The organism is Phytobacter palmae, from assembly GCF_039409775.1.
GTDB classification, from domain to species: Bacteria; Pseudomonadota; Gammaproteobacteria; order Enterobacterales; family Enterobacteriaceae; genus Phytobacter; species Phytobacter palmae.
Genome location: NZ_JBCIVJ010000013.1, coordinates 1 through 57,671, shown reverse-complemented (window position 1 = coordinate 57,671; position 57,671 = coordinate 1). Strand labels below are relative to the sequence as shown.

50 protein-coding genes (1 of these 50 running past the window's edge) are annotated in these 57,671 nt (G+C 53.1%); 34 read left to right on the top strand and 16 right to left on the bottom strand.

What is annotated here, in order from left to right:
- The 6 genes from hrpB to fhuB all read left to right on the top strand — a co-directional run.
- Window positions 1–2,149, top strand: partial view of an ATP-dependent helicase HrpB gene (hrpB, locus tag AAIG39_RS16240; protein ID WP_343194271.1) — the 3' portion only. The gene continues 281 nt to the left of window position 1, outside the view; 2,149 of the gene's 2,430 nt are visible here — the last part of the coding sequence; the start codon falls outside the window, past its left edge; its stop codon occupies window positions 2,147–2,149.
- A gap of 181 nt (window positions 2,150–2,330) precedes the next feature.
- The gene (mrcB, locus tag AAIG39_RS16235) at window positions 2,331–4,868 is read left to right on the top strand and encodes a bifunctional glycosyl transferase/transpeptidase (protein ID WP_343194270.1); all 2,538 of its coding nucleotides are present in this window, start codon (window positions 2,331–2,333) and stop codon (window positions 4,866–4,868) included.
- 250 nt (window positions 4,869–5,118) lie between these two features.
- Complete coding sequence (gene fhuA / locus AAIG39_RS16230; protein WP_343194269.1) at window positions 5,119–7,374, top strand: ferrichrome porin FhuA; 2,256 nt, start codon at window positions 5,119–5,121, stop codon at window positions 7,372–7,374.
- A gap of 47 nt (window positions 7,375–7,421) precedes the next feature.
- Window positions 7,422–8,219: a Fe3+-hydroxamate ABC transporter ATP-binding protein FhuC gene (gene fhuC, locus AAIG39_RS16225; protein ID WP_343194268.1), complete on the top strand. Its 798-nt coding sequence runs from the start codon at window positions 7,422–7,424 to the stop codon at window positions 8,217–8,219.
- Window positions 8,219–9,109, top strand: coding sequence for a Fe(3+)-hydroxamate ABC transporter substrate-binding protein FhuD (gene fhuD / locus AAIG39_RS16220; protein WP_090081716.1), 891 nt, complete (start codon window positions 8,219–8,221; stop codon window positions 9,107–9,109). Before fhuC ends, fhuD begins: the two co-directional genes overlap by 1 nt.
- Window positions 9,106–11,088 (top strand): Fe(3+)-hydroxamate ABC transporter permease FhuB, encoded by a 1,983-nt coding sequence (gene fhuB, locus AAIG39_RS16215; RefSeq protein WP_343194267.1) that lies wholly within the window; start codon window positions 9,106–9,108, stop codon window positions 11,086–11,088. The genes fhuD and fhuB overlap by 4 nt, the downstream gene beginning before the upstream one ends.
- A gap of 131 nt (window positions 11,089–11,219) precedes the next feature.
- On the opposite strand, the gene hemL is transcribed toward fhuB, so the two are convergent.
- A complete protein-coding gene (gene hemL / locus AAIG39_RS16210) occupies window positions 11,220–12,500 on the bottom strand; it encodes a glutamate-1-semialdehyde 2,1-aminomutase (protein WP_343194266.1) in 1,281 nt (426 codons plus the stop codon).
- A 193-nt stretch (window positions 12,501–12,693) separates the two neighbouring features.
- Here hemL and erpA point away from each other — a divergent pair, with 193 nt between their 5' ends.
- Complete coding sequence (gene erpA / locus AAIG39_RS16205) at window positions 12,694–13,038, top strand: iron-sulfur cluster insertion protein ErpA (protein WP_039078421.1); 345 nt, start codon at window positions 12,694–12,696, stop codon at window positions 13,036–13,038.
- A gap of 49 nt (window positions 13,039–13,087) precedes the next feature.
- On the opposite strand, the gene AAIG39_RS16200 is transcribed toward erpA, so the two are convergent.
- From AAIG39_RS16200 to mtnN, 3 genes are read right to left on the bottom strand one after another with little or no spacing between them, the layout of a single operon-like run.
- Window positions 13,088–13,711, bottom strand: coding sequence for a TRIC cation channel family protein (locus AAIG39_RS16200; RefSeq protein WP_090081723.1), 624 nt, complete (start codon window positions 13,709–13,711; stop codon window positions 13,088–13,090).
- 14 nt (window positions 13,712–13,725) lie between these two features.
- The gene (gene btuF, locus AAIG39_RS16195; protein WP_090081725.1) at window positions 13,726–14,526 is read right to left on the bottom strand and encodes a vitamin B12 ABC transporter substrate-binding protein BtuF; all 801 of its coding nucleotides are present in this window, start codon (window positions 14,524–14,526) and stop codon (window positions 13,726–13,728) included.
- Window positions 14,519–15,217 (bottom strand): 5'-methylthioadenosine/S-adenosylhomocysteine nucleosidase, encoded by a 699-nt coding sequence (mtnN, locus tag AAIG39_RS16190; RefSeq protein WP_047371776.1) that lies wholly within the window; start codon window positions 15,215–15,217, stop codon window positions 14,519–14,521. Before mtnN ends, btuF begins: the two co-directional genes overlap by 8 nt.
- Window positions 15,218–15,325: 108 nt before the next feature.
- Here mtnN and dgt point away from each other — a divergent pair, with 108 nt between their 5' ends.
- From dgt to cdaR, 3 genes are all read left to right on the top strand, one after another.
- The gene (gene dgt / locus AAIG39_RS16185; RefSeq protein ID WP_090081726.1) at window positions 15,326–16,840 is read left to right on the top strand and encodes a dGTPase; all 1,515 of its coding nucleotides are present in this window, start codon (window positions 15,326–15,328) and stop codon (window positions 16,838–16,840) included.
- A gap of 135 nt (window positions 16,841–16,975) precedes the next feature.
- The gene (degP, locus tag AAIG39_RS16180; protein ID WP_343194265.1) at window positions 16,976–18,424 is read left to right on the top strand and encodes a serine endoprotease DegP; all 1,449 of its coding nucleotides are present in this window, start codon (window positions 16,976–16,978) and stop codon (window positions 18,422–18,424) included.
- Window positions 18,425–18,586: 162 nt separating this feature from the next.
- On the top strand, window positions 18,587–19,744 hold the full coding sequence (cdaR, locus tag AAIG39_RS16175; RefSeq protein WP_090081732.1) for a DNA-binding transcriptional regulator CdaR: 1,158 nt from the start codon (window positions 18,587–18,589) through the stop codon (window positions 19,742–19,744).
- 154 nt (window positions 19,745–19,898) lie between these two features.
- Here cdaR and AAIG39_RS16170 read toward each other — a convergent pair whose 3' ends face one another.
- The 4 genes from AAIG39_RS16170 to map all read right to left on the bottom strand — a co-directional run bounded on the left by AAIG39_RS16170 (window position 19,899) and on the right by map (window position 24,916).
- Window positions 19,899–20,288 (bottom strand): DUF3461 family protein, encoded by a 390-nt coding sequence (locus tag AAIG39_RS16170; protein WP_039078428.1) that lies wholly within the window; start codon window positions 20,286–20,288, stop codon window positions 19,899–19,901.
- Between the two features lie 121 nt (window positions 20,289–20,409).
- On the bottom strand, window positions 20,410–21,234 hold the full coding sequence (gene dapD, locus AAIG39_RS16165; protein ID WP_039078429.1) for a 2,3,4,5-tetrahydropyridine-2,6-dicarboxylate N-succinyltransferase: 825 nt from the start codon (window positions 21,232–21,234) through the stop codon (window positions 20,410–20,412).
- Window positions 21,235–21,264: 30 nt separating this feature from the next.
- Window positions 21,265–23,940 carry a bifunctional uridylyltransferase/uridylyl-removing protein GlnD gene (glnD, locus tag AAIG39_RS16160; RefSeq protein WP_343194264.1) on the bottom strand — a complete coding sequence of 892 codons (2,676 nt, stop codon included), beginning with the start codon at window positions 23,938–23,940 and terminating at the stop codon, window positions 21,265–21,267.
- 184 nt (window positions 23,941–24,124) lie between these two features.
- Window positions 24,125–24,916 (bottom strand): type I methionyl aminopeptidase, encoded by a 792-nt coding sequence (map, locus tag AAIG39_RS16155; RefSeq protein WP_090081736.1) that lies wholly within the window; start codon window positions 24,914–24,916, stop codon window positions 24,125–24,127.
- 377 nt (window positions 24,917–25,293) lie between these two features.
- Between map and rpsB the strand changes: the two genes are divergently transcribed.
- The 20 genes from rpsB to tilS all read left to right on the top strand — a co-directional run bounded on the left by rpsB (window position 25,294) and on the right by tilS (window position 48,771).
- Window positions 25,294–26,019 carry a 30S ribosomal protein S2 gene (gene rpsB / locus AAIG39_RS16150; RefSeq protein ID WP_090081739.1) on the top strand — a complete coding sequence of 242 codons (726 nt, stop codon included), beginning with the start codon at window positions 25,294–25,296 and terminating at the stop codon, window positions 26,017–26,019.
- 139 nt (window positions 26,020–26,158) lie between these two features.
- The gene (tsf, locus tag AAIG39_RS16145) at window positions 26,159–27,010 is read left to right on the top strand and encodes a translation elongation factor Ts (protein ID WP_039078433.1); all 852 of its coding nucleotides are present in this window, start codon (window positions 26,159–26,161) and stop codon (window positions 27,008–27,010) included.
- 146 nt (window positions 27,011–27,156) lie between these two features.
- The gene (gene pyrH / locus AAIG39_RS16140) at window positions 27,157–27,882 is read left to right on the top strand and encodes a UMP kinase (protein WP_039078434.1); all 726 of its coding nucleotides are present in this window, start codon (window positions 27,157–27,159) and stop codon (window positions 27,880–27,882) included.
- A 152-nt stretch (window positions 27,883–28,034) separates the two neighbouring features.
- The gene (gene frr, locus AAIG39_RS16135; protein ID WP_039078435.1) at window positions 28,035–28,592 is read left to right on the top strand and encodes a ribosome recycling factor; all 558 of its coding nucleotides are present in this window, start codon (window positions 28,035–28,037) and stop codon (window positions 28,590–28,592) included.
- A gap of 94 nt (window positions 28,593–28,686) precedes the next feature.
- The gene (gene ispC, locus AAIG39_RS16130; RefSeq protein ID WP_090081742.1) at window positions 28,687–29,886 is read left to right on the top strand and encodes a 1-deoxy-D-xylulose-5-phosphate reductoisomerase; all 1,200 of its coding nucleotides are present in this window, start codon (window positions 28,687–28,689) and stop codon (window positions 29,884–29,886) included.
- Between the two features lie 183 nt (window positions 29,887–30,069).
- Window positions 30,070–30,828: a (2E,6E)-farnesyl-diphosphate-specific ditrans,polycis-undecaprenyl-diphosphate synthase gene (ispU, locus tag AAIG39_RS16125; RefSeq protein ID WP_090081745.1), complete on the top strand. Its 759-nt coding sequence runs from the start codon at window positions 30,070–30,072 to the stop codon at window positions 30,826–30,828.
- A 12-nt stretch (window positions 30,829–30,840) separates the two neighbouring features.
- A complete protein-coding gene (gene cdsA, locus AAIG39_RS16120; RefSeq protein WP_090081748.1) occupies window positions 30,841–31,698 on the top strand; it encodes a phosphatidate cytidylyltransferase in 858 nt (285 codons plus the stop codon).
- 11 nt (window positions 31,699–31,709) lie between these two features.
- Window positions 31,710–33,059: a sigma E protease regulator RseP gene (rseP, locus tag AAIG39_RS16115; protein WP_343194263.1), complete on the top strand. Its 1,350-nt coding sequence runs from the start codon at window positions 31,710–31,712 to the stop codon at window positions 33,057–33,059.
- Window positions 33,060–33,090: 31 nt separating this feature from the next.
- Window positions 33,091–35,505 carry an outer membrane protein assembly factor BamA gene (bamA, locus tag AAIG39_RS16110; RefSeq protein ID WP_249569276.1) on the top strand — a complete coding sequence of 805 codons (2,415 nt, stop codon included), beginning with the start codon at window positions 33,091–33,093 and terminating at the stop codon, window positions 35,503–35,505.
- A 119-nt stretch (window positions 35,506–35,624) separates the two neighbouring features.
- Window positions 35,625–36,119 (top strand): molecular chaperone Skp, encoded by a 495-nt coding sequence (gene skp / locus AAIG39_RS16105; protein WP_039078473.1) that lies wholly within the window; start codon window positions 35,625–35,627, stop codon window positions 36,117–36,119.
- A 3-nt stretch (window positions 36,120–36,122) separates the two neighbouring features.
- Complete coding sequence (gene lpxD, locus AAIG39_RS16100) at window positions 36,123–37,148, top strand: UDP-3-O-(3-hydroxymyristoyl)glucosamine N-acyltransferase (RefSeq protein WP_249569275.1); 1,026 nt, start codon at window positions 36,123–36,125, stop codon at window positions 37,146–37,148.
- A 104-nt stretch (window positions 37,149–37,252) separates the two neighbouring features.
- Window positions 37,253–37,708 carry a 3-hydroxyacyl-ACP dehydratase FabZ gene (gene fabZ, locus AAIG39_RS16095; protein ID WP_090081757.1) on the top strand — a complete coding sequence of 152 codons (456 nt, stop codon included), beginning with the start codon at window positions 37,253–37,255 and terminating at the stop codon, window positions 37,706–37,708.
- A gap of 3 nt (window positions 37,709–37,711) precedes the next feature.
- Complete coding sequence (gene lpxA, locus AAIG39_RS16090) at window positions 37,712–38,500, top strand: acyl-ACP--UDP-N-acetylglucosamine O-acyltransferase (protein WP_090081760.1); 789 nt, start codon at window positions 37,712–37,714, stop codon at window positions 38,498–38,500.
- A complete protein-coding gene (gene lpxB / locus AAIG39_RS16085) occupies window positions 38,500–39,648 on the top strand; it encodes a lipid-A-disaccharide synthase (RefSeq protein ID WP_090081761.1) in 1,149 nt (382 codons plus the stop codon). Before lpxA ends, lpxB begins: the two co-directional genes overlap by 1 nt.
- The gene (gene rnhB / locus AAIG39_RS16080; RefSeq protein ID WP_090081764.1) at window positions 39,645–40,241 is read left to right on the top strand and encodes a ribonuclease HII; all 597 of its coding nucleotides are present in this window, start codon (window positions 39,645–39,647) and stop codon (window positions 40,239–40,241) included. Before lpxB ends, rnhB begins: the two co-directional genes overlap by 4 nt.
- A 25-nt stretch (window positions 40,242–40,266) precedes the next feature.
- A complete protein-coding gene (gene dnaE, locus AAIG39_RS16075) occupies window positions 40,267–43,749 on the top strand; it encodes a DNA polymerase III subunit alpha (protein ID WP_343194262.1) in 3,483 nt (1,160 codons plus the stop codon).
- Between the two features lie 12 nt (window positions 43,750–43,761).
- Window positions 43,762–44,721: an acetyl-CoA carboxylase carboxyl transferase subunit alpha gene (gene accA / locus AAIG39_RS16070; RefSeq protein ID WP_090081769.1), complete on the top strand. Its 960-nt coding sequence runs from the start codon at window positions 43,762–43,764 to the stop codon at window positions 44,719–44,721.
- A 106-nt stretch (window positions 44,722–44,827) separates the two neighbouring features.
- The gene (locus AAIG39_RS16065) at window positions 44,828–46,966 is read left to right on the top strand and encodes a lysine decarboxylase LdcC (RefSeq protein ID WP_090081773.1); all 2,139 of its coding nucleotides are present in this window, start codon (window positions 44,828–44,830) and stop codon (window positions 46,964–46,966) included.
- A gap of 56 nt (window positions 46,967–47,022) precedes the next feature.
- Window positions 47,023–47,412, top strand: a complete 390-nt coding sequence (locus AAIG39_RS16060) for a VOC family protein (RefSeq protein WP_090081776.1) — start codon at window positions 47,023–47,025, stop codon at window positions 47,410–47,412.
- A 63-nt stretch (window positions 47,413–47,475) separates the two neighbouring features.
- Window positions 47,476–48,771 (top strand): tRNA lysidine(34) synthetase TilS, encoded by a 1,296-nt coding sequence (tilS, locus tag AAIG39_RS16055; RefSeq protein ID WP_343194299.1) that lies wholly within the window; start codon window positions 47,476–47,478, stop codon window positions 48,769–48,771.
- A 30-nt stretch (window positions 48,772–48,801) separates the two neighbouring features.
- On the opposite strand, the gene rof is transcribed toward tilS, so the two are convergent.
- Complete coding sequence (rof, locus tag AAIG39_RS16050) at window positions 48,802–49,062, bottom strand: Rho-binding antiterminator (protein WP_139223010.1); 261 nt, start codon at window positions 49,060–49,062, stop codon at window positions 48,802–48,804.
- Entirely contained in the window at window positions 49,049–49,249 is a 201-nt protein-coding gene (locus AAIG39_RS16045; protein ID WP_039078450.1) for a YaeP family protein, read from the bottom strand. Before AAIG39_RS16045 ends, rof begins: the two co-directional genes overlap by 14 nt.
- Before the next feature lie 193 nt (window positions 49,250–49,442).
- Here AAIG39_RS16045 and AAIG39_RS16040 point away from each other — a divergent pair, with 193 nt between their 5' ends.
- The 3 genes from AAIG39_RS16040 to nlpE are packed head-to-tail and all read left to right on the top strand — an operon-like array spanning window position 49,443 to window position 51,138.
- On the top strand, window positions 49,443–49,988 hold the full coding sequence (locus AAIG39_RS16040) for a YaeQ family protein (RefSeq protein ID WP_343194261.1): 546 nt from the start codon (window positions 49,443–49,445) through the stop codon (window positions 49,986–49,988).
- The gene (gene arfB / locus AAIG39_RS16035; protein WP_343194260.1) at window positions 49,985–50,407 is read left to right on the top strand and encodes an alternative ribosome rescue aminoacyl-tRNA hydrolase ArfB; all 423 of its coding nucleotides are present in this window, start codon (window positions 49,985–49,987) and stop codon (window positions 50,405–50,407) included. Before AAIG39_RS16040 ends, arfB begins: the two co-directional genes overlap by 4 nt.
- 35 nt (window positions 50,408–50,442) lie before the next feature.
- The gene (nlpE, locus tag AAIG39_RS16030) at window positions 50,443–51,138 is read left to right on the top strand and encodes an envelope stress response activation lipoprotein NlpE (protein ID WP_090081784.1); all 696 of its coding nucleotides are present in this window, start codon (window positions 50,443–50,445) and stop codon (window positions 51,136–51,138) included.
- 35 nt (window positions 51,139–51,173) lie between these two features.
- On the opposite strand, the gene proS is transcribed toward nlpE, so the two are convergent.
- From proS to metN, 6 genes are all read right to left on the bottom strand, one after another.
- A complete protein-coding gene (proS, locus tag AAIG39_RS16025) occupies window positions 51,174–52,892 on the bottom strand; it encodes a proline--tRNA ligase (protein WP_343194259.1) in 1,719 nt (572 codons plus the stop codon).
- Window positions 52,893–53,004: 112 nt separating this feature from the next.
- Window positions 53,005–53,712: a tRNA (N6-threonylcarbamoyladenosine(37)-N6)-methyltransferase TrmO gene (gene tsaA, locus AAIG39_RS16020; RefSeq protein WP_343194258.1), complete on the bottom strand. Its 708-nt coding sequence runs from the start codon at window positions 53,710–53,712 to the stop codon at window positions 53,005–53,007.
- A complete protein-coding gene (rcsF, locus tag AAIG39_RS16015) occupies window positions 53,709–54,113 on the bottom strand; it encodes an Rcs stress response system protein RcsF (RefSeq protein WP_090081792.1) in 405 nt (134 codons plus the stop codon). Before rcsF ends, tsaA begins: the two co-directional genes overlap by 4 nt.
- A 107-nt stretch (window positions 54,114–54,220) precedes the next feature.
- On the bottom strand, window positions 54,221–55,036 hold the full coding sequence (metQ, locus tag AAIG39_RS16010; protein ID WP_090081795.1) for a methionine ABC transporter substrate-binding lipoprotein MetQ: 816 nt from the start codon (window positions 55,034–55,036) through the stop codon (window positions 54,221–54,223).
- A 43-nt stretch (window positions 55,037–55,079) separates the two neighbouring features.
- The gene (locus tag AAIG39_RS16005; protein WP_039078458.1) at window positions 55,080–55,733 is read right to left on the bottom strand and encodes a methionine ABC transporter permease MetI; all 654 of its coding nucleotides are present in this window, start codon (window positions 55,731–55,733) and stop codon (window positions 55,080–55,082) included.
- The gene (gene metN, locus AAIG39_RS16000; protein WP_343194257.1) at window positions 55,726–56,757 is read right to left on the bottom strand and encodes a methionine ABC transporter ATP-binding protein MetN; all 1,032 of its coding nucleotides are present in this window, start codon (window positions 56,755–56,757) and stop codon (window positions 55,726–55,728) included. Before metN ends, AAIG39_RS16005 begins: the two co-directional genes overlap by 8 nt.
- A 188-nt stretch (window positions 56,758–56,945) precedes the next feature.
- Here metN and gmhB point away from each other — a divergent pair, with 188 nt between their 5' ends.
- Complete coding sequence (gmhB, locus tag AAIG39_RS15995) at window positions 56,946–57,512, top strand: D-glycero-beta-D-manno-heptose 1,7-bisphosphate 7-phosphatase (protein ID WP_249569266.1); 567 nt, start codon at window positions 56,946–56,948, stop codon at window positions 57,510–57,512.
- Window positions 57,513–57,671 lie beyond the last annotated feature (159 nt).

The window sequence follows — 57,671 nt, the reverse complement described above, 5'->3', positions numbered from 1 at the left end:
GCGACTGGAGGTGGTGACTGAGGGGATCCTGACGCGAATGATTCAGCACGATCCCGAACTGAGCGGCGTTGGTCTGGTGATCCTTGATGAATTTCACGAACGTAGTCTGCAGGCCGATCTGGCGCTGGCGCTGTTACTGGATGTTCAGCAGGGATTGCGTGACGACCTTAAGCTGCTGGTCATGTCAGCCACCCTTGATAACAGCCGTCTGCAGACGCTTCTTCCGGATGCGCCACTGATTATTTCAGAGGGGCGTATGCACCCGGTAGAGCGGCGTTATCAGGCATTAAGTCTTCACCAGCGCTTTGACGAGGCGGTCGCGATGGCGACCGCCGATCTGCTGCGTTCGCAATCGGGGTCATTGTTACTGTTTTTGCCGGGGGTAGGGGAAATCCAGCGCGTACAGGAACAACTGGCCAGCCGGGTCTCTGACGATGTGTTGCTCTGCCCGTTGTATGGGGCGCTGTCGCTCAATGAACAACGCAAAGCCATTCTTCCGCCACCAGTAGGTAAAAGAAAAGTGGTGCTGGCCACGAATATCGCTGAGACCAGCCTGACCATTGAGGGCATTCGCCTGGTTGTGGACAGCGCCCAGGAGCGTGTGGCCCGTTTTGACTCACGAACAGGATTAACGCGGCTTGTCACCCAGCGCGTGAGCCAGGCATCAATGACACAGCGTGCCGGGCGTGCCGGACGCCTTGAGCCGGGAATCTGTTTGCATCTGACAGGTAAAGAACAGGCCGAAAGGGCGGCGGTCCAGAGCGAGCCGGAGATTTTACAAAGCGATGTGTCTGGCCTGTTGATGGAGTTGTTACAGTGGGGATGCCAGGATCCGGCGCAACTTAACTGGCTGGATTTACCGCCGACGACTAACCTTGCCGCAGCGAAGCGATTGTTGACGCAACTGCGGGCGCTCGACGGTGATCGCCTGTCGCCATTGGGGAAGAAAATGGCATCGTTGGGTAATGATCCTCGACTTGCCGCGATGTTAGCGAGTGCTGGCAGTGCGGATGAAGTGGCAACGGCGGCGAAACTGGCTGCCATCCTTGAAGATCCGCCACGCGGTGGCAACACCGATTTGAGTGTCGCTTTTTCACGCCATCAGCCTCAGTGGCAGCAGCGGGCCCGACAACTGATTCGGCGGTTGAAAAGTGCGGAAGGGGAGCCCGATAACGACCTGTTGGCGCCATTGCTTGCCAGCGCTTTTGCTGACCGTATTGCGCGCAGGCGCGGCCAGGACGGACGATATCAACTGGCAAACGGAATGGGCGCGATGCTGGATGCAGATGATGCGCTTAATCGCCATGAATGGCTGCTTGCGCCGCTGCTGTTACAGGGAAGCCAGTCGCCGGATGCCCGCATTTTGCTGGCGCTGCCGCTGGACATCGATCGGTTATTGGCGGCCTGTCCGTACATTATTGAGTCGTCTGACTCTGTGGAATGGGATGAAGCCCAGGGAACCTTAAAGGCGTTTCGTCGTAGCCGGATTGGCCAACTGACGGTGAAGGTTCAGCCGCTGGCGAAGCTACCGGAAGAAGAACTCCATCAGGCGATGCTCAACGGGATACGCGAGAAGGGGCTGGATGTCCTTAACTGGACGCCAGAGGCGAAACAGCTACGCCTGCGTTTACACTGCGCGGCGAAATGGTTGCCGGAAGAGTCATGGCCTGCGGTAGATGATGCTTCGCTGCTTGCTTCTCTGGAAAGCTGGTTGTTGCCACAAATGGGGGGCGTGCATTCCCTTCGCGCGCTGAAAGCGCTGGATGTGGAGGAAGCATTAAAGGCTTTCTTACCCTGGCCTTTGCGTCAACGTCTGGATAGTGAACTGCCTGGGCATTACACTGTGCCGACGGGAAGCCGGATTGCCATTCGTTATCATGAGGATAATCCGCCCGCTCTGGCGGTACGTATGCAGGAGATGTTTGGTGAGGCGACGACCCCTGTTATTGCTCAGGGGCGCATTGCGCTGGTGCTGGAACTGCTTTCGCCAGCTCAGCGTCCATTGCAAATTACGCGCGATTTAGCGGCCTTCTGGCAGGGCGCGTACCGTGAAGTGCAAAAAGAGATGAAAGGGCGCTACCCGAAACATGTCTGGCCGGACGATCCGGCAAATACCGCACCGACGCGGCGCACGAAAAAGTATTCGTAGTTGAGGGCAGGGCAGGCTGACGCCCTCACCCTGGCCCTCTCCCACCGGGAGAGGGAGCAGACACTAAAGATTTTCTCGTTGAGAACATCTTGCTGTTGGTTTTTGAGAGATTTCTTCTTCTGCCTGGAGGCGGAAGAACTGAGAATCAGGCCCTTGCGCCTGAATGTTGCGGAGAGAGAGCATGGCGGGGAATGACCGCGAGCCAATTGGACGTAAGAGCAGACCTTCACGTCCGGCAAAAGAGAAAGTAAGTCGTCGTCGAGTCAGAGAAGAGGAATACGACGATTACGAAGATGATGATGGCGATGAGCAGGACTCAGCGCCACGCAAAGGGAAAGGTAAAGGCGGTAAACCTCGCGGTAAGCGCCGTTGGTTCTGGTTGCTGTTGAAAATTTGTATCGTGGGTGCGGTGCTGCTGGCTATTTATGGCGTGTACCTGGATCAGAAGATCCGTAGCCGTATCGATGGCAAAGTGTGGCAACTGCCGGCGGCCGTGTATGGCCGTATGGTCAACCTTGAACCGGATATGCCCATCAGCAAAAACGAGATGGTTAAACTGCTGGAAGCCACGCAGTACCGTCAGGTGACGAAGATGACGCGTCCTGGCGAGTTTACCGTGCAGGCGAAAAGCATTGAGATGATCCGCCGTCCATTTGACTTCCCTGACAGTAAAGAGGGGCAGGTCCGCGCACGCCTGACGTTTGATGGCGACCGACTCGATAGCATAGAGAACATGGACAGCAATCGTCAGTTCGGTTTCTTCCGTCTCGATCCGCGTTTGATCACCATGCTTTCGTCGCCTAATGGCGAACAGCGTCTGTTTGTACCGCGCAGTGGCTTCCCGGATCTGCTGGTGGATACGCTGCTGGCGACCGAAGACCGCCATTTCTACGAGCATGACGGTATCAGCTTCTACTCGATTGGTCGTGCGGTGCTGGCAAACCTCACTGCCGGACGTACGGTGCAGGGGGCGAGTACACTGACCCAGCAACTGGTGAAAAACCTGTTCCTGAGCAGCGAGCGCTCCTACTGGCGTAAGGCTAACGAAGCCTATATGGCGTTGATTGTCGATGCCCGTTACAGCAAGGATCGTATCCTTGAGCTGTACATGAACGAAGTTTACCTCGGGCAGAGCGGCGATAATGAAATCCGTGGTTTCCCGCTGGCAAGCCTTTACTACTTTGGCCGTCCGGTGGAAGAGTTGAGTCTTGATCAGCAGGCTATGTTGGTCGGAATGGTGAAAGGGGCCTCAATCTACAACCCGTGGCGTAACCCTAAACTGGCCCTGGAGCGACGTAACCTTGTCCTGCGCCTGATGCAAGAACAGAAGGTGATTGACCAGGAGTTGTACGACATGCTCAGCGCCCGTCCGCTCGGCGTACAACCGCGCGGTGGCGTGATTTCACCGCAGCCTGCGTTTATGCAGATGGTTCGCCAGGAGCTACAGGCTAAACTCGGCGATGATAAAGTGAAGGACTTGTCGGGCGTGAAGATTTTCACCACCTTTGATTCTATTGCGCAGGACGCGGCAGAAAAAGCGGCGGTGGAGGGCATTCCTGCCTTGATCAAGCAGCGTAAACTGGACGATCTGGAAACCGCAATGGTGGTTGTGGATCGCTTCAGTGGCGAGGTGCGTGCGATGGTGGGTGGGGCAACGCCGCAGTTTGCAGGCTATAACCGTGCAATGCAGGCGCGCCGCTCTATCGGCTCGCTGGCAAAACCGGCGACCTACCTGACAGCATTAAGCCAGCCGGATAAATTCCGTCTGAACACCTCTATTGCCGATGCGCCGATTTCACTACGTCTGTCGAATGGTCAGACCTGGGCACCGCAGAACGATGATCATCGCTTTAGCGGCCAGGTGATGCTGGTGGATGCGTTAACGCGTTCCATGAACGTGCCGACGGTTAACCTCGGGATGGCGATGGGCCTGCCTGCGGTGACCGATACCTGGTTGAAATTAGGCGCGCCTAAAGATCAGTTGACGGCTAACCCATCTATGCTGCTGGGGGCGCTTAACCTGACGCCGATAGAAGTGGCGCAAGCCTTCCAGACCATCGCCAGCGGTGGTAACCGTGCAACGTTGTCTGCACTGCGTTCAGTTATTGCAGAAGATGGCACGGTGCTCTACCAGAGTTACCCGCAGTCTGAGCGCGCGGTGCCCGCGCAGGCGGCCTACCTGACGCTGTGGACCATGCAGCAGGTTGTCCAGCGTGGTACGGGCCGTCAGCTCGGTGCGAAATATCCGGGGCTGCATCTGGCAGGGAAAACCGGTACCACCAACAATAACGTCGACACCTGGTTTGCCGGTATTGACGGGCGTGAAGTGACGATTACCTGGGTTGGGCGTGATAATAACCAGCCAACGAAGCTGTACGGTGCGAGCGGGGCGATGGCTATCTATCAGCGCTACCTGGCAAACCAGTCGCCGATTCCGTTGGATCTGACGCCGCCGGAAGATATCACCACCATGAGCGTGGATGATATGGGCAACTTCGTTTGTGGCGGCGGTGGTACGCGTTCACTGCCGGTCTGGACGACCAGTCCGGAAACGCTGTGCCAGCAAAACCCGATGATGCAGCAACCGCAGCCGGGTAATCCGTTCGATCAGTCAACCCCGCCGCCGCAACAGCAGCAGCCTCAACAACAGCCACCGCAACAGCAAGAGAAGAGCGATGGTGTCGCAGGCTGGATTAAAGATATGTTCGGCAGTAACTAACTCTCAAACCCCCGGTCACCCGACCGGGGGTTTTTCATTTTGGCTAGCCTCAAACATCCCTCTAACGTCGTTTTAAATCCTTTTTAATGCCTTATTAACGCCTTACTTTTTACCTGGTTGTTTATTAATCCCTCACACTGCACAGGGCCGCTTAGCGCTTGCTATGCGGTCAACGCTTCGCATATTATGCTGCCGTCATAATAATAATTATCGTTTACGTTATCATTCACTCATTGTCAGAGAATAAACAATGGCGCGTCAAAAAACTGCTCAGCCAGTCAACACCTCGCTGCGTAAACTCGCAGTAGTTGTAGCCACAGCGGTTAGCGGCATGTCTGTCTATGCACAGGCTGCAACGACCCAACCCGAAGACACCGTTACCGTAACCTCCAGTAGTACGGCTCCACAGGAAAATGCATGGGGCCCGGCGGCGACGATTGCCGCGCGCCACTCCGCGACGGCTACCAAAACCGACACCCCAATTGAGAAGACCCCGCAGTCGATCTCGGTGGTAACCAGCGAAGAGATGGCCCTGCATCAGCCTAAGTCCGTGAAGGAAGCGCTGAGCTACACGCCGGGTGTTGCCGTTGGGACGCGTGGCGCATCCAACACCTATGACTATCTTGTTATCCGTGGGTTTGCGGCGGATGGTCAGAGCCAGAATAACTACCTCGACGGTATGAAGATGCAGGGCAACTTCTACAACGACGCGGTGATTGATCCTTACATGCTTGAACGTGCTGAAATCCTGCGCGGCCCGGCTTCTGTGCTGTACGGTAAGAGCAGCCCGGGTGGGTTACTAAACATGGTCAGCAAGCGTCCAACCACCACGCCGCTGTATGAAGTCCAGTTCAAGATGGGCACCGATAACCTGTACCAGACAGGTTTTGATTTCAGCGATGCGCTGGATGATAACGGCGTTTATTCTTATCGTTTGACCGGTCTGGCGCGCTCCGCTAACGCCCAGCAGGAAGGGGCAAAAGAGCAGCGCTACACCATTGCGCCGTCTTTCAGCTGGCGTCCTGATGACAAAACGAACTTCACATTCCTCTCTTATTTCCAGAACGAACCGGATACCGGTTACTACGGCTGGTTACCGAAAGAGGGAACCGTTCAGCCGCTGCCAAATGGCTCTCGCCTGCCGACCGACTTCAACGAAGGCGCGAAGAACAACACCTATTCCCGTAATGAGAAAATGGTGGGCTACAGCTTCGAACATGGCTTTAACGATACCTTCACTCTGCGCCAGAACCTGCGTTTTGCTGAGAATAAAACCGCTCAGAACAGCGTATATGGCTACGGTATGTGTTCCGATAAGCTCTATTCTGCCAGCCCGTCTACCAGCCCTTGTGCGGGCATTCCACAGTCTGAATGGGGGCACACGCTGACGCGTCAGTACGTGATTGACAGCGAAAAACTGCAGACCTTCACTGTCGATACCCAATTGCAGAGCAAATTTGCAACCGGTGCTATTGATCATACCCTGCTGACGGGGGTCGATTTTATGCGCATGCGCAACGATATTGACTCTTATTTTGGCTACGCCGGTTCTGTCACTCCGTCTGATATCTACAATCTTGACCGGAGCGATTTTGACTTCGGTGCACATGACGGTCCATCCGGCCCTTACCGCGTGCTGGTTAAACAGAAACAGACCGGTGTGTATGCGCAGGACCAGGCGCAGTGGGATAAAGTACTGGTCACACTCGGTGGTCGTTACGACTGGGCGAAGCAGGATTCCCTGAACCGTGACTATGGCACTCATCCCGAGCGCGACGATAATCAATTCACCTGGCGCGGCGGTGTTAACTACCTGTTCGACAATGGGGTAACGCCATACTTTAGCTATAGCGAATCCTTCGAACCGGCATCAACAACGGGTGCTGACGGTGCTATTTTTGCTCCGTCTAAAGGTAAGCAGTACGAAGCGGGTGTGAAATATGTGCCGAAAGATCGTCCGATTGTCCTGACCGGTGCGCTATACCAACTGACCAAAACCAACAACCTGATGGGTGATCCTGCAGGTTCCGTATGGTCTGTTGAAGGTGGTGAAATCCGCGCTCGTGGCGTTGAAGTTGAAGCAAAAGCCGCCTTGTCTGCCAGCATCAACGTGGTCGGTTCTTATACCTACACCGATGCTGAGTACACCACTGATACCAACTACAAAGGCAACACTCCTGCCCAGGTGCCAAAACACATGGCATCACTGTGGGGTGACTACACCCTCTTTGATGGTGCGCTCTCTGGGCTGACGCTGGGTACCGGCGCTCGCTTCACTGGTTCCAGCCAGGGCGACCCGGCGAATACCTTCAAAGTAGGAAGCTACACGTTAGTTGACGCGCTGGTGCGTTACGATCTGGCGCGCGTGGGTATGGCGGGCTCCAGTGTGGCGTTACACGTGAACAACCTGTTCGATCGCGAGTACGTCGCAAGTTGCTTTAATACCTATGGTTGCTTCTGGGGGGCTGAGCGTCAGGTGGTGGCGACAGCAACCTTCCGCTTCTAATCTCTTTTCGGGCACGGTTCGCCGTGCCCTTTTAAAAGTTGGCACTCATGCAGGAAAACAACACACTTCCCGATACCACGTTTCAACTCACCGACGTCACGTTCAGTGTGCCTGGCCGCACGCTGCTGCATCCCCTTTCTCTGACCTTTCCGGTTGGCAAAGTCACTGGCCTTATCGGACATAACGGTTCTGGTAAATCCACATTGCTGAAAATGCTGGGGCGTCATCGGCCGCCTTCGCAGGGTGATGTTCTGCTGGACGGACAGCCGCTGGCGAGCTGGAGCAGTAAATCCTTTGCCCGCAAGGTGGCCTATTTGCCGCAGCAGTTGCCGCAGGCGGAAGGGATGACGGTACGTGAACTGGTGGCGATTGGCCGGTATCCGTGGCATGGTGCATTGGGCCGTTTTGGTGTGGCTGACAAAGAGAAAGTGGAAGAGGCCATAACGCTGGTTGGACTCAAACCGCTGGCGCATCGCCTGGTTGATAGTCTGTCCGGCGGCGAGCGTCAGCGTGCATGGATTGCCATGCTGGTGGCGCAGGATAGCCGTTGCCTGCTGCTTGATGAACCAACCTCCGCACTGGATATCGCTCATCAGGTGGATGTGCTGGCGCTGGTGCACCGTTTGAGCCAGCAGCGTGGGCTGACGGTGATTGCGGTGTTACACGATATCAATATGGCGGCGCGCTATTGCGATTATCTGGTTGCCTTGCGCGGCGGTGAAATGATTGCGCAGGGGACACCGGAGACACTCATGCGTGCGGATACACTGGAACACATTTACGGGATCCCGATGGGGATTCTTCCTCACCCTTCAGGTGCAGCCCCGGTGAGCTTTGTCTATTGATGGATGGCCTGAATCTGATTAGCCGGCGCCGTCTGTTGACGATGATGGCGCTTTCTCCACTGCTGTGGCAGATGCGCAGCGCTCAGGCCGCAGAGATCGACACCCGGCGCATTGTCGGGCTGGAGTGGCTGCCGGTCGAGTTACTGCTGGCGCTGGGGATTAGGCCTTACGGCATCGCCGATATTCCCAATTACAACCTGTGGGTGAATGAGCCTGCGCTCCCTGCTGGGGTGATTGACGTTGGGCTACGCACTGAGCCTAATCTGGAACTGCTTACGCAGATGAAACCCTCTTTCCTTGTCTGGTCTGCCGGATATGGCCCCTCTGCCGACGTGCTGGCGAGAATCGCGCCGGGGCAGGGGTTCAGTTTTAGCGACGGTAAGAAGCCGCTGGCGACGGCAAGAAAATCTCTTAATGAGATGGCGCGTCTGTTCCGGATGGAAGCGGCGGCGAAAGCGCATCTGGAACTGTTTGATAGCTTTATAGCCGAGAGAAAACCGCATTTCAGACAGCGCGGGGAACGCCCGTTGTTGATGATGACATTGCTCGATGCTCGCCACATGCTGGTCTTTACCCGCAACTGCCTGTTCCAGGAAGTCCTGGACGAATTTGGTATTCAAAACGCCTGGCAGGGGGAAACCACGTTCTGGGGAAGCACCGCCGTGGGGATTGATCGCCTGGCGATGTATAAAGATGTTGATGTTCTCTGTTTTGACCACGGTAATGATACTGAGATGCGTAAGCTGATGGCGACCCCGTTGTGGCAGGCGATGCCATTTGTGCGCTCTGGCCGATTCCAGCGCGTACCTGCCGTCTGGTTCTATGGCGCGACGCTCTCTGCCATGCACTTTGTGCGCGTCCTGGATGACGCACTCGGGGGCAAGGTATGAGAAGGCCATTTGCGTTACTGCCCGGCCTGCTACTGGCGGGGTTATTCATTGCTGGCGCCTGGCTAACCTGGTTGAATTTTAATGCCGCACTTCCCCGCGCACAGTGGGGACAGGCACTCTTTACGCCCAGCGTTGATGTGATTGAGCAGATGTTGTTCCACTACAGCCTGCTGCCAAGACTGGTGATTTCGCTGTTAGTCGGGGCTGGTCTGGGGCTGGTGGGCGTCCTGTTCCAGCAGGTGTTACGTAACCCGCTGGCAGAGCCTACAACACTCGGTGTTTCTACCGGCGCGCAACTGGGCATTACGGTTACTACGCTATGGGCGCTGCCAGGCGCGTTGACGACACAGTTTGCCGCCCTGGCCGGAGCCTGCGTGGTTGGGGCGCTGGTCTTCGGCGTTGCCTGGGGTAAACGGCTTTCTCCGGTAACGCTCATTCTGGCGGGGCTGGTGGTGAGCCTCTACTGCGGAGCGGTGAATCAGCTGTTGGTGATTTTCCACCACGATGCGCTGCAAAGCATGTTCCTGTGGAGCACCGGTACGCTCACTCAGACTGACTGGCGCGGCGTGCAGCACCTCTGGCCGCAGTTGATCGGCGGCGTGGTGCTCACCTTTTTGTTGTTACGACCATTAACGCTGATGGGGCTGGATGATGGCGTTGCCCGCAACCTGGGCCTCGCGTTATCCCTGGTTCGTCTGGCTGCGCTTACGCTTGCGATCGTGCTCAGCGCATTGCTGGTGAATGCGGTCGGTATTATCGGTTTTATTGGACTGTTTGCCCCCCTGCTGGCGAGAATGCTCGGTGCGCGGCGACTGCTGGCGCGTCTGATGCTGGCGCCGCTGATTGGTGCCCTCATTCTTTGGCTATCTGACCAGCTTATCCAGTGGCTCGCCCGCGTATGGATGGAGGTCTCAACAGGATCTATGACTGCGCTGATTGGCGCGCCGCTGCTGCTGTGGCTGCTGCCGCGTTTACGCAGTATGAGTGCACCTTCAATGGATGTCGGGGACAATGTGCCTGCGGAGCGGCAAAACGTGCCATGGTTTGCGCTGGCAGGGCTGGTTGTGCTGCTGCTGGGCGTACTGGTGGCGCTTTCGTTCGGGCGTGACGCGGAGGGCTGGCGCTGGATTAGCGGTACGATGCTCGACGAGCTGATGCAGTGGCGTTTGCCGCGGATTATCGCCGCGCTGACTGCCGGGATCATGCTGGCGGTGTCCGGGTGTATTATTCAGCGCCTGACGGGTAACCCAATGGCAAGCCCGGAAGTGCTTGGAATAAGTTCCGGAGCGGCTTTCGGTGTTGTGGTTATGCTGTTCTTCGTGCCGGGGAATGCGTTTGGCTGGCTGATGCCAGCCGGAAGTCTCGGCGCGGCCATTACGCTGCTTATCATTCTGATTGCCGCCGGTCGCGGCGGTTTTTCGCCACACCGTATGCTACTGGCCGGGATGGCGCTCAGTACCGCGTTCACCATGCTGCTTATGATGTTGCAGGCAAGTGGCGATCCGCGCATGGCGAAGATCCTGACGTGGATTTCCGGCTCGACCTATCACGCGACCTTTGAGCAGGTGATACGTACGGGGCTGATGATGATCGTGCTCCTGGCGCTGGTGCCGCTATGTCGTCGCTGGTTGACGGTATTGCCGCTGGGCGGTGATACGGCGCGTTCGGTGGGGATGGCGTTGACCACATCGCGTATTGGGCTATTGTTGCTGGCGGCGGCGTTAACGGCAACCGCAACGATGACCATTGGGCCGCTGAGTTTTATCGGTCTGATGGCACCGCATATTGCGCGTATGATGGGTTTTCGCCGTACCATGCCGCATATCGTTATGTCCGCACTGACTGGTGGGCTACTGCTGGTGTTTGCCGACTGGTGCGGGCGGATGATGATGTTTCCCTACCAGGTCCCTGCGGGTCTGCTGTCAACCTTTATTGGCGCGCCGTATTTTATCTATTTGTTGAGAAAGCAGAGTCGGTAATCGGTGGATTACCGTTGTGCGCCAGAATTTGTAGCCCCGGTAAGCGTCGCGTTACCGGGGAATGTCCCGGATGACGACGCAAGCGCTTTACCCGGGCTACGATTTTTATGGCTGCACTGGCTCGTCAGCGATTACAGTTTCGCAAACACGCGGCGTGCTGCATCAACCGTATTGCGGATATCCTCTTCACTGTGCGCGACGGACATAAAGCCTGCTTCAAAGGCTGACGGAGCAAAATAGACACCCTCTTCAAGCATGAGGTGGAAGAAGCGTTTAAAGCGTTCAACATCGCAGGCGACCACATCCTGGTAGCAGGTGACTTCCGGCGCATCGGTAAAGAACAGACCGAACATCCCGCCGACGTGGTTGACCACCAGTGGAATACCCTGGCCGTGCGCCGCATCAATCAGGCCATCCGCCAGCAAGGCCGTCAGATCATTTAGCGTTTCATGCACGCCCACCTGTGACACTTCGGTCAGGCACGCGTAGCCCGCAGCCATGGCAATAGGGTTGCCGGAGAGTGTACCAGCCTGGTAGACCGGACCTGTCGGCGCCAGTGCTTCCATGATATCGCGACGACCGCCAAATGCGCCCACCGGCATTCCACCGCCGATAATTTTACCCAGGCAAGTCAGATCCGGCGTGACGTCATAATAAGATTGCGCACCGGCCAGCGCGACGCGAAAGCCGGTCATCACTTCATCAATAATCAGCAACGCGCCGAATTCATCGCAGAGCGCGCGCAGACCCGGCAGGAAGCCCTCTTTCGGCGGTATGCAGTTCATATTACCCGCGACCGGCTCGACGATAATACAGGCGATGTCCTGCGGATATTGCTCGAAGGCTTCGCGAACGCTCGACAGATCGTTATAGGTGCAGGTCAGGGTGTGTCTGGCGAAATCCGCAGGTACACCCGGCGAGTTTGGCTGGCCCAGCGTTAGCGCGCCGGAGCCGGCTTTGACCAGCAGGCAATCTGCATGACCGTGGTAGCAGCCTTCAAATTTGATAATTTTGTCGCGACCGGTAAAACCGCGGGCGAGACGAATCGCACTCATGGTGGCTTCGGTACCCGAGTTCACCATACGCACCATATCCATGGTCGGTACCAGTTGAGTTACCAGTTCGGCCATTTTCACTTCCATCTCGGTCGGTGCGCCAAAGCTCAGGCCGCGCTGGGCGGCTTCAATCACCGCATTACGAATGGCCGGGTGGTTATGACCCAGTACCATCGGACCCCAGGAACCGACGTAATCAATGTAAGCTTTGCCGTCGGCGTCGTAGAGGTAAGCGCCGTCTGCCCGTTCAATAAACAGCGGCGTGCCTCCTACGCCGGTGAAGGCGCGTACCGGCGAGTTAACGCCGCCGGGGATAAGTTCGCGTGCGGCGCTGTAGAGGTTTTCTGACTTACTCATGAAATCGTTCCTGGTTTGTTAAAAACAATAGGGCTTATTCTAAGGGATTCCTGGAAGAGGATAAAAGTATTGCGCACGGAAAGGATAGCCGCCTCAGGGGGAGAATACTTGAACGAATAACCAGGGTAATAGATAATAGCCAAAATGATCGGGTTATTATTTGCCCAGATCGCAGTATGAATGGGAGCGAAAAATGAGTGATGATGTAGCGCTGCCGCTGCAGTTTACCGACGCAGCAGCCAGTAAAGTTAAAAACCTGATTGCGGATGAAGACAATCCGAACCTGAAACTGCGTGTCTATATTACTGGCGGCGGTTGCAGTGGCTTCCAGTATGGTTTCACGTTTGACGACCAGATCAACGATGGCGACATGACCATTGAGAAACAGGGCGTTGGCCTTGTTGTTGACCCGATGAGCCTGCAATATCTGGTGGGTGGTTCGGTTGATTATACCGAAGGTCTGGAAGGTTCCCGCTTTGTGGTGACTAACCCGAACGCGACAAGCACCTGCGGTTGTGGATCCTCATTCAGCATTTGATCCCTGTTCGGATGCCATAAGAAAGCCGTGTCACTGACACGGCTTTTTGTTATCTGCCATTCTCATCGAGTGCAAACGTTGGCAGTTTGAGATGCCAGCGTATGGCGGCAAGGCGAATGCCCAGCGTGACTACCATCCCAAGCATTGCGGCGTTTTCCAGTGGTACATCAAAGGCGTAAGCCGCTGTTGAATGCACAATGCCGCCAATAATACAGGCGGTGGCATAGATTTCCGTTCGCAGGATCATAGGGACTTCGCGCGCCAGCACATCACGAATGATCCCGCCGCCAACCCCGGTCAGCACACCCATACCCGTTGCGACCAGGGGGCCGGTACCGGCCATGAACGCTTTGTTTACCCCAATACCGACAAACACAGCCAGACCGACGGCGTCCAGCACTGGCAGAACCCACTTCGGCAGGCGTCTTGGCTGGCGAACCAGCAAAATCGTCAGCATGCAGGTGACCATGGCGACGACCAGATCGGTCGGATCTTTCACCCAGAACACCGGTCCGTGGGCCAGCGCCATGTCGCGGATCGTGCCGCCACCGACGGCGGTCACCACGCCTAATACCAGCACACCAAAAGGATCCATCCGGAGTTTTCCGGCAAGCAGCACACCTGAGATGGCAAAAACAGCGGTACCGACAATATCCAGCCAGTAGACAAGCATGGTTCAATCCCCGGTTATTTCACCTGCGCCAGGGCAGGGCAGAGTTGTTGAGCGGCGAGGATAATACGCGGACCTGCGCGCTCAAACCAGTCGCTGTTTAGCGGAATGACCGGAATATCGAGCTGTTTGCGCCAGAATTGTTCGATTTTAGGAATTTCGCTCGCATCTCCTGCTACAACGATAGCATGTGGTTCGCGCGCCAGTACTTGCTCACGGCTCACCTGGGGCCAGGGAACCCGGCTGGCGGCAAAAATATTTTCGCCCCCGCAAAGTTCCAGCACTTCGTTTTGTAGCGAGCCCTTACCGCTGGTGAAAAGGGGTTCCCCGCCGAACTGCAGAAAAACGCGTTTTTTGGTCTGTCCGGCGTACTGTTTTTTCAGCTCGTGGTAATGGGCAAGCAGTTCAACTGATGCCTGCTGTGCTTGTTCGGGATGAGGACTGTATTGCGCGAGTTCGGCTAAAGATTCCGCGACCTGTTCGATGGTGACAGCATCCAGCCACAGCACCTTGATACCAAGCCGCTCTAACTGATCAACCTGACGTTCTGCATTGCCGCCGCGCCATGCCAGGACGACGTCGGGTTTTAACGCCACAATCCTCTCAATGTTTAATCCTTGCCAGGTGGCAACTTGCTCGATTTTTTCCGCCTCAGGGGGAAAATTTGAATAGCTGCTGACGCCCACGGGCGTGATGCCAGCGGCAAAGGCCATTTCCGTATTCGCGGGCGAGAGGGAGATTACGCGCGACGCGGCGTTAAGCCACGTCGAAGCAAAAATAAGCAGGGCGGCCAGCGCCCTGAACAGATGTTTAGCCACGGGCCAGGTTCTGCACCAGTGTCTCAACCATCAGGCTGGACTGTTTCGCGGCAACCACCAGGAACTCATCAAAGCTCAGGTGGGATTGCTGGTCTGCCACGTCGGAGATAGCTCGTACTACCACAAACGGCACACCAAAGTTATGGCAAACATGCGCGATAGCAGTGGCTTCCATTTCAACGGCTACCGCCTGCGGGAAGTTATGGCGAATTTTGGCCAGACCTACGGAGCCGTTAATAAAGGCATCGCCGCTGACAATCAGACCGCGAACCGCATTCAGATTGAGCTGTTTAATGCAGCTTTCTGCCGCCGTAATCAGCTTTTCATCCGCTTTAAAGCCCGCCGGACAGCCGGGTAACTGGCCGAACTCGTAGCCAAAGGCAGTGACATCCGCATCGTGGTAGCGAGCTTCGTCAGAGACCACGATATCACCGACTTTCAGCGTTGACGCCAGTCCACCGGCAGAACCTGTATTGATAATCACATCCGGCTTGCAGCGTTCCAGCAGCAGTGTTGCGCCCATTGCGGCGGCCACTTTGCCGATGCCAGATTTCAGCAGGGCGACTTCTGTACCATTCAGCGTACCGGTGTAAATTTCACAGCCGCCAATAGTCAGCGTCTGACGATTTTCGATTTTGTCACGCAACAGCGTAACTTCTTCTTCCATTGCACCAATAATGCCAATTTTCATGGAGATACTCGCTAATGTGATAAGACAGGGTTACGTTTTCAGGGCATAGTCTATCATGGCATACACAATTGCATGATATCCCGTGACGCCTCGCTGACAGGAGAGGAAATGGCTGAGATCGATTTTCGCAAAAAAATAAACTGGCATCGTCGCTACCGCTCACCGCAAGGCGTGAAAACTGAGCGCGAAATCCTGCGCATTTTTGAAAGCGATCGCGGGCGGATAATCAATTCGGCGGCGATTCGCCGTCTGCAGCAAAAAACACAGGTCTTCCCTCTGGAGCGCAACGCGGCAGTACGCACGCGATTGACCCATTCGCTGGAAGTGCAGCAGGTTGGGCGTTACATCGCCAAAGAAGTGTTAAGCCGCCTGAAAGAGCTTCGTCTTCTTGAAACCTATGGCCTGGACGAACTTACAGGTCCGTTTGAAAGTATTGTTGAAATGGCCTGTCTGATGCACGACATCGGTAACCCGCCGTTTGGTCATTTTGGCGAGGCGGCGATAAATGACTGGTTCCGCCATCGCCTGGCACCAGAGGATGCGGCCAGCCAGCCGCTGACGGATGATCGCTGTGAAGTGGTGGTGCTGCGTCTACGTGAGGGGGAGGATTCGCTGAACGCGTTACGTCGCAAAGTACGCCAGGATCTCAGCCATTTCGAAGGTAATGCGCAGGGTATTCGCCTGGTCCACACTCTGATGCGCATGAATCTGACCTGGGCGCAGGTGGGATGCATTTTAAAATATACTCGCCCTGCATGGTGGAGTGGGCCACCGCCATCCTCCCACAGTTATTTAATGAAAAAGCCGGGTTTTTATTTTTCCGAAGAAGCGTATGTTGCACGGCTGCGTAAAGAACTTGATCTTGATACTTACAGTCGTTTCCCATTGACGTGGATAATGGAAGCCGCTGACGATATTTCCTATTGCGTTGCCGATCTTGAAGATGCAGTGGAAAAGCGCATTTTTACCGCGGAACAGCTCTATCAGCATCTCTATGACGCCTGGGGTGAACACAGTAAGGGCTCACTATTTTCTCAGGTGGTGGAAAATGCCTGGGAGAAATCCCGCGCAAATTCATTAAGTCGCAGCGCCGAAGATCAATTCTTTATGTATTTACGTGTAAATACCTTAAATAAACTTGTGCCTTATGCCGCGCAGCGATTTATTGAAAACTTACCGCAAATATTCAGTGGGGAATTCAATCACGCCCTGCTGGAGGATGATAGTGATTACAGTCAGCTCCTTGAACTTTATAAAAATGTCGCCATTAAAGAGGTGTTTAGTCATCCCGATGTTGAGCAACTGGAATTACAGGGATACCGCGTGATCAGTGGGTTGCTGGAGATTTATCGTCCATTGCTGCAATTATCACTGGCCGATTTTTCAGAAATTGTGGAAAAAGATCGCGTTCGACGTTTCCCGATTGAATCGCGCCTGTTCCAGAAGTTATCAACACGCCATCGGCTGGCCTACATTGAGGCCGTGAGCAAATTATCCCGGGACGGGAGCGACTTCGCGATAATGGAATATTATCATCGCTGTCGGCTCATCCAGGATTATATCAGCGGAATGACAGATTTATATGCATGGGATGAATACCGCCGCTTGATGGCGGTTGAATAATCGGTTGAGAATTGTAAAGACGGACAATAAATTTTTACTTTTTCCAAAAACTTAATCCCGGAACTTCACGTTATAAAGCGACTCTGAGTGATACATACACAGCCGTTTGCGTTACCAGTAAAGAGATTGAGAGACATGAAAAAAACAACTTTAGCAATGAGTGCACTGGCGTTGGCTTTAGGCCTGGCGCTGTCCCCTGTTTCCGTGATGGCTGCCGAAACCGCGTCATCGGTATCGACTTCGCAGCAGATGCCAAGCCTGGCGCCGATGCTTGAACAGGTCATGCCATCCGTTGTAAGCATTAACGTTGAAGGCAGCACGACGGTTAACACGCCGCGTATGCCGCGCAATTTCCAGCAGTTCTTCGGTGATAATTCCCCGTTCTGCCAGGATGGTTCTCCATTCCAGGGCTCGCCTTTCTGTCAGGGCGGCGGTGCGCCGGGGGGACAAGGTGGTCCAGGGGAGGATGGCGCTCAGCAGCAGAAATTTATGGCCCTGGGCTCTGGTGTCATTATTGATGCGGCCAAAGGCTATGTAGTGACGAACAACCACGTGGTGGATAACGCGACCTCCATCAAAGTTCAGTTGAGCGATGGCCGTAAATTCGATGCCAAAATCGTTGGTAAAGACCCGCGTTCTGATATCGCGCTGGTGCAAATTCAGGATCCGAAGAACCTGACTGCGATTAAAATTGCCGACTCCGACGCACTGCGCGTAGGTGATTATACCGTTGCTATCGGTAACCCGTTTGGTCTGGGAGAAACTGTGACTTCGGGTATTGTCTCTGCGCTGGGTCGTAGCGGCCTGAACGCGGAAAACTACGAAAACTTTATTCAGACCGATGCGGCGATCAACCGGGGGAACTCCGGTGGTGCGCTGGTTAATCTGAACGGTGAACTGATTGGTATCAATACCGCAATCCTTGCTCCGGATGGCGGCAACATCGGTATCGGCTTTGCGATCCCAAGTACTATGGTGAAAAACCTGACGGCGCAGATGGTCCAGTATGGCCAGGTACGTCGCGGCGAACTGGGCATCATGGGTACTGAACTGAACTCTGAACTGGCGAAAGCGATGAAAGTTGATGCCCAGCGCGGTGCTTTTGTCAGCCAGGTCATGCCGAACTCTGCCGCTGCGAAAGCAGGTGTAAAAGCCGGTGATGTGATTACTTCGCTGAATGGCAAACCAATCAGCAGCTTCGCCGCGCTGCGTGCGGAAGTGGGTTCTATGCCTATCGGCAGTAAGGTACAGCTGGGTCTGGTGCGTGATGGTAAGCCGGTGAATGTAAGCCTCGAACTGCAGCAGAGCAGCCAGAATCAGGTAGATTCCGGCAATATTTTCAGCGGTATAGAAGGTGCTGAAATGAGCAATAACGGTAAAGATGAGGGCGTTGTCGTGAATGTGGTGAAAGCCAACACGCCAGCAGCACGCATCGGCCTCAAGAAAGGGGATATCATCGTTGGGGCGAACCAACAACCAGTGAAAAACCTCGGCGAGTTGCGCAAAATCATCGACAGCAAGCCTTCGGTTCTGGCTTTGAATATTCAGCGTGGTGATACTTCAATCTATCTGCTGATGCAGTAATCCGCATAAACCCTCTTCTTCCATCCGGAAGAAGAGGGTGCTCTCCTCAGATTTTGTGAGGCCTTCCACAACTCCACACTTCCGCCGCCTGCTTTGTGCGTTTGCACAATGTACGACGTAGTTTTCTCCCATATGCTTGTGCTCTGCTCACGGGAGGGTTACATGGCTGGCTGGCATCTTGATACTAAAATGGCGCAGGATATCGTTGCGCGCACCATGCGCATTATCGATACAAACATTAACGTGATGGATGCTCGTGGCCGCATTATTGGTAGCGGCGATCGCGAGCGAATTGGGGAATTGCACGAAGGCGCATTGCTCGTACTGGCACAGGGCCGCGTGGTGGATATTGATGATGCCGTTGCCCGTCACCTGCATGGGGTCCGCCAGGGCATCAATTTGCCGTTGCGTCTGGAAGGTGAAATTGTCGGCGTTATTGGCCTGACAGGGGAACCTGAGTCGTTGCGTAAATATGGCGAGCTGGTGTGCATGACCGCAGAAATGATGCTCGAACAGTCCCGCCTGATGCACCTGCTGGCTCAGGACAGCCGTCTGCGTGAAGAGCTGGTAATGAACCTGATTCAGGCAGAAGAGCATACGCCAGCGCTCACCGAATGGGCGCAGCGTTTGGGTATCGATTTAAATCAGCCGCGTGTGGTTGCCGTGGTGGAAGTCGACAGCGGACAATTAGGCGTGGACAGCGCCATGGCTGAACTCCAGCAACTGCAAAACGCCCTGACCACACCTGAGCGCAACAACCTGATTGCGATTGTCTCGTTAACCGAAATGGTGGTGCTCAAACCCGCGCTGAACCAGTTTGGTCGCTGGGATGCCGAAGATCACCGTAAGCGCGTTGACCAACTGATTCAGCGCATGAAAGAAAATGGCCAGCTGCGTTTTCGCGTTGCGCTGGGTAATTACTTTACCGGGCCGGGCAGTATCGCCCGTTCCTACCGTACTGCACGCACCACCATGATGGTGGGTAAACAGCGCATGCCGGAAAGCCGTAGCTATTTCTACCAGGATTTGATGCTGCCGGTCCTGCTCGATAGTTTACGCGGTGGCTGGCAGGCGAATGAGCTTTCCCGTCCGCTGCAGCGCCTTAAAGCGATGGATAATAATGGACTGCTGCGGCGTACGCTTTCCGCATGGTTCCGCCACAATGTTCAGCCGCTGGCGACGTCAAAAGCGTTGTTTATTCACCGTAATACGCTGGAATATCGTCTGAACCGTATTTCTGAACTCACCGGACTGGATCTGGGGAATTTTGACGACAGGTTGTTGCTCTATGTGGCGCTGCAACTGGATGAGCAGCGGTAAAGAAAAGCAAAAAGGCAACATAAGTTGCCTTTTTCAGTATTTGCATCCTCTCACTGTGAGAGAGGTGCAGGGGGCGGGCACCAGGCCGCATCACCTGCATATATGCCGGATGCGCTACGCTTATCCGGCTTACGTGATGGGCAAAACCCAATAATCATTTATTGCGCGTCAGTTTTTCCAGATCGGATTCAATTTCGCTGATCTTGTTCGCGACAACGCTTTCCAGATGGCGGAGATCGTCCAGGATCTTACGTTTCAGATCCACATCCGTACGGTCACGCTGACAGATTTGATCCAACTCGTCGATCACGTAGCGCAGGTTTGGACTGATCTCCTGCACCTCTTTGTAGCCCTGGCCGATACCATCCGCGACAACTGTTTTGCGCTGACGAGGGTATTTAAACTTTACGCTTTTAGCGAAAAACTCGCCTTTATCCTTGTGAAAATAGATTTTCAGAATGTCGTTGTTTGCTTCCTGACGGAGACTATAGCGATCGATTTCATCAGGATTGGTGATGCCTAAACTTTTCAGATTATCGTACATAGCGGTACCCTTAAGCTCAACATAACCTATGAATAATTAACGAAAAAATCTATTTTCGCCACCTGGAAATGCAAAAAAGGCGGGATATGTCACCCTCTCCCGAATTGAGAGAGGGTACGACTTAGTCGATGGTGCGCAGCAGCTCGTTGATGCCAACTTTACCACGCGTTTTGGCATCGACTTTTTTCACGATGACAGCGCAGTACAGGCTGTATTTACCGTCTTTAGACGGCAGGTTACCTGAAACAACAACGGAACCCGCTGGTACGCGGCCATAGTGAACTTCGCCCGTTTCGCGGTCATAAATGCGTGTACTTTGTCCAATGTACACACCCATCGAGATCACTGAACCTTCTTCAACAATAACACCTTCCACAACCTCAGAACGTGCGCCGATAAAGCAATTATCTTCGATAATGGTCGGATTCGCCTGTAATGGTTCCAGAACACCACCAATTCCGACACCGCCAGACAGGTGAACATTTTTACCAATCTGCGCACATGAACCGACAGTGGCCCATGTATCGACCATGGTGCCTTCATCAACGTAAGCGCCGATATTCACATAAGAGGGCATCAGTACGGTGTTGCGGGCGATGAATGCACCCTGACGCACCGCCGCTGGCGGAACAACGCGGAAGCCCTCTTTCTGGAAACGTGCTTCGTCGTAATCGGCGAACTTCATCGGTACCTTATCGAAGTAGCGGCTTTCCGCACCTTCGATAACCTTATTATCGTTAATGCGGAAAGAGAGCAGCACGGCTTTCTTCAGCCACTGGTGAGTGACCCACTGACCATCGATTTTCTCTGCGACGCGCAGCGCGCCGGAATCTAACAGGGCGATAACCTGGTTAACCGCTTCACGGGTAACGGTATCCGCATTTGCCGGGGTGATCTCTGCGCGACGCTCGAAAGCGGCTTCAATAACGTTCTGTAACTGCTGCATTGTTAAACTCTTTCCATATAAAAAAACACGTCACCCTTTATCGTTTGGATTGAGGGCCTCTGTCAACCGTTGTTGTACCTCCTTTTGCAGCTCATTATTAAGGCCACGCTGGTCGGCAGTCGCGATTATAAATAAATCTTCTACTCGCTCACCAATTGTCGTAATTCTTGCCCCGTGGAGTGAAATGCCAAGGTCGGCAAACACCTTACCCACGCGGGCCAGCAACCCAGGTTGATCCAGAGCGATGAGTTCCAGAAAACTTTTCCGGTCCGTATGCGTCGGCAGGAAGTTCACTTCTGTATCGACGGTAAAATGGCGCAACTTAGCCGGCTGACGGCGTGGCTGTGGTGCCTGCCAACTGTGTTGTGTAATCGCCTGCTCCAGGCCAAAGCCGATTGCGTCATGACGATCCGGCGACAGTGGGCTACCGTCTGGCTCCAGGACGATAAACGTATCCATCGCCATGCCATCACGGGTCGTGAAAATCTGCGCGTCATGTACGCTCAGATTGCGCCGGTCCAGTTCGGCGCAGACCGCAGCAAACAAATAAGGCCTGTCCGGACTCCAGATAAATATCTCGGTACCGCCGCGCGTAGCCTGCGGACTGAGCAGGATCAACGGCTTACTCAGGTCATGTTGCAACAGATGTCGCGCGTGCCAGGCAAGCTGGTTTGGACTGTGGCGGACGAAGTAGTTAGCGCGGCAACGGCCCCAAATCTGGTGCAGTTGCTCTTCATCTATATTATCCATGCGCAGCAGCGCCAGTGCCTGCAACTGATGGTGACGCACGCGTTCGCGCATATCAGGCGTGTTTTGCATACCCCGACGCAGCTGTTTTTCTGTGGCGAAATAGAGTTCACGCAGCAGGCTCTGCTTCCAGCTGTTCCACAGTGTTTCATTGGTGGCGCAAATGTCTGCCACTGTCAGGCACACCAGGAAACGCAGGCGGTTTTCAGTTTGCACTTCTTCGGCGAACTGTTTGATAACCTCCGGGTCCTGAATATCGCGCCGCTGGGCGGTGACGGACATCAGCAAGTGATGACGCACCAGCCAGGCAACCAGCTGTGTTTCCCTCGAGTTGAGACCGTGTAATTCGGCGAATTTCAGCACATCCTGCGCACCCAGCACCGAATGATCACCTCCACGACCTTTGGCGATATCGTGGAACAGCGCAGCGATCAGGATAAGTTCGGGATGCGTCAGACGAGGCCACAATTCTACGCAAAGCGGATGACGCTGACGCGTCTCTTCATTGGCGAAACTTTCCAGTTTGAGCATCACCCGGATGGTGTGTTCGTCCACGGTATAGGCATGGAAAAGGTCAAACTGCATCTGCCCGACAATATGCGACCATTGCGGCATATAGGCCCACAAAACGCTATGGCGATGCATTGGCAGCAGACCACGCTTCACGGCGCCGGGATGGCGGAGCATGCTGAGAAATATTGACCGCGCTTCCGGGATATAGCACAGCGGTTGTATCAGGTGGCGTCTGGCATGACGTAGATGGCGCAAGGTTGTGGAGTAGATGCCGGTGATGCTGCTGTTACGCACCATCATATAGAACATTCGCAAGATAGCCTGCGGCTCGCGGATAAACAGATTGTCATCGCGCAGGTCAATCAGCGTACCGCGGAGCTGAAATTCGTCATCAATCGGTCGCGGTTTTTCGTCTGCGGTGAGCGCCAGGATGGCCTCATCGAACAACTGCAATAGCATATGGTTCAGTTCTGTTACGCGACGAGTGACGCGGAAGAAATCCTTCATCATATGCTCAACCGGCTGGTTCCCCTCACCGACGTAATTCAGGCGTTGGGCGACGCTGAGCTGGCGGTCAAACAGCAGACGGTTGTCATAGCGGTTAAGTTCAAGGTGCAGGGCGAAGCGGATACGCCAGAGCAGGTGCAAACACTCATTGAGCTCGTTGCGTTCGGCTTCGGTTAAAAAGCCAAACCCCACCATTTCATCCATTGAGGTTGCGCCAAAGTGGCGACGTGCGACCCATTGCAGGGTGTGGATATCGCGCAGGCCGCCAGGGCTGCTTTTGATATCAGGCTCCAGATTATAACTGGTGCCGTGATAACGCTGGTGACGCTCATTCTGTTCCGCCACTTTGGCCGGAAAGAATTTTTCCGATGGCCAGAAACCTTCGCTAAAAATATGCTTTTGCAGTTCAAGAAAGAGGGCGACATCGCCAATTAACAACCTTGATTCAATCAGGTTAGTGGCGACTGTTAAATCGGAAAGTCCCTCCTGGAGGCACTCGGTTAGTGTACGCACGCTATGGCCGACTTCCAGCTTAACGTCCCACAAGAGCGTGAGCAGTTCACCGATTTTTTGAGCCTGCTCGTCCGGCAGTTTCGCGCGACTCAAAATGAGAAGGTCGATATCTGACAACGGGTGCAGTTCGCCGCGACCGTAGCCCCCTACGGCAACCAGCGCGGTATCGCCGATGTCGCCAAAACCATACTCCAGCCACAGGCGTTGCAGGAGCTGATCGATAAACTCCGTGCGCGCTTCTATCAATTGTTCGGCAGAAAGTCCGGCGTCAAAAACATGCCCCAGCCATTGTTGAAAAGTATCAATATGCGCCTTGATAGTGGCGCAATTCAGTTCGTCCTGTGACCAGTTCCCGGGATAGTCCGGTTGACCCGGAAGGGTGGGTTTCACCGTACTGATGAATTGTTCAGAAAATGTATTGCTCATTAACAGGCCACCCATAAGTTGAAGGCAGGACGCGACATAGCCGAACCAGACAGCGGTCGGAATGCAAAGACATATGCGACAAATTAGAAGAGATAACGGGAAATGAAAAGTCGTTTATATATATGACGTAAAGCGGGGCTGGGGGAAGAAAACAACGGCCCGCGGGGCGGACCGTTTAATACTCTCAAGCGGCGGTTAATACAGCCTCGATAGTGTCATCTTTACGCAGGGTCAGAATCTCGCACCCTGTGTCGGTAACCACAATCGTGTGCTCATACTGCGCTGAAAGGCTGCGGTCTTTGGTTTTTACCGTCCAGCCATCTTTCATGGTGCGGATACGGTAATCGCCAGCATTCACCATCGGCTCGATGGTAAAGGTCATCCCTTTTTGCAGCACCACGCCGCCGTCGTCAGCATCGTAGTGCAGCACCTGCGGCTCTTCGTGGAAAACGCGACCAATACCGTGACCGCAATATTCACGTACCACAGAGAAGCCTTCCGCTTCCACGAACTTCTGAATCGCCGCGCCGAGGGTGCGCAGACGAATGCCCGGTTTCACCATTCTCAGCGCCAGATAGAGACTCTCCTGGGTGATACGGCACAGACGCTCGCCCAGAATGGTGGGTTTACCGACGATAAACATTTTCGACGTGTCGCCGTGGTACTCATCTTTAATTACCGTCACGTCGATATTGACGATATCGCCATCTTTCAGCAGTTTTTCGTCGTCCGGAATGCCGTGGCAGACCACTTCATTAATAGAGATGCAGACGGATTTCGGGAAACCGTGATAGCCAAGGCAGGCGGAAATAGCATGCTGTTCGTTAACGATATAGTCGTTGCAGATACGATCCAGTTCGCCAGTGCTGACGCCGGGCTTAATGTAAGGTTCAATCATTTCGAGCACTTCGGCGGCGAGGCGGCCGGCGATGCGCATTTTTTCAATTTCTTCTGGTGTCTTTATTGAGATAGCCATGAATTCTGTCCATCAGCGTCGAATTTTTCGACAATACTAGTCTAAGTGCTGTCAATGGTAACAGTCTGACGAGTACTGTGCCAAATTGAGAATCATTCTGAACTTCGTCTTTCGTACCGCACGAGTACTGAGATGCTCCACTGTCACAGGAAATTCATCGTTCAGCGCCGGGCGTAACGCCAACAATTATTGGAGTCTGGCGCCTGTTTATGGTATAAAGCGCGCCGGACTTCCGTTCCTCTTCGGAACTGAGGCGACCAAATCTCACTTTGTGTAATAACACACACGTATCGGCACATATTCCGGGGTGCCCTTCGGGGTCGGTAATATGGGATACGTGGAGGCATAACCCCAACTTTTATATAGAGGTTTTAATCATGGCAACTGTTTCCATGCGCGACATGCTCAAGGCTGGTGTTCACTTCGGTCACCAGACCCGTTACTGGAACCCGAAAATGAAGCCTTTCATCTTCGGTGCGCGTAACAAAGTTCACATCATCAACCTTGAGAAAACTGTACCGATGTTCAACGAAGCTCTGGCTGAACTGAACAAGATCGCTTCTCGTAAAGGCAAAATCCTTTTCGTTGGTACTAAGCGCGCGGCAAGCGAAGCGGTGAAAGAAGCTGCAAACAGCTGCGACCAGTTCTTCGTGAACCATCGCTGGCTGGGCGGCATGCTGACTAACTGGAAAACCGTTCGTCAGTCCATCAAACGTCTGAAAGACCTGGAAACTCAGTCTCAGGACGGTACTTTCGACAAGCTGACCAAGAAAGAAGCGCTGATGCGCACTCGTGAGCTGGACAAGCTGGAAAACAGCCTGGGCGGTATCAAAGACATGGGCGGCCTGCCGGACGCACTGTTTGTTATCGACGCTGACCACGAGCACATCGCGATCAAAGAAGCAAACAACCTGGGTATCCCGGTATTTGCTATCGTTGATACCAACTCCGATCCGGACGGTGTTGACTTCGTTATCCCGGGTAACGACGACGCAATCCGTGCTGTTAGCCTGTACCTGAATGCTGTTGCTGCGACCGTCCGTGAAGGCCGTTCTCAGGATCTGGCTGCTCAGGCGGAAGAAAGCTTCGTAGAAGCTGAATAATAAGGCTTGCTCTTTAAGAGCCCTTATTAACCAGGTAGTTACAAGTTTGGTTAGGGGGCCTGTCTCAGGCCCCTTTTTTACTTTCATATCTGTACGGTTCTGCGAGCCGGGCAGGTCAAATTCTCCCGAGGATTAAAGAATGGCTGAAATTACCGCATCCCTGGTAAAAGAGCTGCGTGAACGTACTGGCGCAGGCATGATGGATTGCAAAAAAGCACTGACTGAAGCTAACGGCGACATCGAGCTGGCAATCGAAAACATGCGTAAATCTGGTGCTATCAAAGCTGCGAAAAAAGCAGGCAACGTTGCTGCTGACGGCGTGATCATCACCAAGATCGACGGCACCTACGGTATCATTCTGGAAGTTAACTGCCAGACTGACTTCGTTGCGAAAGACGGTGGTTTCCAGGCATTTGCTAACAAAGTTCTGGACGCAGCTGTTGCAGGCAAAATCACTGACGTTGAAGTTCTGAAAGCACAGTTCGAAGAAGAACGTGTAGCGCTGGTTGCTAAAATCGGTGAGAACATCAACATCCGTCGTGTTGCTTCCCTGGAAGGCGAAGTGCTGGGTTCTTACCTGCACGGTGCGCGTATCGGTGTTCTGGTTGCGGCTAAAGGCGCAGACGAAGAGCTGGTTAAACAGCTGGCTATGCACATCGCTGCAAGCAAACCAGAATTCGTTAAACCGGAAGACGTGTCTGCTGAAGTGGTAGAAAAAGAGTACCAGGTTCAGCTGGACATCGCCATGCAGTCTGGCAAACCGAAAGAAATCGCTGAGAAAATGGTTGAAGGCCGTATGAAGAAATTCACCGGCGAAGTTTCTTTGACTGGCCAGCCTTTCGTTATGGATCCGAGCAAAACCGTTGGCCAACTGCTGAAAGAGCAGGGCGCTGATGTAACGAACTTCATCCGCTTCGAAGTGGGCGAAGGTATCGAGAAAGTTGAGACTGACTTCGCAGCAGAAGTTGCTGCAATGTCCAAGCAGTCTTAATTATTAAAGCAGCCGCCTGAGGGCGGCTTCTTTTTGTTCCCGTCAGAGTAAAATCAGCCAATCGCTATAGTGTTTGCGCTGACAGGCGACGTATCATATCGCCGGATTTAAACCCGTCTAATTGTTGACAGTCTCAGGAAAGAAACATGGCTACCAATGCAAAACCCGTCTATAAACGCATTCTTCTTAAGCTGAGCGGCGAAGCCCTGCAGGGTTCCGAAGGTTTCGGTATTGATGCAAGCATCCTTGATCGCATGGCGCAAGAAATCAAAGAACTGGTTGAACTGGGTGTTCAGGTTGGGGTGGTAATTGGTGGCGGTAACTTGTTCCGTGGGGCTGGCCTGGCGAAAGCGGGTATGAACCGCGTGGTGGGTGACCACATGGGCATGCTGGCTACGGTCATGAATGGCCTGGCAATGCGTGACGCGCTGCATCGCGCCTATGTGAATGCCCGTCTGATGTCCGCATTTCCGCTGAACGGTGTGTGTGACAACTACAGCTGGGCTGAGGCAATCAGCCTGCTGCGTAACAATCGAGTTGTGATCTTTAGCGCCGGTACTGGTAACCCGTTCTTTACGACAGATTCCGCCGCCTGCCTGCGCGGCATTGAGATCGAAGCGGATGTCGTACTGAAAGCCACTAAGGTTGATGGTGTGTTTACTGCCGATCCGGCAAAAGATCCGGCTGCGACCATGTATGATCAACTCAGTTATACCGAAGTTCTTGATAAAGAACTGAAAGTAATGGATCTTGCCGCCTTTACCCTGGCCCGTGACCATAAATTACCTATCCGCGTGTTCAATATGAACAAGCCGGGCGCGTTGCGTCGTGTGGTAATGGGTGAAAATGAAGGCACTTTGATTACGGAATAATTCCCGTAAGCAACAAATAAGGGTAAGATTCCGCCTTAATTTATTTAGCAGTTCTGTCAGGCATCTTCACGGTGCCTTGTACTGAACGAGACTATACTAACCACTCAAGTGGCGTATGGTTTGCCTGAGACAAGATTTCAAGGATTCGTAACGTGATTAGCGATATCAGAAAAGATGCTGAAGTACGCATGGAAAAATGCGTAGAATCGTTCAAAACCCAAATCAGCAAAGTGCGCACTGGCCGTGCTTCTCCGAGCCTTCTGGATGGTATCGTCGTTGAGTATTACGGTACTCCGACGCCGCTGCGCCAGCTGGCGAACGTAACGGTAGAAGACTCCCGTACGCTGAAAATCAACGTGTTCGATCGTTCTATGGGCCCGGCCGTTGAGAAAGCCATTATGGCGTCTGACCTCGGTCTGAACCCAAGCTCCGCAGGTACCGACATTCGCGTTCCGCTGCCGCCGCTGACCGAAGAACGTCGTAAAGACCTGACCAAAATTGTTCGTGGCGAAGCTGAACAAGCACGCGTTGCCGTTCGTAACGTGCGTCGTGATGCGAACGACAAAGTAAAAGCGCTGCTGAAAGATAAAGAAATCAGTGAAGATGATGACCGTCGTTCCCAGGAAGACGTGCAGAAACTAACTGACGCTGCAATCAAAAAAGTCGATGCGGCGCTGGCGGATAAAGAAGCAGAACTGATGCAGTTCTGATTCAACACCGACGAAAAACGCCGTACAGAGAGCCGCCACGGGGGCTTTGCTGGCGGCGTTTTGCTTTTAATCTGCACAATATTGTGAGCGTTTCATGAAGCATTTAACCCTTCTGGGCTCAACAGGTTCTATTGGTTGCAGCACGCTCGATGTGGTTCGCCACAATCCCGATCGCTTTTCCATTACTGCCCTGGTTGCGGGTAAAAATGTTGCCCGTATGGTGGAACAATGCCTGGAATTTACCCCGCGTTTTGCGGTGATGGATGATGAAACCAGTGCGCGTCAGCTAAAAGCTGAATTAAAACAACAGGGCTGCCCGACGCAGGTCATGAGTGGTCAACAGGCAGCCTGTGAGATGGCGTCGCTCGATGATGTCGACCAGGTAATGGCGGCGATTGTTGGTGCTGCCGGCCTGGTGCCTACGCTTGCGGCTATTCGCGCGGGTAAAACAGTGTTGCTTGCCAATAAAGAGTCGCTGGTTACCTGCGGACGTCTTTTTATGGACGCGGTGAAAGAGAGTGGGGCGCAGCTCCTCCCGGTGGATAGCGAACATAACGCTATTTTTCAGAGTTTACCGGAAACAATCCAACAAAACCTGGGGTACGCTGATTTAGAGCAGAATGGCGTTTCGTCTATTCTGCTTACCGGGTCTGGTGGCCCGTTTCGTGAAACGCCCATGTCAGATCTGGCCTCAATGACGCCAGATCAGGCATGTCGCCATCCGAACTGGTCGATGGGGAGAAAGATCTCTGTTGATTCCGCCACCATGATGAATAAAGGTCTGGAATACATTGAAGCGCGCTGGTTATTCAACGCTTCCGCCCGCCAGATGGAAGTGCTTATTCACCCGCAATCGGTGATCCACTCCATGGTGCGTTATCAGGACGGTAGTGTTTTAGCGCAGCTTGGTGAACCGGATATGCGTACACCGATTGCACATACTATGGCCTGGCCTGAACGTGTGCCTTCTGGTGCCAATGCCCTCGATTTTTGTAAGCTGAGTGCGTTGAGTTTTGCCGCACCTGATTATGACCGTTACCCTTGCCTGAAGCTGGCGATAGATGCGTTTGCACAGGGGCAGGCCGCGACAACGGCGCTGAATGCAGCGAATGAGGTAACGGTGTCGGCATTTCTGGCTTCCGCTATCCGTTTTACGGATATTGCTGCGCTGAATCTGTCTGTTCTGGAACAGATGGTATTAAGCGAACCACAAAGTATTGATGATGTATTGGCTGTGGATCGGCTTGCACGTGATGTAGCGCAAAAACAAGTGACGCGCTTCGCAAGCTGGTGATAATCCAGCCACTAATAGTCATGCTATTTGTTAGCGTTGGGCTTCGGTGATATAGTCTGCGCCATCCATCAGCCTGTTTAACGTCGGGCTGTGAGGGGAAGCCGTGGTTGACACGGCTTTTTTGCGTAAAGGCTTTTGTATTCCTGAGTACCGCTAAATCCTTTTCAGGGACTAAAACGCGTTATGTTGTCTGCGAATCAACCAATTAGCGAAAATTTGCCAGCACATGGCTGTCGCCATGTAGCAATCATTATGGACGGCAATGGTCGCTGGGCGAAAAGACAAGGAAAGATACGGGCATTTGGACACAGAGCGGGTGCGAAATCAGTCCGCCGTGCCGTTTCTTTTGCTGCCAACAGCGGGATTGGTGCGTTAACGCTTTACGCGTTCAGTAGTGAGAACTGGAATCGTCCGGCGCAAGAAGTCAGTGCGTTAATGGAGTTATTTGTGTGGGCACTGGACAGTGAAGTGAAGAGCCTGCACCGACATAATGTGCGTTTGCGCATTATTGGTGATACCAGCCGTTTCAACGCGCGTCTGCAAGAGCGTATTCGTAAAGCGGAAGCGTTGACTGCCCAGAATACAGGGCTGACGCTAAATATCGCGGCGAATTATGGCGGACGCTGGGATATCGTACAGGGAGTACGGCAATTGGCCGTTCAGGTTCAGGAAGGGGTGTTACGTCCTGATCAGATTGATGAAGATTTGCTGAGTCAGCAAATCTGTATGCATGAACTGGCACCTGTAGATTTAGTGATTAGGACGGGGGGGGAACATCGCATAAGTAACTTTTTACTTTGGCAAATTGCCTATGCCGAACTTTACTTTACGGATGTTCTTTGGCCCGATTTTGATGAACAAGACTTTGAAGGTGCGCTGCATGCCTTTGCCAATCGAGAGCGTCGTTTCGGCGGCACCGAGCCAGGTGGCGACAAAGCCTGATGGGGGTAGCTTTTGCTGAAGTATCGCCTGATTTCTGCGTTTGTATTAATACCCATTGTCATTGCTGCATTGTTCTTATTGCCGCCCGTGGGTTTTGCGATTGTTACGCTTGCCGTTTGCATGCTGGCTGCATGGGAATGGGGGCAACTGAGCGGTTTTACGTCACGGGCACAGCGTGTCTGGCTGGCGGTATTATGCGGGCTGGTGCTGGCGTTGATGTTGTTCATGCTGCCGGAGTACCATCCGAATATTCATCAGCCAGTGGTTGAGGTTTCGCTTTGGGCTTCGCTTGTGTGGTGGATTATCGCACTGGTGCTGGTGCTGGGTTATCCTGCGTCTGCAGCAATTTGGCGTAATTCAAAACCTATACGGTTGATTTTCGGCATTCTCACAATTATTCCTTTTTTCTGGGGTATGGTGGCGCTGCGGTCATGGCATTATTCTGATAATCACTACAGCGGGGCGCTATGGTTGCTGTATATCATGATCCTGGTATGGGGCGCTGATTCCGGTGCGTACATGTTTGGCAAACTATTTGGCAAACATAAGCTGGCGCCGAAAGTGTCACCGGGAAAAACCTGGCAGGGCTTTATTGGCGGCTTGTTTACCGCGGGAATTATTTCCTGGGGCTACGGTGCCTGGGCAAATCTGGATGTTTCGCCATCGACATTATTACTCTGTTCTGTAATCGCAGCGTTGGCTTCGGTGTTGGGCGATCTGACGGAAAGCATGTTTAAGCGTGAAGCCGGTATCAAAGACAGCGGTCATTTAATCCCCGGTCACGGTGGTATACTTGACCGCATCGACAGCCTGACGGCGGCGGTTCCTGTATTTGCCTGTCTGCTGTTACTGGTTTTCAGGACGATTTAACGGACGGTTTTATGCTGAGCTTTCTCTGGGATTTGGCGTCGTTCATTGTTGCGCTTGGTGTTCTTATCACCGTGCATGAATTTGGCCATTTCTGGGTTGCTCGCCGTTGCGGCGTGAGAGTAGAGCGTTTTTCCATTGGTTTCGGTAAAGCGCTCTGGCGTCGCAAGGACAAGCAAGGTACGGAATTCGTTATAGCCGTCATTCCGCTTGGTGGTTACGTCAAAATGCTGGATGAGCGCGTTGAACCGGTGACGCCGGAAATGCGCCATTACGCCTTCAACAATAAAACCGTTGGCCAGCGTGCTGCGGTTATCGCTGCGGGACCCATCGCTAATTTCCTCTTTGCTATCGTGGCTTACTGGCTGGTTTTTATCATCGGTGTACCGGGTGTTCGGCCGGTTATTGGTGAAATCGCGCCCAATTCCATTGCGGCAAATGCGCAAATTACGCCAGGTACGGAACTTAAAGCGATTGATGGTATCGAAACGCCTGATTGGGATGCTGTGCGTTTGCAATTGATAGCCAAAATTGGTGACAAGCAAACCACACTCAGCGTGGCACCGTTTGGGAGCAATAACCGCCAGGACAAAGTTCTTGATTTACAACAGTGGAATTTTGCACCTGACAAAGACGACCCGGTAGCGTCATTAGGGATTCGTCCTCGCGGTGCGCAGGTTGAACCGGTATTAGCTGAGGTACAATTAGGCTCGGCTGCAAGCAAAGCAGGTTTGCAAGCTGGCGACAGGATCGTTAAAGTCGATGGTCAGCAGTTAACGCAGTGGATGACGTTTGTCACCCTGGTGCGCGATAATCCGGGCACACCGTTAGCTCTGGACATTGAAAGGCATGGGAGTCCCTTGTCTTTAACGCTAATTCCGGATGAGAAACCCGGTAACAAGGCGGAGGGTTTTGCTGGCGTAGTGCCGAAAATTATCCCGCTGCCAGATGAGTATAAGACAGTACGCCAGTACGGACCATTTAGCGCTATCGCTGAAGCTACGGACAAAACGTGGCAATTGATGAAGCTAACGGTCAGTATGTTGGGGAAATTGATAACCGGTGACGTAAAACTGAACAACCTCAGTGGGCCGATCTCGATCGCTCAGGGGGCTGGGATGTCAGCGGAGTTCGGGTTGATTTACTACCTGATGTTCCTCGCGTTGATAAGCGTGAACTTAGGCATCATCAACCTGTTCCCATTACCTGTCCTTGACGGAGGGCATCTGCTGTTTTTAGCGATTGAGAAGCTAAAAGGCGGACCGGTATCCGAGCGGGTTCAAGACTTTAGTTATCGCATTGGCTCGATTTTGCTGGTGTTGTTAATGGGGCTTGCACTTTTCAATGATTTCTCTCGGTTGTAAGAGAGTTTGTTAGGAAGAACGCATAATAACGATGGCGATGAAAAAGTTGCTCATAGCGTCGCTGCTGTTTAGCAGCGCCACCGTATACGGTGCTGACGGGTTCGTAGTGAAGGATATTCATTTCGAAGGCCTGCAGCGTGTCGCCGTTGGTGCGGCCCTCCTCAGTATGCCGGTGCGCCCAGGCGACACGGTGAATGATGAAGACATCAGTAACACCATCCGCGCCCTGTTTGCCACTGGTAACTTCGAGGATGTCCGCGTACTCCGCGACGGTGATACCCTTCTCGTTCAGGTGAAAGAACGTCCGACAATCGCCAGTATCACTTTCTCCGGCAACAAATCGGTGAAAGATGACATGCTGAAGCAGAACCTTGAAGCTTCAGGCGTGCGTGTAGGCGAATCTCTGGATCGCACTACACTGTCTGATATTGAAAAAGGACTGGAAGATTTCTACTACAGCGTTGGTAAATACAGTGCCAGCGTGAAAGCAGTTGTTACCCCTCTGCCACGTAACCGTGTTGACCTTAAGCTGGTCTTCCAGGAAGGCGTATCAGCGCAGATCCAACAGATCAACATCGTCGGGAACCATGCGTTCTCGACCGAAGAACTGATCTCCACCTTCCAGTTGCGCGATGAAGTGCCATGGTGGAACGTTGTGGGCGATCGCAAATACCAGAAACAGAAGCTGGCGGGCGATCTTGAAACATTGCGCAGTTACTATCTGGACCGCGGTTATGCGCGTTTTAATATTGATTCCACGCAGGTGAGTCTGACGCCGGATAAAAAAGGCATCTATATCACCGTCAACGTGACCGAAGGGGATCAGTACAAACTCTCGGGTGTTGAAGTCAACGGAAATCTGGCGGGTCACTCCGCAGAGATTGAAAGCATGACCAAAATCCAGCCGGGTGAACTGTATAACGGCACCAAAGTGACCAAAATGGAAGATGATATTAAAAAGCTTCTTGGTCGCTATGGCTATGCCTACCCTCGCGTTCAGTCGCAGCCGGAAATTAACGATACAGATAAAACCGTTAAGCTGCATGTGAATGTCGATGCGGGTAACCGCTACTATGTGCGTAAAATTCGTTTCGAAGGTAACGATACGTCGAAAGATGCCGTTCTGCGCCGTGAAATGCGTCAGATGGAAGGCGCATGGCTGGGCAGCGACCTCGTAGACCAGGGTAAAGAGCGTCTCAACCGTCTGGGTTACTTCGAAACGGTAGATACCGATACGCAGCGTGTGCCGGGCAGCCCGGATCAGGTTGACGTCGTGTATAAAGTTAAAGAGCGTAACACCGGTAGCTTCAACTTCGGTGTTGGCTACGGTACAGAAAGCGGTGTTAGCTTCCAGGTCGGTGTTCAGCAGGATAACTGGCTGGGTACCGGCTACTCTGTCGGTATCAACGGTACGAAAAACGACTACCAGACCTATTCCGAATTCTCAGTTACCAACCCGTACTTTACGGTGGATGGTGTGAGTCTCGGCGGGCGTATCTTCTACAATGACTTTAAAGCAGACAACGCCGATCTGTCCTCCTACACCAACAAAAGCTATGGTCTGGATGGCACGTTAGGCTTCCCGGTTAATGAATACAATACCCTGCGTATGGGTTTGGGCTATGTCCATAACGATCTGTCGAAGATGGAACCGCAGGTGGCGATGTGGCGTTATCTGGACTCTATCGGTCAAAGCGCCAGTAAAACCGATGATAATAATGGCTTCACGGCAAACGACTTCACCTTCAACTATGGTTGGACATACAACAACCTTGACCGTGGTTACTTCCCGACCAAGGGCTCACGTGTCAACCTGAATGGTAAAGTGACGATTCCAGGGTCCGATAACGAGTTCTACAAAGTTACGGTTGATACGGCGTCTTACTTCCCGATCGATGACGATCATAAATGGGTTGTGCTGGGACGTACGCGTTGGGGTTACGGTGACGGCCTGAGTGGTAAAGAACTGCCGTTCTATGAGAACTTCTATGCCGGTGGTTCCAGTAGTGTTCGTGGTTTCCAGTCCAATAACATTGGTCCGAAAGCTGTTTACTATGGAGCGAAGGGGCTGGATAACTGTGACTCGACGACGAAGAAATACTGTAGCTCCAGTGACGCCGTGGGCGGTAACGCAATGGGCGTGGCAAGCGTAGAGTTCATTACGCCGACGCCGTTTATCAGCGAGAAGTATGCGAATTCTGTGCGTACATCGTTCTTCTGGGATGCAGGTACAGTTTGGGATACCAACTGGCAAAATACTGCTGATATGAAGGCATTAGGCGTACCGGATTACAGTGACCCGAGCAATATCCGTATGTCCGCGGGTATCGCCTTACAATGGATGTCCCCATTGGGGCCGTTGGTTTTCTCCTACGCCCAGCCGTTTAAGAAATACGATGGAGACAAGGCAGAACAGTTCCAGTTTAACATTGGTAAAACCTGGTAACTTGCCGCTGCGAAGGAATGCATAAGTAGTGTCGTGATGGTGAGGCAGTGCGCTTCGTACTGTCCACCAACGCAAAGAACGGTACCTGCGGGTACAAACGGGATGGTGAGGAGTTAATTGTGAAAAAGTGGTTATTAGCTGCAGGTGTAGGTTTGGCAATGGCAACGTCTGCTCAGGCGGCCGATAAAATTGCGGTCGTGGATATGAACAGCCTGTTCCAACAGGTTGCGCAGACTTCTGGCGTTTCTCAGACAATGAAAAACGAATTCAGTGGCCGTGCCAGCGAACTGCAGCGTATGGAATCTGATCTGCAGACCAAAATGCAGCGTTATCAGCGTGACGGTTCCACAATGAAGGCGGCTGATCGTACTAAGCTGGAAAAAGATATCCAGGCTCAGCGTCAGGATCTGGCCCAGAAAGGTCAGGCTTTTGAACAGGATCAGGCTCGTCGCTCTAACGAAGAACGTGGCAAGCTGATGACCAAAATCCAGGCTGCTGTGAAGAAAGTTGCTTCCGACCAGGGTGTTGATCTGGTTATTCCTTCCAACGCCGCTATCTACAACAGCAATGACGTTAAAGACATCACTGCTGATGTACTGAAACAGGTTAAATAAGTAATGCCTTCAATTCGACTGTCTGATTTAGCTCAACAGTTGGATGCAGAGTTACACGGTGATGGCGATATCGTCATCACCGGCGTTGCGTCCATGCAATCCGCTAAAGCAGGGCAAATCACCTTCATGGTTAATCCAAAATACCGTGAAAGCTTAGCCGCCTGTCAGGCGTCTGCTGTCGTAATGACGCAAGACGATCTTCCTTTTGCCACAAGCGCTGCACTGGTAGTAAAAAACCCCTACCTGACATATGCACGCATGGCCCAAATTCTAGATACCACGCCGCAGCCGGCACAGAACATTGCCCCTGGGGCAGTGATCGATCCCGATGCGACGCTGGGGAACAACGTGGCGATTGGCGCAAACGCGGTCATCGAATCCGGTGTGATGCTTGGCGATAATGTCGTCATCGGCCCGGGCTGCTTCGTTGGGAAAAATACGAAAATTGGCGCGGGCTCCCGTTTATGGGCGAATGTGACCATTTACCACGAGATCGAGATCGGTGAGAATTGCCTGATTCAATCAGGCACAGTAATCGGTTCTGACGGTTTTGGTTATGCCAATGATCGCGGTAACTGGGTTAAGATCCCGCAACTTGGTCGTGTAATTATCGGCGATCGTGTTGAAATTGGTGCATGTACCACCATCGATCGCGGTGCGCTGGATGATACCCGCATTGGCAATGGTGTCATCATTGATAACCAGTGCCAGATTGCACATAACGTCGTGATTGGCGACAATACCGCGGTTGCTGGTGGCGTCATCATGGCGGGTAGTTTGAAAATTGGCCGTTATTGCATGATTGGCGGTGCCAGCGTTATCAACGGGCATATGGAAATCTGCGATAAAGTCACCGTGACGGGAATGGGGATGGTGATGCGTCCTATCACCGAGCCAGGAATTTATTCTTCCGGCATCCCGCTACAGCCGAACAAGGTGTGGCGTAAAACCGCAGCCCTGGTGATGAACATTGATGACATGAGCAAGCGCCTCAAAGCTATTGAGCGCAAGGTCAATAAAGAAGACTAATAGCTCGCTCGCTACGTTTAAACTTCCCGGCCTGTCGGCATTCTCACGATTGCCGCGGGCCGTGTTATTATGGCCATTTAGTATATTTAGACAGGAAGAGTATTTTGACTACTGACACTCATACTCTGCACATTGAAGAGATTCTGGAGCTTCTGCCGCACCGTTACCCGTTTTTGCTGGTAGACCGTGTGCTGGACTTTGAAGAAGGTCGTTTTCTGCGCGCAGTAAAAAATGTTTCGGTTAATGAGCCGTTTTTTCAGGGGCATTTCCCTGGTAAACCGATTTTGCCTGGCGTGTTGATTCTGGAAGCGATGGCGCAGGCAACCGGTATTCTGGCGTTTAAAAGCGTCGGTAAACTGGAACCTGGTGAGCTCTACTACTTCGCAGGTATCGATGAAGCGCGCTTTAAGCGCCCGGTTGTGCCAGGCGATCAAATGATCATGGAAGTAACCTTCGAAAAAACGCGCCGTGGTGTGACTCGCTTCAAGGGTGTCGCGCTGGTAGACGGTAAAGTTGTTTGTGAAGCTACTATGATGTGTGCACGTAGCCGGGAGGCCTGATACGTGATTGATAAAACCGCCTTTATTCATCCTTCTGCCATTGTTGAAGACGGTGCCGTTATTGGTGCCAATGTTCACATTGGTCCGTTTTGTATTGTTGGTGCTAATGTCGAAATCGGCGAAGGCACTGTACTGAAGTCTCATGTTGTTATTAATGGCCATACCAAAATTGGTCGCGATAATGAGATTTATCAGTTCACCTCCATTGGCGAGGTTAACCAGGATCTGAAATATGCTGGTGAACCGACCCGCGTGGAAATTGGCGATCGCAACCGCATCCGCGAAAGCGTCACCATTCACCGTGGCACAGTACAGGGCGGTGGGTTGACGAAGGTGGGCAGCGATAATCTGCTGATGGTCAATGCGCACGTTGCGCATGATTGCATCGTTGGCAGCCGCTGCATTCTGGCGAATAACGCCACACTGGGAGGCCATGTTTCCGTTGATGATTTCGCGATCATTGGCGGTATGACCGCGGTGCACCAGTTCTGCATTATCGGTGCGCACGTTATGGTTGGCGGCTGTTCTGGCGTTGCACAGGACGTTCCGCCGTTCGTGATTGCTCAGGGTAACCATGCCACTCCGTTTGGCGTGAATATTGAAGGTCTTAAGCGTCGGGGCTTTAGCCGTGAAGCAATCACCGCGATCCGTAACGCGTACAAATTGCTGTACCGCAGCGGCAAGACGCTGGACGAAGCGAAACCTGAAATTGCCGAGCTGGCAGAACAGCATCCGGAAGTGAAAACGTTCATCGAGTTTTTTGAACGTTCCACGCGTGGTTTAATTCGGTAATGGTCGAACGTCGTCCGTTAACGATTGCCCTCGTCGCCGGAGAAACCTCCGGCGATATTCTTGGTGCCGGTCTCATCCGCGCACTGAGAGCGCGTATGCCCAATGCGCGTTTCGTCGGTGTTGCCGGGCCGCGTATGCAGGCCGAAGGCTGCGAGGCCTGGTACGAAATGGAAGAGCTGGCCGTGATGGGTATTGTCGAGGTGCTTGGCCGCCTGCGACGTTTGCTGCATATTCGTGCTGACCTCACACGCCGCTTTAGTGAGCTTAAACCTGATGTTTTTGTCGGCATTGACGCACCCGATTTCAATATTACCCTTGAGGGGAACCTGAAAAAGAAGGGCATCAAGACCATTCATTATGTCAGCCCTTCGGTATGGGCCTGGCGTCAAAAACGCGTTTTCAAAATAGGCAGAGCCACCGATCTGGTGCTCGCATTTCTGCCTTTCGAAAAAGCGTTTTACGATAGATTCAATGTTCCCTGCCGTTTTATCGGTCATACCATGGCGGATGCAATGCCGCTGGAGCCGGATAAAAATGCGGCGCGGGACACATTAGGCATTCCTCATGACGCGCACTGCCTTGCGTTACTTCCGGGTAGCCGTGGCGCTGAGGTTGAGATGCTGAGCGCCGACTTTTTGCGTACGGCGCAACTATTACGCAACCATTATCCAGACCTTGAAGTCGTTGTGCCGCTGGTGAATGCAAAGCGGCGCGAACAATTCGAACGCATCAAAGCGGATGTTGCCCCTGAGCTACAGGTGCATATGCTGGATGGTCTGGCGCGGGAAGCGATGATTGCCAGTGATGCTGCATTACTGGCGTCAGGTACCGCTGCGCTGGAGTGTATGCTGGCGAAATGCCCGATGGTAGTGGGGTATCGAATGAAGCCGTTTACCTTCTGGCTGGCAAAACGTCTGGTCAAAACCGATTACGTTTCGCTGCCCAATTTACTGGCGGGACGTGAGCTTGTTAAAGAGTTGCTGCAGGATGAATGTCAGCCTCAGGCGCTGGCTGATGCGTTACTTCCTCTGCTGGCAAACGGTAAAACCAGCCATGCGATGCACGATATTTTCCGGGAGCTGCATTTGCAGATCCGCTGTAATGCCGATGAGCAGGCCGCAGACGCCGTACTGGAGTTGGCACAATGATGGAATTTGTTTACCCCCATACGCACCTGGTTGCCGGTGTGGATGAAGTCGGACGCGGTCCGTTGGTTGGCGCAGTGGTGACAGCCGCTGTCATCCTCGATCCTGCACGTCCCATTATCGGTCTTAATGACTCAAAAAAATTATCTGAGAAACGCCGTCTGGCACTGTATGACGAGATCAAAGAGAAGGCGCTGGCCTGGAATCTGGGTCGCGCAGAGCCTCATGAAATCGACGAGTTAAATATTCTGCATGCCACGATGCTCGCAATGCAGCGTGCGGTTGCTGGTTTGGGGATCATTCCGGAGTATGTTCTCATCGACGGTAACCGTTGCCCCAAACTGCCTATGCCTTCGCTGGCGGTTGTAAAAGGCGATAGTCGGGTGCCTGAAATCAGCGCCGCCTCCATTCTGGCCAAGGTCACCCGCGACGCAGAAATGGCCTCGCTCGATCTGACTTTTCCCCAATACGGTTTCGCGCAGCATAAAGGCTACCCGACTGCTTTCCATCTGGAAAAACTGGCTGAGCATGGCGCAACGGAACATCATCGGCGCAGTTTTGCGCCCGTCAAACGCGTGCTGGGCCTTGTGTCCTGATTCTGTGACGTGAAGAGATCTGAAAATGGCTGAACCACGTTTCGTACACCTGCGGGTGCATAGCGACTACTCCATGATAGACGGGCTGGCAAAAACCGGGCCGCTGGTGAAAAAGGCAGCCGCACTCGGCATGCCTGCGCTGGCGATTACCGATTTTACCAACCTGTGTGGCCTGGTGAAGTTTTACGGAACAGCCCATGGCGCCGGGTTAAAGCCGATTGTGGGGGCTGATTTTCATGTTCAGAGCGAACTGATCCCAGACGAACTGACGCAGCTCACTGTACTGGCAACAAACAATGTCGGCTATCAAAACCTGACGCTGCTGATTTCCCGTGCCTATCAACGTGGATACGGGGCGGCCGGTCCGTGGATTGACCGCGACTGGCTGGTTGAGCTGAAAGAAGGGCTAATTCTGTTGTCTGGTGCCCGGATGGGGGATGTTGGTAAAAGCCTGATGCGCGGTAATAGCGCTCTGGTCGATCAGTGTGTGGCGTTTTACGAAGAGCATTTCCCCAACAACTATTATCTCGAACTGATTCGTACCGGTCGTGCGGACGAAGAGAGCTATTTGCATGCGGCGGTGCAGCTCGCCGAAGAACGCGGTCTGCCTGTTGTGGCAACCAACGATGTGCGTTTTCTCGATGCGGGCGACTTTGACGCTCATGAAATCCGCGTTGCTATTCACGACGGCTTTACCCTTGATGATCCTAAGCGTCCGCGTAACTACTCTGCCCAGCAATATATGCGCAGTGAAGACGAGATGTGTGAGTTATTTTCCGACATCCCGGAAGCGCTGGAAAACACGGTAGAAATTGCCAAGCGTTGTAACGTCACGGTGCGTCTGGGCGAGTATTTTCTGCCTCAGTTCCCGACCGGGGACATGACCACCGAAGATTTTCTTGTTGCGAAGTCGAAAGAGGGACTGGAAGAGCGTCTGGCATTCCTTTTTCCGGATGAAACGGTCCGTAAAGAGAAACGCCCTGAGTATGACGAGCGTCTGGATATTGAACTCCAGGTTATCAACCAGATGGGCTTTCCAGGCTACTTCCTCATCGTAATGGAGTTTATCCAGTGGTCGAAAGACAACGGTGTGCCGGTAGGGCCCGGTCGTGGTTCCGGTGCGGGATCGCTGGTGGCCTATGCGTTGAAAATTACCGACCTCGACCCGCTGGAATTTGACCTGCTGTTCGAACGTTTCCTTAACCCGGAACGTGTTTCCATGCCCGACTTTGACGTCGATTTCTGTATGGAAAAACGCGATCAGGTTATCGACCACGTGGCGGATATGTACGGGCGTGATGCGGTATCGCAGATCATCACCTTCGGTACGATGGCGGCAAAAGCGGTTATTCGCGACGTAGGCCGCGTGCTGGGGCATCCGTACGGTTTTGTGGATCGTATCTCCAAGCTGGTTCCGCCCGATCCGGGGATGACGCTGGCGAAAGCGTTTGAAGCGGAACCGCAACTGCCGGAAATTTACGAAGCCGACGAAGAAGTTAAAGCGCTGATCGACATGGCGCGTAAACTGGAAGGTGTCACTCGTAACGCAGGTAAACATGCCGGCGGCGTGGTTATTGCGCCGACCAAAATTACCGATTTTGCGCCGCTCTATTGTGATGAAGCAGGGCAACATCCGGTCACCCAGTTTGATAAGAACGATGTGGAATATGCAGGTCTCGTGAAGTTCGACTTCCTGGGGTTGCGTACGCTCACCATCATCAACTGGGCGCTGGAGATGATCAACGCCCGTCGAGAGAAAAACGGCGAGCCGCCGCTGGATATCGCCGCTATCCCGCTTGATGACAAGAAAAGCTTCGACATGCTGCAACGCTCGGAGACCACCGCGGTCTTCCAGCTTGAATCCCGCGGCATGAAAGACCTGATTAAGCGTCTGCAGCCTGACTGCTTCGAAGATATGATTGCGCTCGTGGCCCTGTTCCGTCCGGGCCCATTGCAGTCGGGGATGGTGGATAACTTTATCGACCGTAAGCACGGGCGCGAAGAGATCTCCTACCCGGATGTTCAATGGCAGCATGAGAGCCTGAAACCGGTACTGGAGCCGACCTACGGCATCATCCTGTATCAGGAACAGGTGATGCAGATAGCCCAGGTGCTCTCTGGCTACACCCTCGGTGGCGCGGATATGCTGCGTCGTGCGATGGGTAAGAAAAAGCCTGAGGAGATGGCCAAGCAGCGTTCCATCTTTGAAGACGGGGCGAAAAAGAACGGCATTGACGGTGAACTGGCGATGAAAATCTTCGACCTGGTGGAGAAATTCGCCGGGTACGGATTTAACAAATCGCACTCTGCTGCCTATGCTTTAGTCTCATACCAGACGCTGTGGCTAAAAGCACACTATCCGGCAGAGTTTATGGCGGCGGTAATGACTGCCGATATGGACAACACCGAGAAGGTGGTAGGTCTGGTGGACGAATGCTGGCGTATGGGACTCAAGATCCTGCCGCCGGATATCAACTCTGGCCTGTACCATTTCCACGTGAATGACGACGGTGAAATTGTTTACGGTATTGGTGCGATCAAGGGCGTGGGTGAAGGCCCGATTGAAGCGATCCTTGAGGCCCGTAATAACGGCGGCTATTTCCGGGAACTGTTTGATCTTTGCGCCCGTACCGATACCAAAAAACTCAATCGCCGGGTGCTGGAAAAACTGATAATGTCCGGGGCGTTTGACAGGCTGGGGCCGCACCGTGCTGCACTGATGAACTCGTTGGGCGACGCGCTGAAAGCCGCCGATCAGCACGCGAAAGCGGAAGCGATCGGTCAGGCGGATATGTTCGGTGTCCTGGCAGAAGAACCAGAGCAGGTGGAACAGTCCTACGCCAGCTGCCAGCCGTGGCCAGAGCAGGTGGTGCTGGACGGTGAACGTGAAACCCTGGGGCTGTATCTGACCGGGCATCCGATCACCCAGTATTTAAAAGAGATCGATCGTTACGTCGGTGGTTACCGGCTAAAAGACATGCACCCGACCGAACGTGGCAAAGTCACCACGGCGGCGGGGCTGGTGATTGCTGCGCGGGTTATGGTCACCAAGCGCGGTAATCGTATTGGCATCTGTACCCTGGATGACCGTTCCGGGCGCCTGGAAGTCATGTTGTTCACGGACGCCCTGGATAAATATCAGCAACTGCTGGAAAAAGACCGCATACTGATCGTCAGCGGACAGGTCAGCTTTGATGACTTTAGCGGGGGGCTTAAAATGACCGCCCGCGAAGTGATGGACATTGACGAAGCTCGTGAAAAATATGCGCGCGGGCTTGCTATCTCGCTGACGGACAGGCAAATTGATGACCAGCTTTTGAACCGACTCCGTCAGTCTCTGGAACCCCACCGCTCGGGGACCATTCCAGTACATCTCTACTATCAGAGGGCGGATGCACGTGCACGATTACGTTTCGGCGCAACGTGGCGTGTCTCTCCGAGTGATCGTTTATTAAACGATCTCCGTGGCCTCATTGGTTCGGAGCAGGTGGAACTGGAGTTTGACTAATACAGGAATACTATGAGTCTGAATTTCCTTGATTTCGAACAGCCGATTGCCGAGCTGGAAGCGAAAATCGATTCTCTGACGTCAGTAAGCCGTCAGGATGAAAAACTGGATATTAACATCGATGAAGAAGTGCATCGTCTGCGTGAAAAAAGCGTAGAGTTGACGCGCAAAATCTTTGCCGATCTTGGTGCATGGCAAGTCGCCCAGCTGGCACGCCATCCGCTGCGTCCATACACCCTGGATTATGTCCGCCTCGCATTTGATGAATTCGACGAGCTGGCTGGCGACCGCGCTTATGCGGACGATAAAGCCATCGTTGGTGGTATCGCTCGCCTCGATGGTCGCCCGGTGATGATTATCGGCCACCAGAAAGGACGTGAAACCAAAGAAAAAATTCGCCGTAATTTTGGTATGCCGGCACCGGAAGGGTATCGTAAAGCGCTGCGCCTGATGGAAATGGCTGAACGTTTCAATATGCCGATCATCACCTTTATCGACACCCCAGGCGCATATCCTGGTGTGGGTGCGGAAGAACGTGGTCAGTCTGAGGCGATCGCGCGTAACCTGCGTGAAATGTCCCGCCTGAGCGTACCGGTCATTTGTACCGTTATCGGTGAAGGCGGCTCTGGCGGTGCACTGGCTATTGGCGTGGGTGACAAAGTGAATATGCTGCAATACAGCACCTATTCCGTTATCTCCCCGGAGGGCTGTGCGTCCATTCTGTGGAAAAGCGCAGACAAAGCACCATTAGCTGCTGACGCAATGGGTATCATTGCACCGCGTCTGAAAGAGCTGAAACTGATCGACTCGATCATTCCGGAGCCGTTAGGTGGTGCACACCGTAACCCGGAAGCAACCGCTGCTTCTCTGAAAGCGCAGTTGATTGCAGATCTGGCGGATCTGGACGTACTGAGCAAAGATGATCTGCGTAATCGCCGTTACCAGCGTCTGATGAGCTACGGTTACGCCTGATAAGCGTTGAAAGATCATTCTGAAAAGCCACACAGTGTTGTGGCTTTTTTTATACCCTCTGTTTACATCAGCTATGATTAACTTAGGTTTTTTTCAGGAGGTAACCGTGAATATTATTGCCATCATGGGGCCGCACGGCGTCTTTTATAAAGATGAGCCGATCAAGGAGCTTGAGCAGGCGCTCCAGGCGCGAGGATTTCAGATAATCTGGCCTCAAAATAGCAGCGACCTGCTGAAATTCATCGAACACAACCCGCGCATCTGCGGTGTCATTTTCGACTGGGACGAGTACACGCTCGATTTATGCAGCGATATCAACCAGCTCAACGAATACCTTCCCCTTTATGCCTTTATTAACACCCATTCGACGCTGGACGTCAGCGCACAAGATATGCGCATGGCGCTGTGGTTTTTTGAATATGCCCTGGGAATGGCCGATGACATTGCGACACGCATTGGGCAGTACACGAAAGAGTATCTCGATAACATCACGCCGCCCTTTACCAAAGCGCTGTTTACTTATGTGAAAGAAGGGAAATATACCTTCTGCACGCCAGGTCATATGGCAGGTACGGCTTACCTGAAAAGCCCGGTCGGCTGCCTGTTTTATGATTTCTTCGGCGGTAATACGCTGAAAGCAGATGTTTCTATCTCTGTCACGGAGCTGGGTTCGCTTCTGGACCATAGCGGGCCACATCTGGAAGCCGAGGAGTATATCGCCCGCACCTTTGGCGCTGAGCAAAGCTATATGGTCACTAACGGGACCTCCACCTCCAATAAAATTGTTGGCATGTATGCCGCGCCGGTAGGCAGTACGCTGCTTATTGATCGCAATTGCCACAAGTCACTGGCTCATCTGCTGATGATGAATGACGTTACGCCGCTGTGGTTGAAACCGGGACGTAATGCGCTGGGGATTCTGGGCGGCATTCCGCGCCGGGAATTTACCCATGCCAGCATTGAGCAAAAAATTGCTGCAACCGCTGGTGCAGCCTGGCCGGTCCATGCGGTAATCACCAACTCCACTTACGATGGGCTGTTGTACAACACCGACTGGATTAAAAAAACGCTGGACGTGCCTTCTATTCATTTCGATTCCGCCTGGGTGCCGTACACCAACTTTCACCCGATTTATGCCGGAAAGAGCGGCATGAGTGGTGAGCGGGTACCTGGCAAAGTGATATTTGAAACGCAATCGACGCACAAAATGCTGGCGGCGTTTTCGCAGGCCTCGCTTATTCATGTTAAGGGTGAATATGACGAAGACACTTTTAATGAAGCGTTTATGATGCACACGTCCACATCGCCGAGCTATCCGCTGGTAGCCTCCATTGAGACCGCTGCGGCCATGTTGCGCGGTAACCCGGGTAAGCGACTGATTAACCGTTCGGTTGAACGCGCTTTGCATTTTCGTAAAGAGGTTCAGCGGTTAAAAGATGAAGCCGATGGCTGGTTTTTTGATATCTGGCAGCCGGAGGAGATCGATGAGGCGGACTGCTGGCCGGTCGCGCCGGGGGAAAGCTGGCACGGTTTTCGCGATGCCGATGAAGATCATATGTTCCTCGATCCGGTCAAGGTGACGATTCTGACGCCTGGTATGGATGAACAAGGCAATATGAGTGAAGAGGGCATCCCGGCGGCGCTGGTGGCGAAGTTTCTTGATGAGCGCGGCGTGGTAGTTGAAAAAACGGGTCCTTACAATCTGTTGTTCCTGTTCAGTATCGGGATCGACAAAACCCGCGCCATGGGCTTACTGCGTGGATTAATGGAGTTCAAGCGAGCCTACGATCTCAATTTACGCGTGAAGAATATGCTGCCGGATCTGTATGCCGAAGATCCTGATTTCTACCGCAACATGCGGATCCAGGATCTTGCGCAGGGCATCCATAAATTGATTCGTCAGCACGATCTGCCACAGCTGATGCTGCGGGCGTTTGATGTGTTACCGGAAATGAAGCTGACGCCGCATCAGGCATGGCAACAGCAAATCCGTGGTGAGGTAGAAACCATCGAACTCGAAAGGCTTACGGGACGTATCTCCGCCAATATGATCTTACCTTACCCGCCGGGAGTGCCGTTACTGATGCCAGGAGAGATGATCACCGAAGCGAGCCGCTCGGTTTTGGATTTCCTGTTAATGCTCTGTGCAATAGGGCGGCACTATCCGGGGTTTGAGACGGATATCCATGGCGCGAAGAGGGGAGAAGATGGCGTCTATTGGGTACGTGTCTTAAAAAGACCGTAGCCTCTTGCGGGTTACCTGCCACAACGGTAACGTGCGAAAAGACAAAAGGAGACACTATGCTGGGTTTAAAACAGGTACATCACATCGCCATCATCGCCACGGATTATGTAAAGAGCAAAGCGTTTTATTGCGATATCCTGGGTTTTACGCTTCAAAGCGAAGTTTATCGGGAAGAACGCGACTCCTGGAAAGGGGATCTGGCGTTGAATGGGCAGTATGTCATTGAGTTATTTTCGTTTCCTTTTCCGCCAGCACGTCCGAGTGGGCCGGAAGCCTGCGGATTGCGTCATCTGGCCTTCAGCGTGGCGGATATCGATCAAGCGGTTGCTCACCTGCAGGCGCATAATGTCTCCTGCGAAGCGATACGTGTGGATCCCTACACCGGTAAGCGTTTTACCTTTTTTAAAGATCCCGACAACCTGCCGCTGGAACTCTATCAGCAGTAAGCCTTGCCAGTCACAGGAATGCCCGGTAACGTGCCGGGCATGATTTCCGTTTTGGTTACTACCATGACCCTGCCATTACTTTCCCAGGTACCTGCTAACCGACGCCAGTTTTTAGTGGCATTCAGCGGTGGGCTCGATTCGACGGTACTGCTGCACCGTCTGGTACAGTGGCGTCATCAGCAGCCGGATATTTCCCTGCGCGCGATTCATATTCACCACGGATTAAGTCCCAATGCAGATGCCTGGGCAGCCCACTGTCAGCAGGTATGCGATGGCTGGCAGGTGCCGCTTGTTGTTCATCGGGTACAACTGGTGGCGGAAGGCAATGGGATTGAAGCACAGGCGAGAAAAGCGCGCTATGCCGCCTTTACTCAGGCGTTAGTTCCCGGGGAGTTGCTGCTCACCGCCCAGCATCTTGACGACCAGTGCGAGACGTTTTTACTGGCGCTTAAGCGGGGGAGTGGTCCGGCCGGGCTTGCGGGTATGCCGGAAACGCTGCCTTTTGCCGATACCTTGCTCCTCAGACCATTGTTGAATGAAACACGCGAGTCCCTGCTTCGCTGGGCGCAGAATCATGGCTTATTGTGGATTGAAGATGAAAGTAACGCCGATGATGCATATGACCGCAACTTCCTGCGTTTGCGCGTTCTGCCTGTCTTGAATGCCCGCTGGCCGCATTTCGCTGATGCGGTTGCCCGGAGTGCGGCCTTATGCGGCGAGCAGGAGCAATTGCTTGATGAACTGCTGGTAGAAGAGCTTGCGACGGCGACTCACCGTGACGGTGGGCTGTCGATTGCGGCGCTGGAAACCTTAAGCACGGTACGACGGGCCGCTATTTTGCGTCGTTGGCTTTCTGCGCAGCAGGCGCCGATGCCATCCCGGGAGACGCTGCGACGAGTCTGGCAAGAGGTGGCATTAGCCAGAGAAGATGCCGCGCCATGCCTGTGTGTTGGCGATCATGAAATCCGCCGCTATCAGGGCTATTTGTGGTGGGTTAAGGCATATCCGAGCCAGCGTGAGAATGTTCTGCTTTGGGCTAATCCTCTTTTACCGCTGACATTACCTGACGGGCTTGGCGTTCTGCGGCTTATGCCTGGCGATGAACTGCGGCCACCGAAGGCTGACGAAGTGGTATCGGTACGTTTTCAGGCGACGGGGACCTTGCACATCCAGGGGCGTAACGGTGGTCGTAAGCTTAAAAAGATCTGGCAGGAGCTGGGGGTTGCGCCATGGCGTCGGGATACAACGCCACTGCTCTTTTACGGTGAGTCACTGATTGCTGCAGCGGGCGTGTTTATTACGCAGGAGGGCAAAGCAGAAAATGGGCAACCCGGAATGCGGCTAACGTGGCAGAAATAACGGGCAGTCAGCGCTGCCCGAAAAGTGCTGTCAGGATTCGCTCACCACGACGGTGCCGATTTCCGGATGACTAAAGCTGGCAATTTTGTCGAGACGCAGTTCGCGCGTTGCTCCTGCAATTTCAACAACCAAATATTCCACATTTTTGCGAGAGACTAAATCGCTGGCTTTTGCCTGCAACGTTTCGCCATCTTTGAGCTCGAGCGTCAGTAGGAGATGATGCTGACAGGCGAGTTCCAGGTTGTCATAGTCATCGCAATTGATGGGTTGATAGGTATCATTCATTGACATAATCGCTCACCAGTAAGTTCGCGGCAGCATACGCCGCCTTTTCCCTGACCGACTCTGAAACGGCATCGTCCGAGGCCACTTCATTCAAAACTTTCAATACGCACCCCAGCGCATCCGGGATATACCCTAAGTCTCCGCTGGCAATTTCCGCATACCGCTGGCGTATTAACTCACAATAATTTCCCACACGTCCTCCTGTCAGCACCCTGGCTTTACTGTGAGATACCATTAAGCCTACGAAGATTAACTCTGTTTAGCAAGGTGACTATACCATACCCGGCTGGTCATTATCAGAGTGATGAAATAACCGCAGGATAAGAGATAACAGCACGTTATACCTTTATTCGCTACAATAGCCGCTGTTATGCAAAGGAGGCGGTATGGCGCTTAAAGCAACCATTTATAAAGCTACTGTGAATGTGGCAGATTTAGACCGGAATCAGTTTCTCGATGCCACATTGACGCTTGCCCGTCATCCCTCCGAGACGCAGGAGCGTATGATGCTGCGCCTGCTGGCATGGATTAAATTCGCCGATGAACGGCTGCAGTTCACCCGTGGGCTCTGTGCGGATGACGAGCCCGAAGTGTGGCTGCGCAATGATCATCTGGGTATCGACTTGTGGATTGAGCTCGGATTGCCGGACGAACGACGCATAAAGAAAGCCTGCTCCCAGTCGAAAGAGGTGGCGCTGTTCACCTATAACACTCGCGCGGCCCAAATCTGGTGGCAGCAGAATCAGACAAAACTCGCTGTATTTAAAAATCTGAGTATCTGGTATCTGGATGATGAGCAACTGGCGATGCTCAGTGGGCTGGCAGGACGGACAATGTCGCTGCAGGCCACTCTTCAGGAAGGAACTATCTGGCTGAGTGATACTCAAAACAACCTGGAAATCCAGCTGACGACCTGGCAACAGCACGCATGATTGAGATATCCCATGAGGTCACTATTCCTGATGAAGAACTGGAGATTACGGCGATTCGCGCGCAAGGAGCGGGTGGGCAGCATGTGAATAAGGCTTCTACGGCGATCCATTTGCGTTTCGATATTCGTGCGTCCAGCTTGCCCGAGTTTTATAAAGAGAAGCTGCTGGCAGCGACGCATCATCTCGTAACGTCTGAGGGCGTCGTGATCATCAAGGCCCAGGAGTACCGTAGCCAGGAAATGAATCGCGAAGCGGCGATCGCCCGTCTGGTGGCGTTAATCAGGGAACTGACGGTGGTGCAAAAAAGCCGTCGGGCTACCCGTCCAACGCGAGCATCGAAAGAGCGTCGTCTGGCGGGAAAAGCACAGAAATCTTCTGTAAAAGCGCTACGAGGGAAGGTTCGTCGCCTGCAGGAGTGACGGAAGAGATAAGAACTGTTCATAAGGAAAAAAGAGTGAATAAAGCGATTGTATCTTTGGCTGCGGTAATGACACTCTTTGCGCTGATGGGGTGTAACAACCGGGGAGAGGTTGAAACGATAACTCCCGTGCGGGCTGAAAAGCTCAAGCCAATGCAACAGAGCTGGCGCGGTATACTGCCGTGCGCAGATTGTGAAGGCATCGAAACCTCATTGTTCCTTGAAAAAGATGGCACCTGGGTGATGAATCAGGGCTATCAGGGCGGCAAAACGCCATCTAATTTTGCCTCCTACGGGCGATGGGCACGCACCGCGGACAAGCTGGTGCTGACGGATGCCGGTGGTGAGAAACTCTATTTCCGCGCGAAAGGCAGTGCGCTGGAAATGCTGGATCGTGAAGGGAATCCGATTCACTCGCAGCTAAATTATGTATTGCAGCCTGTCACGGCGCCATTACCGACAACGCCGATGGCGATGCGTGGCATGTATTCGCGTACTGCTGGCATGGCGGAGTTCGCCGATTGTATTACGGGCAAGCGGTTTGCGGTAAGTCACGATGCGCGGCTCGAACAGCAATATAAAGCAGCGGCAGGTCAGGCTTCGCAGCCGGTATTACTGGAGTTGGAAGGACATTTCACGCTACAGCCGAAAACGGATAACGGTGTGATGGAGAAGGCGCTGGTGGCTGATAAAAACGCAAAATTTAGCGCCGGAAAAGATTGTAATCATTAATAAAAAAAGCCTCGCATATGCGAGGCTTTTTACTGTTAGCCCTTGATGGCGCTGACCAGGTAATTCAGGATATCACCCGTCTTAATCATCTGTTTCTCGCCAGTGCGACGGTATTTGTATTCGATCTCGTCGTTGTCGAGGTTACGGTCGCCCAGCACGATGGTGTGCGGAATTCCGATGAGCTCCATATCGGCGAACATTACGCCAGGGCGCTCTTTACGGTCATCCATCAGTACGTCGATACCTTGCGCGCTCAGCTCAGCATACAGTTTCTCGGCCAACTCCTGCACGCGGTAAGATTTGTGCATGTTCATTGGCAGAATTGCTACCTGGAACGGCGCAATAGCTTCTGGCCATACGATACCGCGATCGTCGAAGTTCTGTTCAATCGCCGCAGCCACAACGCGGGTTACCCCGATACCGTAGCAACCCATGGTCAGGATCTGGTTACGGCCATCTTCGCCCTGAACGGACGCCTTGAGCGCTTCTGAGTATTTAGTACCTAACTGGAAAATGTGACCAACTTCGATACCGCGTTTGATCAGAAGTGTACCCTGACCATCCGGGCTTGGATCGCCGGCAACTACGTTACGGATATCCGCAACTTCCGGAGTTGCTACGTCGCGGTCCCAGTTGATACCAAAGTAGTGTTTACCATCAATGTTAGCGCCAGCGGCAAAATCGCTCATTGCTGCAACGGTACGGTCGATAACGACCGGAATCGGCATGTTTACCGGCCCCAGAGAACCCGGACCCGCATTTACCACGGCACGGATTTCGGCTTCGGTCGCGAAAGTCAGCGGGCTGGCAACCTGCGCCAGTTTTTCTGCTTTTACTTCGTTCAGTTCGTGATCGCCACGCACCAACAGGGCAACCAGCGGGTGGCTACTGCCTTCAGCGGCTTTCACCAGTAGCGTTTTGACGGTTTTTTCAATGGGCAGGTTGAACTGTTCAACCAGTTCAGCAATGGTTTTCGCGTTCGGTGTATCAACCAGCGCCATCTCCTGGGTGGCCGCAGCACGCGGCGCTTTCGGCGCTACAGCTTCTGCCAGTTCGATATTTGCGGCATAGTCAGAGGTATCGGAGAAGACGATATCATCTTCGCCACTCTGTGCCAGTACCTGGAACTCATGAGACGCGCTACCGCCAATAGAGCCGGTATCTGCCTGAACCGGGCGGAACTCCAGCCCGATACGGGTAAAGATTTTGCTGTAGGCGGCATACATCGCGTCGTAGGTTTCCTGCAGAGATTCCTGAGAGGTATGGAAAGAGTAAGCATCTTTCATCAGGAATTCACGGGAACGCATTACGCCGAAACGCGGGCGTACTTCGTCACGGAATTTGGTCTGGATCTGGAAGAAGTTCAGCGGCAGCTGTTTGTAAGAGCTGAGCTCGTTACGAATCAGATCGGTGATCACCTCTTCGTGAGTTGGGCCGAGTACAAACGGACGCTCACCACGGTCAGAAATACGCAGCAGTTCAGGGCCGTACTGTTCCCAACGACCACTCTCTTGCCACAGTTCAGATGGCTGAACTACCGGCATTAACACCTCAATCGCACCGGCGTTATTCATCTCTTCACGCACGATATTTTCGACTTTTTTCAGAACACGCACGCCGGTCGGCAGCCAGGTATACAACCCGGAGGCCAGCTTGCGGATCATCCCGGCGCGCAACATCAACTGGTGGCTGATGACTTCGGCGTCGGCAGGTGTCTCCTTCAGTGTGGAGAGCAGGTATTGGCTAGTACGCATGTTGTTACGGTTCCATTTGGACGATTGGAACAGACTCAAAAGGAGCCTGATTCAAAAAAAGTGATTCAGTTTACCAGCGAGAAAGAGATGCCAAAAGTAGAGGGAGGAGAAATTAACGGCCTTCCAGCGCAAACACTTCAAAACCTGCCGGGGTCACGCGCCAGCGCACGTTAAAATCCAGCAACAAGACAGCGTACGTTTTCCCCATTTCCTCATCTTTACGGTATGCCGGGCGCGGATCCTGCGCCAGGACCTCAATAATAAACGACTTTAGTTGCGGGTAACGCTTTTCTAACTGTGGAAATGTCGCTTCAATCTCTGGCCTGAAGTATACCGGCATCTCCGCGACGGGGGCCTGCTGCGCATAGCTGGCGCTGGCATGCGGCAGAGCCTCAGCAAAAGGTAAATACGGCTTAATATCCACGACGGGCGTGCCGTCAACAAGATCGAGGCTTCCCAGTTGCAAAATGACATGCTCTTTCGCGCAGTGAATGCCTTTAAGCTCCACCAAAGACATGCCAATCGGGTTAGGGCGGAAAGTCGAACGGGTAGCGAAAACTCCCATCCGCGCATTACCACCGAGTCGGGGAGGGCGTACCGTAGGGCGCCAGCCGCTAGCCATCGTCTGGTGGAAAATGAACACAACCCAAAGATGACTGAATGCCTCGAGTCCGCGTACGGCTTCGGCCTGATTATAGGGAGGCAACAGATGGAGTTCGCCGCCCCCGTGTTTAACCAGACCCGGCTGACGGGGAACGGCAAACTTCTCTTTATAGGGAGAGCGAATGACGCCTATCTGCTCAAGGGCAAATGTGGTCATTTCGCCGTTACGTTCAGCGCTGAACCTATGCACACAGCCTGACGGTAGCAACCCGGCGTACCGCTGGTGATTTCGCAGCTATGGAGCAGTACCGCATTCGCTTTCATTTTTGATGCGTTGATCTGCATGCGTTTACGGGCGGTCGGGATATTCGGTGGTGAATCCTGATTGGTTGCCTGGCAAGAGTCGCCGGTAACTTCGCCTAAATCACGGAACGGTTTACCCACTAAATCTTCAGCATTGGTAATGATTCGAACCGGCGTCTGACGCGGAGGTTTCGGTTTTGCTGGCTCTGTTTTAGGCGGGGTTGCTGTGCTTTGAACAGGTTCGACAGGAGATCTGCTTAGCATTGAACAGCCGCTCAGCATGAGTGCTAAAAAACAGATCGGTAAAGCACGCATAATATATCCTCAAAAAATGATCTTAACGCCGCTTATTGAATCAGGAGCTTGCACAAATGACAAGACGGGCATGTGCCCGTCCTGAAGGATATTACTGACGGGAAGGATTACCAGCCTTTCACCGCACCGCCATTGAAGACTTTGTTCGCTGCTTCGTTGACTTCGTCAGACTGATAAGCCTTAACGAATTTTTTCACGTTTTCTGCGTCTTTGTTGTCTTCGCGGGTAACGATCAGGTTAACGTACGGAGAGTCTTTATCTTCGACAAAGATACCATCTTTTGCAGGCGTCAAATTGATCTGGCTGGCATAGGTGGTGTTAATAACGGCCAGCGCAATTTGTGCATCGTCCAGAGAGCGCGGCAGTTGCGGGGCTTCCAGCTCAACAATTTTCAGGTTTTTCGGGTTTTCTGTGATATCCAGAGCTGTCGGCAGCAGACCAACACCGTCTTTCAGTTTGATCAGACCCTGTTTCTGCAACAGCAGCAGGGAACGGCCGAGGTTAGTCGGGTCGTTCGGTACAGCGACCTGAGCGCCTTCCTGCAATTCATCAATAGATTTGATTTTTTTGGAGTAGCCTGCGATCGGGTAAACGAAGGTATTGCCAACAGCAACCAGTTTGTAGCCACGATCTTTAATCTGCTGATCCAGATACGGTTTGTGCTGGAAGGCATTTGCGTCAATGTCGCCTTTGCTCAGCGCTTCGTTCGGCAGTACATAGTCATTGAAGGTGACCAGTTCAACATCCAGGCCATATTTTTCTTTAGCGACTTTCTGCGCCACTTCGGCAACCTGCTGTTCAGCACCGACGATGACGCCGACTTTAATGTGGTTTGGATTCTTTTCATCCTGACCACAACCTACCAGAGCCAGAGAACCAATCAGGGCACCCACTGCCGCAAAGGTCTTGAATTTAAAAGCCATGTGTTTTTTCCTTTCTTTCAGAGTCGTTGTGTTGTGAGCAACATTATTTATGCGTAACAGAGCGAACGATACGATCGCCTGCAAACTGAATTAAGTAAACCAGAATCACCAACAGTGCCAGGACGGTATTCATCACAATGGCGTTATAGCCAATGTAGCCATACTGGTAGCCTATCTGTCCCAGGCCGCCAGCGCCCACAGCACCACCCATTGCGGAATAACCCACCAGGGTGATTAAGGTAATTGTTGCCGCATTGACCAGACCTGGCAGCGCTTCCGGCAGCAACACCTTACGGATGATCTGCATCGGGGTTGCGCCCATTGCGCGGGAGGCTTCAATCAGGCCGGTCGGGATTTCCAGCAGGGCGTTTTCCACCATACGGGCAATAAAAGGTGCTGCACCGACGGTCAATGGCACTATTGCTGCCTGCAGGCCGATAGACGTTCCCACAATAATGCGGGTGAACGGGATCATCCAGACCAGTAAAATAATGAATGGGATCGAACGGAAAATATTCACCAGAGCCGAAATGGTACGGTAGAGCTTTGCATTCTCCGAAATTTGTCCAGGGCGCGAGACATACAGCAGAACGCCAACCGGCAGACCCAGCACAAAACCGAAGAAACCGGATACGAAAGTCATCGCCAGCGTTTCCCAGACGCCACGCGCCAGTAACCACATCATTGCCTCAGACATAACCCAGCACCTCTACTTTCACATGGTGTTCCTTAAGCCAGGCAATAGCGGCTTGCGTATCCTGCGGCTCGCCGTGCATTTCAGTCAACATAATGCCGAATTTCACGCCGCCGGCGTAATCCATCTGCGCGCTGATAATATTGTTATTCACGTTATAGCGGCGTGCGGTCTCAGAAAGCAGTGGGGCATCAACCGATTGACCGGTGAATTCCATGCGTAACATTGGCACGCTGCCTGCCAGTGGCTGATCTTTCAGACGCTGCTGGTAATCCTCAGGGATATCAAGATGCAACGTTGATTGAATAAATTGCTGTGCCAGTGGCGTTTTGGGGTGAGAGAACACTTCACTTACCGTGTCCTGCTCGATCAACTCACCATTACTGATAACGGCAACGCAGTCACAAATGCGTTTTACAACATCCATTTCATGGGTAATGAGCAGAATTGTCAGGCCCAGGCGACGGTTGATGTCTTTTAATAACTCCAGAATGGAACGCGTCGTTGCCGGATCCAGCGCGCTGGTGGCTTCGTCACAGAGCAGTACTTTTGGGTTGCTTGCCAGTGCGCGGGCAATGGCCACACGCTGCTTTTGGCCACCGGACAGGTTCGCCGGATAGCTGTCATGTTTGTCGCCCAGCCCAACCAGGTCCAACAACTCTCTGACGCGACGGTTAATCTCTTCGCACGGCGTGTTATCCAGTTCAAGCGGCAAGGCGACGTTACCAAACACGGTGCGGGAAGAGAGTAAATTAAAATGCTGGAAGATCATGCCAATCTGGCGGCGAGCTTTGGTCAGTTGTGCTTCTGAAAGGGCGGTCAGCTCCTGGCCGTCAACCTGGACACTACCCTGGGATGGGCGCTCAAGCAGGTTAACGCAGCGTATAAGCGTACTTTTACCGGCGCCAGAAGCACCAATGACGCCATAAATTTGCCCGGCAGGAACATGCAGGCTGACATTATTCAACGCCTGAATGGTGCGAGTTCCCTGCTGGAACACTTTGGTAATATTGGAAAGTTTAATCATCAGATTATTTTTATCGTATGAGAGTTAGCCGTGGCATTTTATTCTGCCTGTTACGGGTGATAACCGTAAGCAAGACGGATGTTAAGGCATCCAGACGTCTAAATCAATCGAACCCTGCGCGATGAGCACTTTCCTGTGCGATGAAACATGAGATACTAGGCTCACATGCCTTTTTCAGGAGCAACCCGGTGGCAAAATCAGTACCCGCAATTTTCCTCGACCGTGATGGCACTATTAATGTCGACCATGGTTATGTGCACGAAATTGATAATTTCGAATTTATAGATGGTGTCATTGACGCCATGCGCGAACTAAAAGCGATGGGCTTCGCTCTGGTGGTGGTGACCAATCAGTCCGGTATCGCACGCGGTAAATTCACCGAAGCGCAGTTTGAAACGCTCACCGAATGGATGGACTGGTCATTGGCCGATCGCGATGTCGATCTGGATGGTATCTATTATTGTCCGCATCACCCTCAAGGGACGGTAGAAGAGTTCCGCCAGGTATGTGACTGCCGTAAACCACATCCGGGCATGCTTATTTCTGCCCGAGACTATCTGCACATTGATATGTCTGCTTCTTATATGGTGGGCGACAAAATCGAGGATATGCAGGCCGCTGCCGCTGCTGGTGTGGGAACTAAAGTGCTGGTGCGTACCGGGAAGCCCGTTACGCCAGAGGCGGAAAATGCGGCCGATTGGGTGATTAATAGCCTTGCGGACCTGCCTGCAGCTATCAAAAAGCAACAAAAATAACCGTTGTGATGAAAAGATGAGCGGTTGAAATAAAAATGCATTTTTTCGCTTGTCATTCATCGTGGGCCGCCTATAATGCGCCTCCATCGACAAGGCGGATGTGAATCACTTCACACAAACAGCCGGTTCGGTTGAAGAGAAAAAATCCTGAAAATCAGG

Coding starts and splice junctions, on each gene's coding strand:
- rpsB (WP_090081739.1), top strand. CDS start 25,294: ATGGCAACTGTTTCCATGCGCGACATGCTCAAGGCTGGTGTTCACTTC.
- mtnN (WP_047371776.1), bottom strand. CDS start 15,217: ATGAAAATTGGCATTATTGGTGCAATGGAAGAAGAAGTTACGCTGTTG.
- AAIG39_RS16200 (WP_090081723.1), bottom strand. CDS start 13,711: ATGCTTGTCTACTGGCTGGATATTGTCGGTACCGCTGTTTTTGCCATC.
- AAIG39_RS16005 (WP_039078458.1), bottom strand. CDS start 55,733: ATGTCTGAGGCAATGATGTGGTTACTGGCGCGTGGCGTCTGGGAAACG.
- rcsF (WP_090081792.1), bottom strand. CDS start 54,113: ATGCGTGCTTTACCGATCTGTTTTTTAGCACTCATGCTGAGCGGCTGT.
- proS (WP_343194259.1), bottom strand. CDS start 52,892: ATGCGTACTAGCCAATACCTGCTCTCCACACTGAAGGAGACACCTGCC.
- dapD (WP_039078429.1), bottom strand. CDS start 21,234: ATGCAGCAGTTACAGAACGTTATTGAAGCCGCTTTCGAGCGTCGCGCA.
- erpA (WP_039078421.1), top strand. CDS start 12,694: ATGAGTGATGATGTAGCGCTGCCGCTGCAGTTTACCGACGCAGCAGCC.
- hemL (WP_343194266.1), bottom strand. CDS start 12,500: ATGAGTAAGTCAGAAAACCTCTACAGCGCCGCACGCGAACTTATCCCC.
- rseP (WP_343194263.1), top strand. CDS start 31,710: ATGCTGAGCTTTCTCTGGGATTTGGCGTCGTTCATTGTTGCGCTTGGT.
- degP (WP_343194265.1), top strand. CDS start 16,976: ATGAAAAAAACAACTTTAGCAATGAGTGCACTGGCGTTGGCTTTAGGC.
- mrcB (WP_343194270.1), top strand. CDS start 2,331: ATGGCGGGGAATGACCGCGAGCCAATTGGACGTAAGAGCAGACCTTCA.
- fhuC (WP_343194268.1), top strand. CDS start 7,422: ATGCAGGAAAACAACACACTTCCCGATACCACGTTTCAACTCACCGAC.
- cdaR (WP_090081732.1), top strand. CDS start 18,587: ATGGCTGGCTGGCATCTTGATACTAAAATGGCGCAGGATATCGTTGCG.
- dgt (WP_090081726.1), top strand. CDS start 15,326: ATGGCTGAGATCGATTTTCGCAAAAAAATAAACTGGCATCGTCGCTAC.
- arfB (WP_343194260.1), top strand. CDS start 49,985: ATGATTGAGATATCCCATGAGGTCACTATTCCTGATGAAGAACTGGAG.
- fhuB (WP_343194267.1), top strand. CDS start 9,106: ATGAGAAGGCCATTTGCGTTACTGCCCGGCCTGCTACTGGCGGGGTTA.
- accA (WP_090081769.1), top strand. CDS start 43,762: ATGAGTCTGAATTTCCTTGATTTCGAACAGCCGATTGCCGAGCTGGAA.
- bamA (WP_249569276.1), top strand. CDS start 33,091: ATGGCGATGAAAAAGTTGCTCATAGCGTCGCTGCTGTTTAGCAGCGCC.
- fhuA (WP_343194269.1), top strand. CDS start 5,119: ATGGCGCGTCAAAAAACTGCTCAGCCAGTCAACACCTCGCTGCGTAAA.
- ispC (WP_090081742.1), top strand. CDS start 28,687: ATGAAGCATTTAACCCTTCTGGGCTCAACAGGTTCTATTGGTTGCAGC.
- fhuD (WP_090081716.1), top strand. CDS start 8,219: ATGGATGGCCTGAATCTGATTAGCCGGCGCCGTCTGTTGACGATGATG.
- glnD (WP_343194264.1), bottom strand. CDS start 23,940: ATGAGCAATACATTTTCTGAACAATTCATCAGTACGGTGAAACCCACC.
- dnaE (WP_343194262.1), top strand. CDS start 40,267: ATGGCTGAACCACGTTTCGTACACCTGCGGGTGCATAGCGACTACTCC.
- AAIG39_RS16040 (WP_343194261.1), top strand. CDS start 49,443: ATGGCGCTTAAAGCAACCATTTATAAAGCTACTGTGAATGTGGCAGAT.
- rnhB (WP_090081764.1), top strand. CDS start 39,645: ATGATGGAATTTGTTTACCCCCATACGCACCTGGTTGCCGGTGTGGAT.
- lpxB (WP_090081761.1), top strand. CDS start 38,500: ATGGTCGAACGTCGTCCGTTAACGATTGCCCTCGTCGCCGGAGAAACC.
- lpxD (WP_249569275.1), top strand. CDS start 36,123: ATGCCTTCAATTCGACTGTCTGATTTAGCTCAACAGTTGGATGCAGAG.
- tsf (WP_039078433.1), top strand. CDS start 26,159: ATGGCTGAAATTACCGCATCCCTGGTAAAAGAGCTGCGTGAACGTACT.
- metQ (WP_090081795.1), bottom strand. CDS start 55,036: ATGGCTTTTAAATTCAAGACCTTTGCGGCAGTGGGTGCCCTGATTGGT.
- metN (WP_343194257.1), bottom strand. CDS start 56,757: ATGATTAAACTTTCCAATATTACCAAAGTGTTCCAGCAGGGAACTCGC.
- tilS (WP_343194299.1), top strand. CDS start 47,476: ATGACCCTGCCATTACTTTCCCAGGTACCTGCTAACCGACGCCAGTTT.
- tsaA (WP_343194258.1), bottom strand. CDS start 53,712: ATGACCACATTTGCCCTTGAGCAGATAGGCGTCATTCGCTCTCCCTAT.
- rof (WP_139223010.1), bottom strand. CDS start 49,062: ATGTCAATGAATGATACCTATCAACCCATCAATTGCGATGACTATGAC.
- map (WP_090081736.1), bottom strand. CDS start 24,916: ATGGCTATCTCAATAAAGACACCAGAAGAAATTGAAAAAATGCGCATC.
- AAIG39_RS16170 (WP_039078428.1), bottom strand. CDS start 20,288: ATGTACGATAATCTGAAAAGTTTAGGCATCACCAATCCTGATGAAATC.
- ispU (WP_090081745.1), top strand. CDS start 30,070: ATGTTGTCTGCGAATCAACCAATTAGCGAAAATTTGCCAGCACATGGC.
- pyrH (WP_039078434.1), top strand. CDS start 27,157: ATGGCTACCAATGCAAAACCCGTCTATAAACGCATTCTTCTTAAGCTG.
- AAIG39_RS16060 (WP_090081776.1), top strand. CDS start 47,023: ATGCTGGGTTTAAAACAGGTACATCACATCGCCATCATCGCCACGGAT.